We start from the raw sequence: 55,865 nt of genomic DNA, 5'->3' as shown, positions 1-55,865 counted from the left end.
ATTTGGTGGGCGGGGATGGATCAGTTTTATATTGTCAAAGTGAGCCTTTTTGGATCAGTTTTATTTTACCGCTCACACTTCCTGGGGGGACCGGGGTTTCCCTGGCTACTTCAATCATTATCTTAATATTTTCAACCGGTGTTTCCGGGGCCAGGCCACCGGCGGCCGATAGCCATAACCCTCCACCCGGGCCAGCTTCCTGGATGATACGTTGACAGCAGGCGCGGATTTCCTCGCGCGAACCCTTTAATAATATCTCCAGCGGATGAACATTGCCCATGACACACTTGCCTAATTCCTTTTTACTGGCCACTAAGTCATGTTTGGGTCCCAACTGGCAAATATTGGCCCGGATCTCGCGCACCAAATCCATCAAATGGGGATAATTGTTTTCATTATGGTAAACCTTTATTTCCGCTCTATCAACAAAGGCGAAGATCTCTTTTAGGTAAGGGTGGATGAATTTAAAATATAAATCCCTGGGAAGCATCCCCGGAAAGTGATCCCAGATACAAACGCGTTTGGCCGGGCCAACGACCTCCATCTGCGCCTGTAAATAGGACTTCACAAAATCAGTAACTTTGCGCAGCAATCGGTGGACCAATTCCGGCGTGTCATACATAGCATAAGATATCTGATCATAACCCAGGAGCAAAGCCGAGATTTCGCCCGGTCCACCGCAAAAGAGATGTCCATCGAGGAAACCATATTCTTTTTTCATCTTCTCAGGAAGATGTTGCTGGAAATACTTCAGATAATCCAGCACCCGGGCAGTAAATTCTGCTTGCCGTGGGTCAGGTAGCTTCAGTTCATCTATTCCCCAAATATTTTTAAGAACCGATTTCCGCATATACGGTGGGGCATTTACAGGAAACTCAATCTCACAACCTAAACCGCCTAATTCAGCCATAGCACCGAAATCCGGCCAGATGCCCGGGACGGTGAAAACCCCTGGGAAAAGTTCATAAAAATGTAGCTGTGCTTCCAGCATTTTCGCCGGATCAGCGTAATATTCATTATCCAGAATCCCAGCCATAGGAGCATAATTTTGACCGTTTGCCCAGAATACCACAGGAACATAATTCATAGATTCAAAATTGACAGCTTTAAGAGCTTCTTCATAAGGCCCCACACTTATCACCTACTTTTTGGTTATAAATTATTGTTTCTGGATTTTCTGCTATTATCTTTTACTTATTTTTATACGATAATCTTTCCACTGCTATAGCTAAAATAATTATGGCGCCTACTGCTGTCCCTTGCCAGTATGGGGATACTCCTAATAGATTCAATCCATTGCGCAATATACCCATCATACAGATACCTATAAATGTGCCAACCATACTTCCTTTCCCACCAAATAAACTAGTCCCTCCTATAACCACAGCTGCAATACTATCTAACTCCAAACCTGTACCGGCATCAGGATCAATTGCAAGTAAATGAGATGCTTGAATAAAAGCTGAGAATGCAACTAATAGACCTGTAAAAATGTATGGAAGACATTTATATAAATTTACGTTTACTCCTGAATATCTTGCTGTGCTTTCATTACTACCAACAGCATAAAGTAAACGTCCTGTTTTAGTATAAGAAAGAAATAGTTGTCCTAAAGAAAATAAGATAAACGTAACAAAGACATACAAAGGAATACCTATAAATACCGTGTTACCAAACCTCTCAAGCATTGGTGGTAATCCCAAGACCGATTTGGCATTAGAAATAACATAAGTTAAACTATGGGCTATTGACATCATCCCCAAGGTAACAATAAAAGGTGCAAGTCTGAGGTAAGAAATCAATAAACCATTTATTAATCCCACTGAAAAACCTATAAACAATCCTACTAAAATCCCTATATAAAAGCCGAACTTGACCATTGCCATGCCCATTAACATTCCAGATAAAGCAAAGACAGATCCTACTGATAAATCAATTCCTGCAGTTATTATTACCATTGTCTGCCCTACAGCTATAATACCTAAAGTACTAACCTGGTAAATAATATTTAATAAATTACCCTTCGTGAAAAAGTAAGGTGATATTATGGAAAGTAAAAGGAAGATAAGCACTAAACTCAACCCAACACTGATTTCCGCACGCCAGTTTTCCAATCGCCAGTTTTCTAAATACATCTCCTTCTTTTTTACGAAAAAACTATTAATCAATTTCCTTTCACTCCTTGCATTGCATAACCTAATATTTCTTCTTCGCTCGCATTAGGAGAACATTCAGCTGTAATTTTCCCATTACTCATTACCAAGATACGATCACAAATACCTTTTAGCTCCAATATTTCGGAGGAAATTATAAGTATTCCTTTACCCTGGTTCGCCAAATCTTTTATTACATTGTAGACTTCTACTTTAGCTCCAATATCTATGCCTCTAGTTGGTTCATCGAATATCATTAATTGTATACCTTTTAAAATTAACCATTTACCTATAACAACTTTTTGTTGATTTCCTCCACTCAAGGACCCTACAGGGTCAAATATATTGTTAAGTTTTATCCTTAATAAAGAGGTGATATTTGATATGTTCAAGGCATCCTGTTTGATTAAGAACTTTTTTGTAAGACCATAATAAGCCAAACTTATATTATTAATAATGCTCATGTCAATACATAAGCCATTTTGTTTACGATCTTCTGGAACTAATCCTATACCCTGTTTTATAATATCAGGCGTTCTATTATTTAGTTGTGTGCCATTAAAAATCACAACACCGGATCTTCTTTTACGTAATCCAAATATGCATTCTGCAACTTCTGTCCTCCCTGCCCCCATAAGGCCTGCTATTCCTAATATCTCCCCCGAATGTAATATAAAATTAATATCATAAAACCTTTTGCCATCTGAGAGATTCTTTACTTCTAAAATGGGTTTGCCTATTGATAGTTGTTTTTTGATACCATATAACTCTTTTATATCTCTTCCAACCATTAATCTAATTAAATCTTCCTCTTGTAAATAATTTAATATCAGCCCTTCTTTTACGACTTGCCCATCTCTTAATACAGTTGCTCTATCACCAATTTGAAATACTTCTTTTAGCCGATGCGTAACTAAGATAATTGCTGTACCCATATTCTTTAAACGATTTATTATTTCAAATAAATGATCCACCTCTTTTGATAACAAAGATGAGGTTGGTTCATCAAGTATTAATATTTTACTTTTTATAGCTAGGGACTTTACGATTTCAACTAATTGCTTTTGAGCAATAGTAAGTTTACTTACTAAGTAATTGGGATTAATATTACTTAATCCCAACTCTTTAAATAAGGTAACTGTTTTCCTATTGATAAGTTCTTTTTGTAAGATACCATGATTATATGAAGATTTATCAAACATAAATATATTTTCAGCAACGGAAAGATGGGGCATTAAATTTAATTCCTGCATTACTATTTTTATACCATAGGATTTTGCCATAGAGGGATCTAGATGAGTTATATTCTCTCCATTAAGCCATATTTGTCCTGCATCAGGTTTAATTATCCCTGCAATTATTTTGGCAATTGTAGATTTACCTGCACCATTCTCCCCTATTAAACAATGTACTTCCCCTGGTTTTAATTCAAAAGAAATATTTTTTAGTGCGCTTATACCTCCAAAACTTTTAGATATATCTTTTAACTCTAAAACACTATCCATAACTCTCTATCCTTTCTTTCAAAGGGGTTATCAAATTACTTGATAACCCCTTTCCTCATATCTATAATTTAAATATTTCCATTGCAGTTTTACCTAAACATTGTTCTAATTGCTTTTCGGTAAGCTTAGCAACTCGATATTTAGTTAATTCTACAGGTACGTTCTCTAAACCATCAGAACCAAACATCACTCTTTCAGCACCTATCTTGTTAACTAAAGATTTCAATTCGATACTCAGACACCATGACGTTTCCAGAAAGATGTTTTTACATTCCATCGCTGCAACTATTGCTTCCGCTGTATAAATTCCCATTCCTGAGTGGGCTAAAATAATATTAAGATCAGGATATTGTTTCGCTGGTGGAATACACAGGGCTGGTGAAGCATTAGGCATACCTGCCCCTGTATGAATCATAACAGGTATTTGTAATTTATGTGCAGCTTTAAAAACTTTTTCGGCATCCTTAGAAATAGGGGATATACTAAATCCGTTAGTGTGTAATTTTACCCCTTTAAATCCTAAATCTTTTATAGCCCAATTTACATCTTTTAGATATTCATCTTCATCTACATGAGGATTAAAGCATGCCATTCCGAAAATTCTCCCTGGATATTTAGTGGCTAAATTTGCTACTTCTATATGAGCTGCATGTATATCTGGAGCACCAGGATTTGGCTGGACTATAGAAATTTGTATATTATTTTCATCCATAGTTCTTATTAAATCTTCACTTTTAATATCAAGCTCAAAAATTCTACAAAGCCCTAAATGCGCATGTGTATCAATAATAATCATTTACTCCACTCCTCGTACAATAGATTTAGTACCTCTCAAATACCCAACCTCTAAACAAAGCTCTAAAGGGATCAAAAACGCTCTTTGACAACTGGAAATTTAGGCATTTACTTTTATCGGGGTTCCAGGCAAAATGTAGTCGTGAGATTATATTCGGGGTAGGTATGCCACTCCTTAGGTTTACCTCTTAAAAAGCCTGACCCCCAGCCCATAACCTGCACTCCTAACACGTAAGTTGCGCAACCTATCAAGATCCTGTCCAATGGTAGCAGGTTGGATAGAGCAAGGTCTTGCCAGGAAAGCGTTGGTTCCGGCGAGGCTGTTGACCGGTTATGGTACCTGGGACCCCGCATAATCTTACCCCATTCCTTCACGCGGAAGGAGGTGAAGCAGAGATGAAACTATTTGTCGGTATCGATGTCAGCCTAAAAGATTTCAAGGCCCGGATGTTTGATGTCGAAGGCGAGGAAATCGCTAAGCGTCTCCGTGTCAAGAATGACGATCCGGTGGCTGATTCTTTTGTCAAGTATCTTGTGGAGATCTGCGAAACCAATAATGTTAATTTCCTGCACATTGGCTTAGAGGCTACCTCTGTTTATAGCTGGCACCTCCAGATGTATCTGGCTGGCGAGCCTTCATTAGTTCCCTTCCACCCCCAGGTGTATGTCTTTAATCCCAAGGTAGCCAACTTCAGAAAGCAATACATCGATATCCAAAAGGACGACTGGTTCGATTGCCTGGTGATCGCCGACCGGCTCAGGTTCGGGCGACTGCCTGAAAACTGCCAGGTGGACTTCCGCTATCTACCCCTGCAGAGGTTAACCAGGTTCCGCCATCACCTGATCCAAACTATTACTAGGGGAAAAAAATTACTTTCTGACCAACCTGTTCCTAAAGTTCAATGCCTTTTGCCAGGATAAGGTGCTGAGCAACACCTTCGGGGCCGCCTCGGAGGCGATTCTGACCGAGTTCCTTTCGCCAGAAGAGATTGCGGTACGACCGCTGGATGAACTGATTGATATTCTGATGGAGAAGGGAAGAAGTCATTTCTCCGATCCCGAAGCCACAGCCAAAGCCCTGAAGCACGCCGCCAGTTGCGCCTACAGGCTGCACGGCAGCCTCCTGGAGCCGGTAAACCTGATCCTGGCCACCAGCATGCAGACCATCCGCACCCTGGAACAGCAAGTCAAGAATATTGACAAGGCGATTGAGAAAGAGCTGTCGCACTTTACTACCACCTTGCAGTCAATGCCGGGCATTGGACCTGTATGCGCCGCCGGGTTAATCGCCGAAATCGGCGACATTCACCGGTTCGATAATGAGGCGGCTCTCGCCAAGTATGCCGGCCTCACCTGGCGGAAACACCAGTCAGGTGAGTTTGAAGCCGATGACACCCCGCTTACCAAAACAGGGAATACTTACTTGCGCAGTTACTTTGTACTGGCCGCCAACAGTGTTCGTATCCGTGACCCCAAGTTTGCCGAGTTCTATCAGCGTAAGTTTAAAGAAAGTACCACTCATCACCATCGCCGTGCTTTAGTTCTTACCGCACGAAAACTTGTGCGGGTGGTTGATGCCCTGCTACGCAGCAACCAACTATACGTGCCCCAGGGGCAGAGGAGTTCGGTTTAGCCAGTCGGGTGAGTTACCACCCGGCTATGACTCTCAATTGGGGATCCATTTTTGTTGCTTTTTCCCATCTGCCTAAGGAACTAAGCTTGGTTGTTGTTGCCTTTTTTCCAAAGATCTGCTTAAAAAATTTTTTCCTTAGATCTTGACTTATTACCGTAAGGCTATCTTGATAATTCGTTCGTATAAAAACCGCCGTTTACCGTTTTCATCTTTCTACTGGTGCCGCGCCGGCGGTATGGGCATCTACCCTGAAAAAGTTTTTATCGCAGTTTATTTAGGTTGAGTAAAGACATTCTTATAGATTTCATTTTGCAACTGGTTAATGTTATCTCTAGTAACTAATAACGTTGGAATCTCAATTAACTTAGGTGGTGAAACCTTATTAGTTAAAAAATTATACATTGCATCTACAACCTTACGGCCTTCATATAAAGTTTGTTGCATAGATATAGCATCTAATTTACCTTCTTTTAAAGCTTGGGCACTTTCAGGTGAACCATCATAACCCACCAATATTATTTTATCAGATTTACCTGCGGTTTCAATTGCTTTTAAGGCACCAAGAGATGCTTCATCAAAGTTAGCAAATATACCAGCTAAATCGGGATGGGCGGTAATTAGATCTTGCGCCATTTGAACGGATTCTTGACGAGTATATTTTTGGGCCTGTTTAATATCAACAACTTTTAGACCAGCTTCTTTCATCGCTTTCTGGAAACCCATATCCCTTAAACGCCCATTATCTCTAGCCAATGATATGCTTATTTCAGCTACCGTACCATTATTTATGCCCTTCTTTTTTATAGCATCTGCTAAATATTTCCCAGCTTCATAACCACCCTGTTCTTCAGTCGATAAGCTTTTTGCAAGATATTCTCCCGAATCGGTTCCTATCCCCACCAGGATAACGGGAATATTTGCTGTCTGAGCTGCTTTTAAAACTGCTGGTGCGCTAGCACTATCAGTAGGTGTTAATAAAATACCATCATACTTTTGCGTAATTACATCCTGTACATTTTTCATTTGTGTATTGGCATCATTATTGGAACTAAAATCTTTTAACTCAATTCCAACTTTATCTGCCTGTTGATGTATTCCTTCTGACATCGTTTTCCAAAAAGGATTATCTAAACCGGGTGTAATATATGCCAGTTTAACCGCTTTCTTATTACCTTGCTGAGCGACATTATTTTTGTTATCCACATTTTTATTACCGCATCCTACTACTAAAATTATTATTAAAGATATTAAACTAATAGTAAATAACTTCTTAATACTCTTATTCATATTACTTTCCTCCTTAAAATTTTTTCATTTAGTTCAAACTAAACCATCTTTGGGTTTAACTAGCATCTTTTTTCTTAAATCTATACCCACCTCCTTATTTAAGATTCCGCTAAAACTTTTGCCATCCTCAATGCATCAACCATACTTTCCGGGTTGGCTGTGCCTTTCCCCGCTTTGCCGAAGGCGGTACCGTGGTCCACAGAAGTACGGATGATGGGCAGGCCCAGGGTAATGTTGATACCAGCTACAGACCCCCACTTGCCAGTAGTATTGTTATATTTAAACCCTATCACCTTGGTGGGGATATGACCCTGATCATGATACATAGCTACTACGGCATCATACTGGCCGCTCTGGAGTTTGACAAAAATGGTGTCTGGAGGTACCGGTCCATCTATCTGTATCCCCTGCTCCCTAGCTGCGGCGATTGCCGGGGTAATTTCCTCGATTTCCTCGCGACCGAAGAGGCCATCCTCACCGGCGTGGGGATTCAGACCAGCGACAGCAATGTGTGGGGTGGCGACACCCATTTTTACTAAAGCGTCGTGGGTCAATTCGATTACTTTCAATACCCGCGCTTTCTTTACCAGGGACGGCACCTGGCTGAGGGCAATGTGGGTGGTAACGTGGGAGACACGGAAATTCTTGTCAATGAGCATCATGCAATAGTCCCGGGTCTTAGTCATATCAGCAAAGATTTCTGTGTGACCTGAGTAATGATGCCCGGCTAAGTTGATGGCTTCTTTATTGATAGGTCCGGTAGTTACGGCATCGACCTCCCCGCTCAGGGCGAGCTCGATGGCCCTGGCAATATATTGAAAGCTAGCTTCGCCACCCATTTGGGTTATTTTACCGTACTTGAGCTGCTCCAAGTCCACATTCTGCAGGTCTAGGACATCAATGGTGCCATATTCATAACGGCCCTCAGCCGGGCTTTTTATTGATCTGACACCCAGGTTAACTCCGGCAATCTTAATTGCTTCACACATTAAACCGGTGTCGGCCACGGCCAGGGGGCGGCATTGTTCATAGATTTTCGGCATCGCCAGAGCCTTGGCTGTAATCTCCGGTCCGATACCACACGGATCACCGACACTGATGGCGATTAAGGGTCTATACATTTTCTTCCACTCCGTTAAATCTTTCGTGTAATTTTTTAATTACTGTGCCTCTGGAGTAAGTATCAGGTATTTTGAGTCCCTATTTATTTTTACCGGTCTTCTGATCCACTTAAATACTGGAGCACCTTAATAAAAGCGTCCGGGGGACCGAAGCCACCGGCCTTGGTGACGATGGGTAAGCCTCCGGCCCGACCGCCTTCCAGGTAACCCAGGGGGATACCTGGTAGCAGTTCAGCGACCAGGTTGATTCCCCGGGCTCCCAAGGTACGGCAGACGTGGACAGCGGTATCGCCGCCGGTCACCACCAGGCTCTTTATCTCCTTATTAGCCAGGAGCTTACTAGTAATAATACCGAGGGTCGCGGCAATGGCTGCGCCAGCACTTCCGTTGCCGTTATTCATAGGTGATTGCCTAAAGAGACTGTTTACTGCAACGATGAGCAAGTCTTTCTTAGTTGCTGCCTGGGCGACTGCCTTTAGTACCCGCTCCGTCTCCGCCTTGGCGTTCCCGGCAATAATGGCCTCCGTATCCACCTCTACCAATCGGCAGCAATAAATTGCAGCTAGACGCTGCACCTGGTCCGCAGTAACGGGATTGCGCGATCCGGCAATAAGTAGAATCTTGCCTGCCTCGTCACTCGGGACCTGGCGTGCCTTCAAATTGGAAGGACAGGTAAAAGAGAAGCTGGCCCATGGTTCTACCCCCGATACCTGGTATATGGCCTTTAAATCCCAGGCAGCAGTCAGATGGGCTGCCATACCAGCTGCCCCGGCCAGAACTACACCTCGTGGCAACAGCTTAATTGCTTGACCAATAACCTGCAGGTCGTTGTTGTCAACGGCATCCAGGACCAGGACCTGGTTTTCTTTTTTGGCGCTCTCCAGGGTCCGGGCTAGAGCCATTATCCCCTGGCGAACGGCGGTCAGGTTGACCTGCCCTACCCGACGCTGCATCTCCTGCTGTAGGACGGCCGGAATATGACAGATAGGCGTCTTCTCCTCCCCGGCGGCCGGCATACCAGTGGCCGCCACCTCCTGTTCCTCTTCGATTACCAGATAGCCCTCCCGAACAACACGCCGGTTAGCGGGAAAGGCCGGTACTACCAGGGCCAGATCTGCCTCCCAGGCATCCATCACGGCTTCCAACTCAGCACCAGGATGGCCACGCAAAGTGGAATCAATTTTTTTATAAATGTGGCCAATGCCTGCTCTCTTTAATATTTCGGTAAGGTCGTAAACACGCTGGTAGGCTTCCCGGGCTGTTAGGTGGCGAGTGTCGGCATTAATAGCCCACACGTCTTTATTGTTGCCGCCCAGATTAAGAGTATCAGCTACGGTATCTACATCGATGATAACCATGGTTTTAAAGCCGTGCTGGCAAAACTGGGCGCCGGTATCGTTGGCCCCGGTTAAATCGTCGGCGATGATAGCTATTTGCTCCATTTATTACCCTCGCTCCGATGCGGCAGTCGCATTTTTACATTGCAAGAAGCGTGCCAGGCTAGTATTGACTTATAATTTTGAAACGAGGTTATTATGCTGGCCTTTATGGTAAAGCGAAATATTTCATTCTGGAAGAGATAAAAAAGTCTATGGCCAGACAGATTGCTGTACTGGCCATAGATAAGGTATATTTCAATTTGGATTTATAAGTTTCATAATGAAGGACCACGTTTAGTTTTATAAAGAAAGAACTTTTATATAATCCCTGTTATGGTATAATAAACCTGGAAAGGAAGGGGTTCTTATGAATCTGGCCTTTAAAGAAGTAGCCGTTGCCGGCAGTTTAACTTATGAGGACTATATACTTTTCCCGGAAGATGGGCGGCGGCATGAGTTAATTGGAGGGGAACATTATATGACACCGGCACCAACCACTGTCCACCAGGGGTTTCTAGGTAAATTATTCCATATTCTTTATCAGCATATAACGACAAACCGATTAGGCCAGGTGTTCTTTGCCCCCGTCGATGTGGTCCTTTCACCCCAGGACATTGTCCAGCCTGACCTGATTTTTATCAGCAACAACCGCTGCCACCGGCTGACACCTAAAAACGTCCAGGGAGCACCCGACCTGGTGGTAGAAATAATCTCCGAGGCTTCTCGCCGCCTGGATAAAAAACTGAAGCGCAACCTCTATGCCCGTTACGATGTGCTTGAGTACTGGCTTTTTGACCCGGAGTTGCGAGAAGTTGAAATTTACCGGCGCGACGCTGAAAACCATTTGGTTAAGATAGTGGAATACGAAGATCAAGGAACGCTCACCTCACCTTTGTTGCCAGGGTTGATTATTAATTTAGAACCCCTCTGGCCGGAGATAAATAATTAAGCCTTTACGGTCTCCCAGCTTTTCAGCCGCCGCCAGAGGGTGGTTTTACTGAGCCCCAAGCGGCGGCAGGTTTCCTCTTTATCGTTGCCCGTGAGGGCCAGGGTGTGGCGGATGATCTCCTCCTCCATCTCGGCCAGGGTGCCCCGGAGGGGGAGCTGCAGGCTGGGCTCCGGCTGCTTGTCCGGTGCACCCAAAATTTCCTCTAGGTCACCCGGCTCCACTTCCTGGCCGCCGCGCAGGACTACCAGGCGTTCCAGGACGTTTTCCAATTCGCGGACGTTCCCCGGCCAGGAGTAAGCCTGCAACCGGGCGACGATTTCCTGGTTGAATAAGAGCGACAGGCGGCCGGACCGCTGGCTGATCTTTTCCGCCAGGGCTTTAATAAGCAACGGTAAATCTTCCAAACGTTCCCGCAGGGGCGGCAGCTTGATCTGCAGCACGTTTAAACGGTAGTAAAGGTCGCGGCGAAAGGCTTCCTGCGCCACGGCCGCTTCCAGGTTGCGGTGGGTGGCGGCGATGATGCGCACGTCCACCGGCAGCACCCGGTCACCGCCCACGCGCATGATGGCCCTTTGCTGCAACACACGCAAAAGCCGCGCCTGCAAGTTTAACGATAGCTCGCCGATTTCGTCCAGGAAAAGGGTGCCGCGGTGGGCCAGCTCGAAGAGGCCCTTTTTGCCGCCTTTACGGGCACCGGTGAAGGCGCCTTCCTCGTAGCCAAAGAGTTCGCTCTCCAGCAGGTTTTCCGGTACAGCGGCGCAATTGATGGCGACGAAAGGACCTTCCCGCCGCTGGCTGGCGTTATGAATACTCTGGGCCACCATTTCTTTGCCCGAGCCTGTCTCACCCGTGATTAAAATAGTGGCTTCGGCGGCGGCATACTGGCGGGCCCGTTCAATGACCCGGGCCATAATGGGGCTGCGGGTAATGATATCGGCAAAGGTGAACTGGGCTACGTGACCCTTAAGATACAACTCCTGGCGCGCCTTTGCTTCCACTGCTTGCAGGTGACTGACATCCTGAAAGGTCGCCACGGCGCCGACAATCTCCCGGCCGGTAATGACCGGGATCACGTTTTCGGCAACCATAGTATTGCCGGCGCGGTGTAATTCCCCCAGGTGCTTTTGCCCGGACTGGCGCACCTGGTCCAGGGGCACGCCGGGCAATACCTCCCGGGCCGGCCGCCCCACTACCCGGTGGGCGGAGAGGCCCAGGATCTTTTCCGCCGCCGGATTGACCAGGGTGATGCGGCCCTCATGGTCAGTGGCCACAATGCCTTCATAGGCAAAGTCCAGGATGGTTTTGAACTCCTCGGCCCGGGCCCGCTCCCGGCGGCGTACCAGGGCCACCTCCCAAGCCTCACGAATGGCCTGGCTGATGGCTTCTTTACCGGAGGTCACCAGGATGGCCTGCAGGCCATTTTCGCGGGCCAAACGGGTAGAAACGGCATCGCCGACGATAACCTCCAGCCCCATGGCCTGCCCTTCGGCGATTACCCCGGCCGCGTCCTCTTCGGCTTCAATGATTAATTCTTGGATATGCACACCAAGGATGGATTCCAAGCTCTTGGTACCGTAAATGACATTGCGGAAGCCGGCCACGCCGATATAGCTGCCTAACTCCCGAGCCCCGGCCAGGGCGCGGATCAAGTCGAAGGCACTGACGGCGATCTCCACCACCGGTACCTCGACATGGCGGCTGATGGCCGTGGCCGTACCGCCGCGGCTGATAATAACTTCAGCGCCTTTATCGACCAGCTCCCTGGCCACCCTGACCCCTTCGGCCAGGTCGCCGGTAGCGATGGTTATATCTTCGCTCAATTCCGCACATACTTGGCGGGATAAAGCTGCCAGATCATCATACGGGGCTACCAGGGCTAGATGGGACATATCTACCACCCTACTAATTTGTGAATAAAATTTGGTCTAATTACCGGGTTCAAAATAACCTTTGGCGTTATTAATGATTCCTAAACCTTCCTAAAACATATTTCGACAAATGATCAGCACTATTATTTACTGAAGACTAAAGGAGATACCGTACTGAAAGAGGCAACAATTCAGCTTTTGTTCTCTTCTCCCTTTTCCCGTTCGATTAACCTTTTTTCCACCATAGCCTTGAAGCGCTCTATATCATCCCGGCCTGTAGTCAGGAAGTCTTTAAGCAAAGCCCACTTTATATCCAGGTATTGATGGGCCAAAACATTTCGCGTCCTGGCTTTTTCCGCCAGGGATAGGGCCAGCTCTTGATCAATAATTCCCGCCTCGCCCAGCTGAAGAAAAGCCTGGCGGTAGGTTTCCGGCACTTCCAGGTTTTCTCCGGCGATAAGGATTTTGGCGATATCCAGGGCGGCATTAACAATATTCTCTATTATCCTCTCGGCATCACGGCGACTTTTACGATCACTCTGGTACTGAAAATAATCCATCTCCTGGTAGGACTTTAAATCCTCCAACTCTATTGCTAGAAACCGGAGACGACGAATAATGGAAATTGCCTGCTCATCCGTAATTGGTGCCACTTCAGATCGCCCCCTTGATCTTCATCCGCCAGCGCCACCAGTCGAGTAAATATTCCTGAAAATCTTCCGCTTCCCGGGAAATATCAAGGAGATATTGAATATAAAAGTTTCGATCCCGTATCACAAGGGGTTTACCCTTTAATGCCGCCCACGCCAGAGAGGGGGCAGCCTCGTTTAAAACTAATAAATCCACCTTCAGACCCAGCATATCCTCCAGTTCATTCCATAACCGGTAAACCTCCTGGAGGGTATACCCCGGTTCGTAGTAGACCCCTATATCTACATCGGAATTCGGCCCCGCCCTGCCCTGGGATTGGGAACCAAATAGAAAAGCCAGCCGTATATTCCGGCACCGGGCAAAGTAGTCCTTAAGACGCGCGTAAATCTTCATATCCATAATTATTTCACCTTATTTCACCCGCTGCTGGTGCCGCCTGGCGGCATGGGCGTCTCTTAACGCTAGAAAAACCTGTCACCAGCAGGCCTGGCGCATGGAAAATCATCGACATCTTTCCGGCACCGTAAACCACAACCCGGTTCAGCCCTGATTACCACAACATCTCAAACTGCCGCTGCATGGCAGCCGTGGCCCAGACCCCTAGCAGACCAAAAAGAACAATTACAGCCTCAATGGTCCAGAGGTGCCCAAGGGTATGCAGGCCGTAGGCGATCTGGCCGAAGGCCGCTACCGCATCGACAGCAGTCTTATAAATAAAGGCCAGCCAGAACCAACGCAGCCGGCCCACCCGGACGCCGTAGACCACCAGGACGGCGGCTGCTATATGAATAGGTATAGTAAAAGCCCGCTCCACCACCGGCGCCAGGGCCCACAGGAGGGCCCCCTGCCGGACCATCAGGGGCATGGCAGCTACGGGTGGGAGGGTACCCCGCAGGCCCCAAATAACAGTCAGCAAAGCCGGGACGCCCAGGGCCAGGGCTTCCAGGGCGCCAAAACCGATACCAAAGGCGACGGCTTCCTGCCAGGTGGCGCGGCGCAGGGAGTTGACCATATTTACCAGAAGCAAAACCAGGACTACTTCAAAGATACCCGTCAGCAGGCCGATGTAAAGCCAGTAGACAGGGCCGGAGATCGCTCCTGGCAGGTGCTGGGTGGCAAAGTAAACGGGGCGGTTGAGGTAAAAGGAAACCACCCCTTTGAGGATAACAGCTACCAACCAGGCCAGACCCCCCAGGGTGAAGAAGCTCCAGCGGGCCTTACGCCGCCACAGGAGGACCGCCGCCAGGGCTACCAGGATCATGCCGCTACCACTGATGAGGAAAAGAGGGTTGACTGCCGGGATGGGGACCACCTCCATGTTAACTATACCATTTCTAGCCGGTGATTTTAACCCTATTTTCCCCCTTTTGCCGGTATTTTTGTCTTTCCGCATAAAAAAAGCGGGAGTAATCCCGCTCTCCGCTGACGCGGCAACAGCAAAAGGATAGAAATGGTAAACGGCGTTATTTTTAGGGTCGACACCTATGCCGACAGGTGACACCAGGGAAACGATCCAAACTACCGCCCGACCATAGCCCAGGTGAAGCTACCCCGCAGAAAGGCGTCGACGTATTTTTCTTTGACTTCCCGCCCGATGAGGGCCTGGAAGCTCCCGGCGCCATCGGGCGGGCCTACGGCGACCATGCCCACCAGCCGCCGGCCCTGGAGGACGGCTTTACGGTAGAGGGAACGTTTTTCGTCCAGGCGCGTCACCACCTGGTAACCCTCGCCTAAAGGGCTAAGGGGTGTACCGTTGCCGGCCTGCTTCCCATCGCTCCCTGCAGGCCGGTCTTGACTCTCAACCGGTGGGTTAACAATGCCGCCGCCGATGACCCCCAGGCTACCTGCGACCAGGGAATTTTGGCCGATGCCGCCCCGGTAGGCCGTCTGCCGGCCGGCCATGTTGAGGCCGGCCAGGCGACCCTGCTCCACGGCGTTACCCCAAATGGCGTTGAGGCGCGGCTGCTGCCAGGCACGATCAAAGGCCTCGGCCACATCGCCGGCGGCGTAGATGCCGGGGACCGAGGTGGCCAGATACGCATCGACCAGAATACCCCGGTTGACAGCCACCCCGGTGCCCTCTAGGAAGCCCGCATTGGGCCGCACCCCTTTACCGACCACCACGACATCAGCCGGCAGGGTGGCCCCGGAACGGAGAACGGCCGCCGTCACCTTCTCTTGCCCCTCTAGGGCGACCACATCCTCCCGCAGGTGAATGCTAAAGCCCGCCGCAGTCATGGCCCGGCGGATGAGCTCCGCCCCCGGATCATCCAGGGCCTGGGAAAGGAGCCTACCTGAGGAGACCACCAGGCTGACCCGTAATCCCCGGGCGTGAAGTCCTTCCGCTGCCTTGATACCTACCAGGCCACCGCCGATGACCACGGCCCGGCCGCCGGGCCGGGCGTATTGGCGGATGGCCGCCGCGTCGTCGATGGTCCTCAGGGTAAAGACCCCGGGTAGGCCCGCCCCGGGGAAGTCCACCCGCTGGGGGTTCGCTCCGGTAGCCACCAGCAGGCGGTCATAGGGAAGCTCCCGGCCGCCGTCCAGGATCACCCGGCGGCCGGCGGCATCAACCCCGGCGGCCCGCCGTCCAGTGAGCAGTTGAATACGCTCCTCACGATACCACTCTTCCCCCGCCAGCCAGAGCCTTTCCCGGGATACCAACCCGCCGAGGTAATAGGACGTCAGGACGCGGGCGTAGTAAGGGTAAGGCTCATCACCAACTATCGTTATTTCCCCTGCCGGATCAGCACCGCGGATGGTTCGGGCCGCGGCCACCCCGGCGGCGCTGTTGCCAATAATCAAATAGCGCATTCCATCAGCCACCAACTCTCTTGATAAACCTTTCCCGTCTACCCTCCTGCCGCCGGCGGTATGAGGGTTACCTTATCCCCCGGGCTCAAGGGAGTAGCCAGTCCGTGGAGGAAGTTGATATTGCGGCCGTTGACCAGGATGGCAATACCGGCCTTCGGCAACCCCTCCGGGGTCATTAGTTCGCGGCGGAAGTTCTCCCCATAGCGGGTGATAAGGGCGGCCAGGGCTTCGCCCACGGTAGCCGCTGCTATTTCGACCCGGCTTTCCCCGGCCGCCCGCTGCAGGAAACTCAAGAGTTCAACTTGCATTACGTTTCCTCCGTTTACAGCCCCAACCGCTCCCGGGTAGCCGCTGTGACCCGGCCTGCTTCGTCCCAGCCACGGACCTGGTAGTACTCGGCCAGCATCTGGGCCAGGGACGAGGTCTTGCCCTTGGCCGGGCCTTCGGGCATGGGTTCTTCCAGGAGGCGCGGCGCCAGGGCGTCGTCGGCCTGCGTCAAGCCGGCGGCGAAGTTAAATAACCGTTCCAGGTTGTAGATTCGCTCGCCTGCCAGAAGGCCCCGCTCCTCATTATAACCCACGCCGGTGGCCGGCGCCAGCATGCTGACGACATCGGATGCCCCCAGGGCAAAGGTGGTAAAGAGACACATACCGCTGGCGTCTACCAGGGCGGTGAGATCCTGGAAGGCCTTATCCAGGGCCGCCTTGCCCTCGGAGGAAAGGGGATCAGCCTGCACGGGGATGCCCAGAACCTCGGCGGCGATGGTATAGCCGCGGACGTGGCAGCCGCCGCGGTTCGAGGTGGCGTAGTTAAGGCCGATGCCCTGGAAGGCCCGCGGGTCATAGGCCGGGTATTCCTGCTTCTTGCTGGTCATGGAGAGTTCCGGATGGCCGTAGCGTTCGGCCAGGCGGTAGGAACCCTCGGCCAGCAGGTCGCCGATGCCCTCGCGATAACCCGCCTTGCGCGCCGTTTCCACCAGGACGGCGGCGTTACCGAACTCCAGGGGCACCTCGGTATCCCCGGCCGGCAGGTACCCCTTCTCGTAAAGCTCCATGGCGCAGGCCAGGGTGGAGCCGAAGGTAATGGGGTCATACCCCAGCTCGTTGGCCAGGAAGTTGGCCTTGACGATGGCCGCCAGGTCGTCGACGCCGCAATCGGCTCCCAGCGACCACAGGGCTTCATACTCCGGCCCTTCACCGTGGCTGGCATAGGGCCCGCCTGGCACCAAGGTGGCGCGGCCGCAGGCCATGGGGCAGGCCAGGCAGCCCTTTTTGCGTACCAGATAGTTTTCTGCCAGGGCCTCGCCGCTGATCTTCGCCGCCCCGGGGAAGACACCGGTCTGGAAGTTCCGGGTGGGCAGGCCGCCGTGGGCGTTGATAACGTTGACCAGGACGCCGGTGCCGTAAGTGGGCAGGCCGCCGTGGGTGACGTCGTTAGCCTTAATCTTGGCCAGGGCAGCCAGGACAGCCTCCCGGAAGGTCGGCCCGTCAGCCACCTTCACCCCACCATGGCCGCGGACGGCGATGGCCTTGAGGTTTTTGGATCCCATGACGGCACCGACGCCGGAACGGCCGGCGGCCCGGTGTTTATCGTTCATGATGCAGGCAAAGCGCACCATCTTCTCCCCGGCCGGGCCGATGCAGGCCACTTTGGCGTCAGGGCAAGTGGCGGCTTTAACGGCGTCTTCCGTCTCGGGGACGTTTTTCCCCCAGAGCTCGCCGGCCGGCCGCAGCTCGAAGGAGCCGTCCTCAAGCCACAGGTAAACCGGCTCCGCCGCCCGGCCTTCCAAGATAATGCCGTCGAAACCGGCGTACTTCAGCTCGCCGCCGAAATACCCCCCCGAGCTGGAGGCGGCGATGGTACCCGTCAGGGGCGATTTGGTGACGACGTTATAGCGGCTGCCTGAAATGGCTATTGTGCCGGTAAGGGGACCGGTCATAAAGATGAGCTTGTTCTCCGGGGCCAGGGGATCAACCTGGGGGTCGATCTCGTCATACAAGATCTTGCTCGCCAACCCCCGGGCGCCGACATAATCCCTGGCCAGCACCGGGTCTAATCGTTCCACCTTAGCCTCGCCGCTGCTTAAATTTACCCGCAGCAATTGGCCAATCCAACCGTACATCTAGACCACCTCCCGTAAAGCAGCCTGGAACCGACGAGCCCATTGCTGCCGTCGGTCCAAAGCCTGGCCGGCCGGTTCTTTATATTGAATCGCATCCCAGGGGCAATTCAAGACGCACTCCGGTTCGCCCCCGCAGAGGTCGCACTTGACGACCTTCTGTTCGGAAACGGAGTAATCAGTGCCACCAAAGGGACAGGCCATGACGCACATGCGGCAGCCGATGCAGCGATCCTCGTTGATTACGACGGCGTTAGTCTTAGCATCGCGGCTGATGGCCCCGGCCGGGCAGACAGCCATGCAGGCCGGTTCGTCACAGTGCTGGCAGACCACCGGTTGGTAGTAATCTTCATCCAGGAAGGCAGCTACCGACAACCGGGCCGCCGCCGGGTTAAATTCGCCGGTGTGTTTGAAGGAGCAGGCCAGCTCACAACGACGACAGGCAGTACATTTATCCTGTTCTACTACCAGTACCTTGGACAAAATAATTCCCCCTTTCGCGATTTTCATCACAAATTTGACATTGCTTCTTAGTCCCCATCTGTTCCCTTGCTCCTTTACCCTCCAGCGATCACCTCCCCGAAAATGAGATGTGGGCGTGGGGGCAAAATAAAAAAGTACTCTTATAAGAAAAGAGTACCTTCCTTTGCCCAATAGCAGGTCAAGGGATTGCTCCCCGGCCCTGACGTTTGCCCTTCCCGGAGGGAGAGAGACAACTCGGAAGTCGCTTATATTAAGCTGTTCACTATAATTTTATTTATTCGCCGCCAGGCTGGAAATTCCTGCTTCAGCAGAAAAAATTAAGACAAAATTCTTGCAGCATCTCTACGCCTGGCAGGGCTAATTTAAAAACTCGATCTCGCCCCCCGCCAGGCTGCCGATTTGGACCAGGGATTCCACCCGCAGGCCCTGGTCGCGCAGGGCATCGCCGCCGGTCTGGAAGACCTTCTCGATGACCGTGCCTACACCCACCAGGGTGGCCCCGGCCTGGTTGATGATCTTCAACAACCCCCGGACCGCTTCCCCCGAGGCCAGGAAGTCGTCGATGATCAGCACCCGGTCCTCCGGCCCCAAGTAGCTCCCGGCTACCACGATATCGATGATTTCTTCTTTCGTAAAAGAACGCACCCGGCCGCAATAAGTCTCGCCCTCCATGGTGGAGGGTTGCTTTTTCTTGGCAAAGACCACCGGCACCCTGAGGCTGAGACCGGTCATTAAAGCCACGGCAATGCCGGAGGCCTCCACCGTCAGGACTTTGGTAATGCCGGCATCGCTAAAGCGGCGGGCAAACTCTTCACCGACCTGCAATATCAACACCGGGTCGATCTGGTGGTTTAAAAAGGAATCTACCTTGAGGACGTCGTCGGATATTACCCGCCCTTCCTGGCGGATTTTCTCTTTTAACAGCTCCACTACCGCCAAAACTACCTTGCTCCTTCCCCTGTACCCTAATAAAGATATTATAACTTAAGTGCGGCTAAATGAGAAGAACCCACCCCCAGAAAACCCGGGCCAGTACAAAAGGCCGGTGCTGCGTAAGCACCGGCCCGGCAGATACATCCTTATTCAGGCAGCTTGTCGATGTCGATCTTGCCGTCTTTGAGGTCCTTGATAATCTGATCGATCTTCGTCTTGACCTCGGGCGGCACCTTGTCCTTCAATTTGTCGTTCCAGTAAAGGCCGACGACGCCCTGTTTGACGCCCAGGGGATAGAACTGGGCCTTGAACTGGCCCTGCTGGACCAGCTTAATCATGTAGACGATACCGTCGGCGATGTTGCGGTAGGCGCTGACGAAGACGGTATCCGGTGCGATGCCGCTCTGGTCCTTAATCACGCCGATGGCCAGGATTTTCTTCTCCTGGGCCGCCTGGATGACCCCCAGGCCGGCCTGGTCGGCGTTGTGCATCATAATATCCGCACCTTGCTCAATAAAGGCGCGGGCCGTTTCCTTGGCCTTGGCCACGTCTTCAAAGCTGCCGGTAATGGCCGTCAAGGCTTCCACCTTGGGGTTGACGTACTTGACGCCCTTTTTGAAGCCCTCGATGGTATCCGTCACCGGCGGAATGGAGAGACCGCCGACGCAGGCCACTTTATTCGTCTTGGTCATCAGGGCCGCCAGGGCGCCGCCCAGGAAACCGGCCTGTTTGGCCAGGACGCTGTAGGAGCCGACGTTGGGATCTTGAGATATTTTACTATCGGTAATTAAGAATGTGGTTTTAGGAAACTCTTTGGCTACCTTCTTGGCGGCGTCGCCAAACTGGAAGCCGTGGCCGATGATCACATTGTAACCCTGGGAGGCATAGGCACGGAAAGCCTCTTCAAAGTCGGACTGGGGCACGCTCTCGCGGTAGGCGACCTCCGCCCCCAGCTCTTTACCGGCCTTCTGGATGCCGTCGTAGGCCGAGGCGTTCCAACCGCCGTCATTAATGGGGCCCGGCAGCAGGGCTGCGATTTTAAATTTGGCTTTCTGCTCCCCGGCCCCAGCCTGGGGAGCGGGCTGGCTTTTCTTGGCGCAGCCGCTCAGGAGCAGGCTGCCGGCAAAAACAACCACCAGCAGTAAAGCCAGAAGTCTCTTCCCCTTTTTTAACATGATTAGCCTCCTTTTTAATAAGTTTACGGCGGTTACCTACCGCCTAAACCCTCCGGAGCTGGAGGGTTTATCTGTATATATATTCGCTCTCCGGTTCAATTTTCCTGCATCGATGGTACATAAATTAAAGATGATTTAACGCTACTAGTTATTTCGTCTTATTTAGTCATAAAGGGGCTTTTTTCCTGCTGCGCCGGTATTCCATACCCTTATTTTGTTGGAACTGCTCAAGCCACCTCCGCTTTTAACCGCTGCAGGCACCTTACACCTCCGCTAAAAGGGAACGCGGTGTAGTTACGTTTGCACCCTGACTGCTATTGTCCCGGCGGTCCCAGCACCAAGTTGGCCAGGGGATCGAAAAGGTGGGTCAGAAAATTGCTGGGGGAAGGCAATTTTACCCCCAAAGCCGGCAGCAGGCAGGCGGTCGTCCCCAGTAAAAGGAAGATACAAAAAAAGAAAAAATCCCGCCAGGCCCGGGCCCGCAGAAGGGCCGGGCCCTCCATCATAAAGGTTGTGGCGGCTAAAAAGATCACCAAAGGTACCTGATAAGCTTTCATTATCAACATTCACCTCATCTGTAGCCTCCCGCAAGCTGGTGGTACAGCCTCTAGGCCCCGTGGTTCTCGGCGAGCAAACTTAATGCTTGACCTTGTTCAATGACGAGGGTGGCTGGACTTGGTTATACTCTATCGCGCCCGGGGCTGCCACGGCCGGGCCGTCAGTCCCGTCCGGACCACATGGGCTTCCACAGCTACGTCCACGGGCAGGGTTTTAAACTGCTCCCGCCACTGTGTCTGCAGCTGTTGCCAGAGGGCGGGATACTTGCGGCTCACGGCCCCCCCGAAGCCGAAAACGTCGGTGCCGCTCGGCCTGGTCGCCGCCAGGGCGTCCTGGATCTCGCCGGCAACCAGGGCGGCCATCTGTTTTTCGATCTCCTGCCGGGCTGCATCCTTAGTCAGGTCGTGGAAGCACCCTTGTTCCGTCAAATCCCCGCTGACCTTAACCTTGATTTCACCCCGTAGCTGCCCGCCCTGCATTTTAACCCCCACCTGGTGCTCGGTGGTCACGGTCTCGACGACGGCCTTCTCCTGGTCCTGGGGGCATTTGACCTCCAGACCGGCCCGGGCTACCCAGCCCCGGGTCCAGGCCAGGCCCCGGCTCTGGTGGAGGTCCAGCCAGCCCATGAGTTTATCGTGCTGGAAGTAGGCCATGCCCTCCAGCCGGGCCGTATCCACCTCCAGGGGCAGGGCCTGCTGCCTCTGGTCGCCGGCTTTGGGCGTCGTGGTGCGGGGCGGCATGGCCTGGGGTTTGACAGTAATCACCGGCAAAACCGCATCGGCCGCGCCCCCGGAGAGCTCGCCAAAGATGTCGTGGATGGTGGGGATCCGGGTGGAACCATTGACCTTGACCCATTTATTCAAACCGGTAATCTCCTGACCCAGGGTCTGCTGCAGGCCTCCCTGGACCCAGATGATGACGTCTGCCGCCCGGCCCCGAGCGATAAGAACCATAGTGCCGCGCCGCAGTTCGTGGTTGCGGTCCCATAAATCCAGGACCTCCCGCAGACCCTGGCGGGCCAGGGCCTCCCCCACGATAATGGCGTTATCATGGGCCCAATAGACCCTTAAAGGCACCTTCAATGCCAATTCACGGATGGCTTCAAAAAAGTTGGGGCCCCGCCCCGTGGCTAGAAGGGCCTGGCGCTGGGGGCCGACGGTGACGCCGCCACCACCCCCCTCCTGGCCGCCCCCGCCGGGGGGCTGATAAAGCTCGGCCGTGACCACCCTGGTACCGTCCGGTTCCAGGTCTAAAGCAGCCGAGGCAACGATAGCCAGCTCATTGATCTCCCGCCGGTCCCAGCAACCAGCCAGAACCCCGGCCATGAGGATACCGATGATGATCAACCAGTAAACCTTGCCCGTCCTGCTCATAGAGTTAGCATGGCCGGAAAACTGGATCTTATACCCGCCCTACACATATAACCTTCTTTGCCAGGTTATGCTATTAGGAGCCTGTTCACGTGCTTATGCGCCGGGGGACAGGCGCTGCAGCCCCTTTATGGGATCGACGCGCACTCCTCTTGTCCCGGCGTGAACGTCAACGGGATCGCCACCTGCAGCCATCCCGGGGGATCGGCCTGCGCTCCTACGGCAAAGTGGATGCTGCCGCCACCCAATGGGCCTAGCCTGCAGTCCCAATATCCGTTATTACAGGGAGGTGAATGGTTCCTGCGCGAAGATGGCCGCATCACCGGCTGGCAGCTGGCCATGCTCCTAACCGGTTTTTTGCTCGGCACCACCACCCTCATCATCCCCGTAGGCCCGGCTAAAGAGAGTGCCTGGCTGGCGGTGCTCCTGGCGGGGATTCTAGGCGTCGGTGCCGCCTGGCTTTATACCGCCCTGGGGGCGCGTTTTCCCGGCGAAACACCCTTCCAGTATACCCCCCGGGTCCTGGGCCGCTGGCTGGGCACCCTGGCGGTACTCCTTTACCTCTGGCTCAGCTTCCACCTGGCCGCCTTAATACTGCGCAACCTGGGCGAGTTATACGTCGTGGCCATCATGGTCCGGACGCCCATGGGAGTCTTCGTCGGCATCCTCACGGCCCTGGCGGCCTGGATAGTACGCAACGGCCTGGAGCCGGTGGCGCGCTTGGCTGAACTCCTGGCCCCCTGGCTTTATGTAATTATGGTCGTCCTGGAAATTCTTACCTTTGCCACCCCCAACCTGACCCACCTGGAGAACCTTTTGCCCCTCCTCCCCGACGGCAAGTTTCTGCCGGTTATCCAGGGGATTCTCCCGATCCTTGCCTTCCCCTTTGCGGAAACCTTTCTCTTCCTGGGGGTTATACCCTTCCTGGTCAAACCCAAGAAAGGCTTCCTGCCCTTTGCTCTGGCTGTCGCCTTTGGTACCCTGATCACCAGCCTGGTGGCCTTCCGGAACGTCGCCGTGCTGGGGGCCAGTGAAGCCGAGCGGGTAAACTTCCCTTCCCTGGTAACCGTCCAGCTCATCAACCTGGGGGATTTCCTGCAACGCCTGGACGCCCTGATTATCTTTATGTGGACCTTCGCCGGGTTTATCAAGCTCTGCCTGCCTTATTATTTCCTCGCCCTGGGCCTGGCCACCCTGCTGAAGCTCAAGGATTACCGGCCCCTGGTCCTGCCCTTGGGGCTCTTAATAGCCCCCTTTACACTGCAACTATATGTCTCCTTCCCCCAAATGATCCAGTTCACCCGCATTTATCCCTTTTACAGCCTGCCGATAACCCTTCTCCTGCCCGCCCTGACCCTGGTAGTCGCCGCTGTGCGCGGCCTGCGCGGCCAGCAGGCAGCCCGCCAACGCCGCTCCGCGAAAAAAGCTTCTAACCAGGAGCTACAAGATAATCCGGCGCAAGTCCATGCGCCAAGAAAAGGAAAAAACTCTTCCCGGCGCAGCCGGAGTTAGAAGCAACCGCATGGCTACAGCTCCAGTCCGACTGCAATGAGCCGGGTCATACCGGAGGCCTTTAATCAAATTCTTAGTTGTTCCTCCCAAACAGGTCCTGATATAATAAATTAGATCGCATCGCCTTCCCCCATCTCATTTCCAAGGAGGTTCTTGATTGTCCAGCTTACTGGCCCCGTTGTTTCAAGCCATTACCGGCGCCATCGCCGGTTTTGGTTATGCCGGCATTGCCGTAGCCATGGCCCTGGAGAGCGCCTGCATCCCCCTACCCAGTGAAGTCATCCTGCCCTTCGGCGGCTACCTGGTCAGTGCGGGACGCCTGGGTTTCTGGGAAACCGTCCTGGCCGGCACCGTCGGCGGTACCATCGGCTCCACTATCGCCTATTACGTAGGCCTGTGGGGCGGCCGGCCTTTTTTAAGGAATTATGGCCGCTACGTTTTCTTTTCCGAAAAAGAATTCGCCGTAGCGGAACAGTGGTTTACCCGCTACGGCGAGGCTACAGTCTTCTTTACCCGGCTGATGCCCATTATCCGCACCTTTATCTCCCTGCCGGCCGGCATTGCCGCCATGCCCTGCGGCCGCTTCGTAATCTACACCTTCCTGGGCTCCCTGCCCTGGTCCATCCTCCTGGTTTATGTCGGCCGCCAGCTGGGGGCCAACTGGGAGGCCCTGGGACCCATTTTCCACCGCTTCGACATCGTTATCGCCGCCGGCCTGGTGCTACTAGTTTTCCTGTACTGGCGCCGCCATCGCCGACGCCGGTAGTTCGATGTTAAAACCGGCAAAGGTATAAGATGTAGCCTGAAAGCGCGCCTCCATAGCCGCCATAGTTGACAGCTGCCCGCCGCGCTCGGGGGCGAAAGATAGGACCAGGTTCAGGTCACTGGCGACGGGTAAAAAATTACCGGCATCCAGATAGACGATCCCCCAGTAAGATATGGAGCGAATGAGTTTATCCGGCTGGTCGAAATAACCCTCCAGGTTGCGGCCGAAGAGTTGCGGCGGCAGGAGATCGCCGGGCACCGCCGGTTTATTCTGCCGGGCATAAAAGCTTACCCCCACTACCTCACGGCCTTCAATCTCCCTTCTCCCCAGGTAATGATAATGCAGGTAAGGATAGATACCTGCCGGCAGACCCAGGTTCTGCTGCTGGCGCAGGAGGACGGCTACCTCCGGCGCCGGCGTTAAAGACTGCCACGCCCCGGTGGCGCTGCCGCTGCCGACCACGCGCCGGTAGCGGCGGCCGGCGGTGACAAACTGCTCGACGGTTAACTCCTGCTGCTTCTCCAGATGCAGGGTAACGAGCTGATGCATCTTTCCGGGCAGGATAATCTCATACAGAGAATCACCCTGGATGACCAGGCGGTCCAGTTCCGCGGTGGCCGGTAAGCCGGGCCGGCTGTGGAATTGCAGGCCGATTTTACCCTGAACCCTAATGGCCTGCTGCCGGGCCAGGGCCTGGCGGCAGCGAGCCAGGAGGCCTTCCGCCCGGTTTTCAGAACCGAAGACGGCTGCCAGCCACCCCGCCGCTGCGTCCGGCTCCAGGATACCTCCTGGTTCCCCAGGCGGCAATAAACCCTGGTGCCGGAAAAAAGTATACTGGCTCAAACCATAGGGTACGTCTTCCTCCCCGGCAGGCCTTCCCCGGCTGCTGATCTCATTGGGTAACCCCAGGGCCCTGGCGGTGAGGATAACTGCCTCCAGGCCGGTGATCGGCTGCTCCGGCCGTAAGGTACCGCCCGGATAACCCTGGATCAGCCCCTGCTGCCAGAGAGCCTGGAGGGCCGGGGCATACCAGCTGCCCGGCGGCACATCCCCGGGCAGGTCGCCGGCTTCGTCTGCACCCTTGATCCCGGCGGCGGCGGCCAGCATGACGGCAAAACCGCCCCGGGTCAGCTCCGCCGCCCGGGCCCTGGCCGGCGGCAGCAGGGAGAGCAGTTCGCTGGCAGAAGGATCGGCCCAGGCCGTGCCCCAGGGTAAAAACATGAGGAATAGAATCAACCCTGTCAAACTTGCCTTGCGCATCTTTCTCCTCCCCCGAAATGAGATGGGTGTATAGATCGTACTTTTATTCCATTATATGGATATTATAGCATAATATGCCGTATACAACCACCAAAAAAGCAGGCTTCTTGCCATCGATGCCTGCTTTTTTACAACTCCAGGTTCTAAGATATTCCGCTTTTCCCTAGCTTAGCTGGCGGGGATAGTCGGCAAAGAGGCTCCGGGCCTCGGCAAAGGTGGTATCCGGCGCCGGGAGGATCAGGTCGGATTCCACTAATTCCGTATCGGGGATGCGGCTGCCGCGGCCGCGGATCAAGGCTAGAACTTCATGGAAGTTGCTTTCGTATTCCTGCTGGTTACCTGCCGCCAGGGCGTCCAGGAGGCTGTCGTCCAGGCGATCCAGGTCGGTCAGGGCCTGGCCCTCCAGCCGGTACTGCCCCTCGGTAAGGATGCGGATAATCAAGCTTTACCCACCTCTTTCTTTAGACGTTCCAAATCGGCCTGGACCTGGCTACCAACGCCGGCTTTTTTCAACTCCGCCTCCAGGGGGTCGCCGGTCTCCAGGGCGTCGTCCAGGACGCCGGAGTTCACCAGTTCGTCAATGGCTGCCGCCCTGGCACGCATATTCTCCGTCTTTTCCTCCGCCCGCTGGACGGCCAGGGAGACGTCGGCCAGTTCCTCAGAGAGGCCGGTGGCTGCTTCGCCGATCTTCACCTGGGCCTGGGCGGCGGAATACTGGGCCTTGAGAACTTCCTTCTTGGTCCGAAAGGCCTCGACCTTGGCCTGAAGCTTGGCCTCCACGGCCGCCAGCTTTTCTTGTTCAGCTTCTAACCCCTTTACCTGTTCGGCCAGGCCATCCAGCTGCTGCTGGATAGTGGCTTTGCGTTCCAGGGCCGTAGTGGCCAGGTCTTCCCGCCCTATTTGCAAGGCCTGGCGCGCCTGATCCTCAAGCTTCTGCAGGTTATCCTTGAGTTTTACGGCCTGCAGCTCCAGGCGTTTCTTCGAGGCGACTACATCCGCCAGGTTACGTTTGACGTTCTGCAACATTTCCAGTTGCCGCTGGTAGGAATAATCCAGGGTCTCCTGGGGGTTCTCCGCCTGGTCCAGCACCTTGTTCATTTTGGCTTTAAAGATAGTCGACATGCGCGAGAGGATACCCATACCTATACACTCCTTTTCCATATTTTAACGTACCCTTTATAAACCGCTTCCATTAAACCGGGCAGCCCCATAAAGGGTACCAGCGGCTGTAATCCTTTTCCCAGGGCAGTTCTTTCTCTATAAGGGCGGCCAGGCGCATCTCCTGGGCGTTATCGCGTTCCTTATCCTTGCCGTTCAGGGGTATAAAGGGATAAAAGGCCCCCCGTTTATAGTTAAAGATCAGGTATAAAACCTGATCAGCCTTGACCAAGCGGAAAACTGCCGCCAAGAGGCGCTCCCCGGCCCCCTGCTCCGTCAGGTTCTGGCCGGCCATGTGGGCCAGGGCTACCAGGTCCTCCCAGTCCGGATCGGTAAAAATAAGCCACTGGTAACCATACTCGTCCTTTTTCGTCTCCACTTGACTCTGCATCTCCCGGGCCGCCAGGGTTACCAGTTCCCCCGTCTCCTCCTGGGCTTCAGTAAAAAGGCTGTCTTCCGCCGGCCGCAGAGCCACCCCGGACCGGCCGCCGGGATGCCAGCCCAGCTCGCTTTCCAGGGTGACAATGGCCGTGCTCAGGGCAAAGAGGGGTTCCGTCTTGGCCGGGGGCACCCGGGTACGCCCCAGGATGGCATCCAGGAAGCTCACCGCCGGTCCTCCATCTCCTGCTCCAGTTTCCGCAGGTAGGCCAGGCGCCGCTCCAGGGACGGGTGGGTCGAGAAGAGTTCCATGAGGCTGTTGCTATTTAACGCCGGAATGATGAAAAAGGCGTTAAAGGCCTCGGCCTGGCGCAAGTCGCGGTTGGGGATGCGGGCCATGCTGCCGCTGATTTTCACCAGGGCGGAGGCCAGCTGCCCCGGCGAGCCGGTGAGGATAGCCGAACCCCGGTCGGCGGCAAACTCCCGGTAACGGGATAGGGCGCGAATCAGGAAGTAGCTCAACAGCCAGACGACCAGGGAGGCCAGGTAAACCAGCATAACGTTATTGCGCTCATCCCGGTCACGGCCGCCGCCGAAGCCGCCGCCCCAGAAGAAAAAGTTCTGGACGATAAAAGAGGCCACGGTGGCAAAAAAGCTGGCCAGGGTCAGGACCGTCATATCCCGGTTTTTAACGTGGGTCAACTCATGGCCGAGAACGGCCTCCAGCTCGGAGGGTGTGAGGCGTTCCATGAGGCCCGTGGTCACGGCCACCACGGCGTTGGCCGGGTTACGGCCGGTGGCAAAGGCATTGGGCATAGGGGTAGGGACAATGGCTACCCTGGGCTTGGGCAGGTCCGCCAGGGCCGCCAGCCGCTCCACCAGGGCGTGAAGTTCCGGCGCCTCCCGGGGTGATACCTCCTTCGCCCCCATGGACCAGAGGACCATCCGGTCGGAGAAATAATACTGGACACCCAGCATAATAGCGACAAAAACAATCATCCCGGTGTAACTAACGCCGGCCTGCCATAAAACGGCCAGGAAAAAGAGATACAAGGCCGCCAGCAGGAACATGGTCAAAAACATCCGCGCCGTTAAACCGGCATCACCGCCTAATTGACGTCGCATAGCCAACCTCCCCCGGGCAAGAAGCGTAATAAGATAATCGAATCTACCCCTTTAGCTCCTCCCGCATGCGATGATATTCTTCAGTTGTAATTTCACCCTTTGCGTATCGCTCCTTGATAATTTCCACAGGATCGGGGTGCCTGAGGGTCTGTTGGCCGCCGCGGTGGTTAAAAAGGCTTACCAGGCCATATACCGCCAGGACGAAGATGCCAAGCAGCAGCACCCACCAGAGAAGCATCCCCAGGCCCATACCCCAGTTGTAATAACCCCACATCATATATCATACCCTCCCTAACCATATTTGGCAAGTTCCACCGTACAGGTCCCGGCCCAAGGCTACAAAAATCGATGTAACCTTTGTGCTCCAGAGGCTTCGGCCTGGCAGGATCCATCATACCCCCGACCTGTATATCTTTCTGGGTAGATTTTACTTTAGCTCCACCTGTATTGTCAAGGAACTTCACAAAAACTTCACACATAGTATAACCCGCCGGACTAAATTTTTCTCGCCCGGTTTCTGTACATACATAAAAGTACCCTTGCCGGGGGATATTTTATAAGGGATTAAAAAATTTATGGAGGTGCTGGTACGCCTATGCCGAAAATAAGTTGTAGCGTCAATAACTGTCATTACTGGTCCAGCGGCAACGTCTGCGACGCCTCGCAGATTCTCGTTACCTCGGATTCCATGAGCAAATCTCAGGCCCAGAATGTTGATGCCCCCATGTCGGGGAGCATCTCGCCCACACCCGTAAATTCTGCGGCCGAAACCTGCTGCAAAACCTTTGTCGCCAAGGGTTCGGCCCAGAGGACCAGTGACGGCGTAACCCGCAAGTAGTTCCAGGCCAAGATTTTACCAAGCTCAATTCAGCCAGCGGCAGGAAATTCCTGCCGTTTTTATTTTGGCGGTGCATATATTTTTAAGGAGCCCCTTATGGAGGGGCTGACATGGCGAACCCACCACCACAAAGGAAAGAAGGGCAGAAACTGTGACGGGATTTAAGCCAGCCTTAAAGCCGCCGGCCCTGCCAAAGGGTGCCACCGTGGGCATCGTAGCCCCGGCCAGCCCCCTGCCCGACCAGGAGTATCTGGAACGGGGCCTGGCGTTCTGGCGCCGGCGGGGCTACCGGGTGCGCCTCGGGAGCCACATAAACGCAGCTACCGGTTACCTGGCCGCCGGCGACGACCAGCGCCTGGCCGACCTGCACCGAATGTTCTGCGACCCGGAGGTGCAAGCCGTTGTTTGCCTCCGGGGGGGGTACGGCAGCCTCCGGCTGCTGGCCGATTTGGACTACGAACTCATCGCCGCCCATCCGAAAATCCTGGTGGGCTACAGCGACATTACCGCCCTGCACCTGGCCATTAATAAAAAGACCGGCCTGGTAACCTTCCACGGCCCCATGATCTACCCCGAGCTAGGCAGTCAATCACCTTCGCCCTATACGGTAAAATCCCTGTTCTGCACTCTGGAGGCAACGGTTCCCCCCGACCCTATCTCCCCGGCATCAAACCTGCCGCCAGCAGTAACCATCAATCCGGGCCGGGCCCAGGGGATCGTCATCGGCGGCAACCTTTCCCTGGTGGTGGCCACCCTGGGAACGCCCTCTGAGATTGATACCCGGGGCAAGATCCTCTTCCTGGAGGAGGTCAACGAAGCCCCCTACCGCCTGGACCGAATGCTGACCCAGCTACACCTGGCCGGCAAGCTGGCGGAGGCGGCCGGTATTGTCTTTGGTTTTGCCGGGGAAGCAACCGCATTGGGGGTAATCACCGCCAGGTTGCAACTTACGGGCCGACCCTGCTTCTATGGCCTACCAGCAGGTCATATCAATCCTCAGGTCACCCTGCCCTTGGGTATTCACGCCTGGCTGGATGCGGAAGCCTGTACCCTTACCTACCTGGAAGCGGCAACGGCGCCGGCCTGAAGCCGGCGCCGCCCTTCAGGGCAGGAAATGTCCCATCAGCGACAAGAAAACCATCACCCCGAAAACAGCTATGATCATGACAATGGCGGTGCTCCTGGTCATCTTTTCCCCTCCCGACCGGCATCGCTAACATATTATTCGCAGCTTCTATATTTTAAGACGCCGCCGGGAGGTGAAAAGTTCCCGATTTCGAGGGGTAGCATAAGTTTTTTTTAGAAGGCAACGGCCATTTTGCATGGCTGGCGGTACAGGCTCCAGGCTCCGGTGGTTCTCGGCGAGCAAACTTAGCGCTCAGCCTTCCTCGGCGGCGGGGGTGGCTCGACTTTATCTCTTTGATCAGTCATGACGGGGCATGCTACTCCTCGTTCCTTAAGCCACGCTACGATCCCCATCCCGTTCACCGCCGCCTCGCTGCGGCTTCGCTTAGTTTGCTTTACGCCTCGAACCAAGTCGCCCTCTGCCTGTACCCGCCAGCCCCTGCCTTTACCTGTATATTCATCCTTCGTAGCGGGGGCGTCAACCCCCCTGAGGGACTCCTTGCGATAGGTGGTGACTCTAAGAGCCTAGAATAGCCCCCGCCAGGGCGTAGTAGCCGGCTGCCGCTGCCCAGAGCTGTTCCAGCTCAATATATTCATCCACCACATGGGCCTGGTCCTCCCGGGAGGGGCCGAAACCGATAGTCGGCACCCCGGCCTCGCCGGCGTAAAAACTGCCGTTGGTGCAGAAGGAGTAATGGCTTAGGGCCGGCTCCAGGCCCGCGGCCGCCAGGCCCCGTCGGGCCTGCTGGACCAGTTCATGGTCGTCCGGCAGCAGCCAGGCGGGGTAAAAGCGCTCGCTGGTGATGGTGTCACCGGTGTAGCATTTCCCCTCGCCCAGGGCAAAAGATGCTTCCCCTTGAAAACCGGGGTAGGTAGCTGCCACTTCTTGAAGAACGCCTTTAATAGGCGCCAGCACGCTCGCCCTTGTCTCCCCCACCAGCAAGCGCCGGTCAAAGGTCACCCGGCAGCCGTCAGGTACTACCGAGGCCCCGGGGTAAGGTGAAGAGATAATATCCGTCAGTTCCATAATGCCTTGTCCCAGTACCGGGTGCACGGGCGGTTCCAGCCGTCGCAACCGGGAGATGACCTCAACCATCTGGTAAACGGCGTTATTCCCCGCGCCGGGATTAGAAGAATGGGCCGGCCGGCCCCGGGTGGTGATGACGATCTCCGCCCGGCCCCGCTGGCCGCGCTTGATTTTCAGTTCCGAAGCCTCACCCAGGATCACATAATCCGGCCGGACGGCCTGAAAAACCTCCCGGGCCGCTACCCCTTCGAAGCATTCCTCGTAGACGGTGCCGACCACCGCCAGGCTGCCGGCAAAATTGCGCCCCTGGTCCTGGGCGAAAAAACCGGCAGCGGCCACCATGGCCGCCAGGGCGCCCTTCATGTCGGAAGCGCCGCGGCCATAGAGCCTGCCGTCCTGCACCTCGCCGCCGATGGGATCATGACGCCAGCCTTCCCCCGTGGCTGCCACAGTATCCATGTGACCGTCAAAGAGCAGGCAGGGACCTGACCGCCGCCCGCGAATGATACCGATAACATTCCCCAGGCCGTCGATCCGGGCCTCGTCGTACCCCAGCTCATGCATTCGCTCACGGACGGCCCAGGCCACCCCTTTTTCTTTGCCGGAAAGGCTGGGTATCCTTAGTAACTGCCGCGTCAGTTCCAGCACCTCCCGGCGCCTGGCTTCTGTCAGCATGATTAAATCCACCTCGGTTTATTAATTTATATTCCCGGTTTCCGGCTTCATTATAGTATCACTTAATAGTTGGCGGCAAGGTTTAGCCATATGGCGCTTTTATATTGTTCTGGGTGACGGGCAATGTACACGAGGACAAAGAAAAAGAGGGTGGAGCTCGCCAGGAACCCCACCCCATTTTCTACCAGCTACTCACCCTTTGAAGGAAAGGCCAGGGCCGAAGCCAGGAAAATAATGATGAAAGGAATTAGGCCCAAAATAACGCCTGTACCTGTATGACCGGCGCCGAAACCGGCCAGTTTCGCACCGTAGAAGCCGGTGGACAGGAGCAGGCCTACAATCAGCCCCCCCAGGCCGCCGATCCACATCAGGGCCAGGCCCAGGGTGGGCGACTTGACGGTGCTGATATCTTCGGGGTCCATAACATCCGTCCAGATCAGGTCCCATTTCCTAATCCGAGGATAAAGGAGCAGGATTAATGGAGGCCCCAGAAAGATGGGGACAATAACATTATTCAGGGTAATAATCGTACCCAGGACGGCAAAGGGAAACATTCCCAGGACCTCCAGGCCCCAGGCGATGATCATGGCGCAGGTGGCCCCGCTCAAAATAACGGCCAGAACATACTGGAAAAAGTCGCCGCCGGATTTAATGGTGGGCTCCTTTTTCAGGGCCTGCCAGATCTTGTAAATCACATAGCCTTCAAAAAGGTTGCCGAAAAAGCCAAAAAAGCTGCCGGGACCCAGGGTACCGAAAAAGTCGCCGATCAGGTTGCCGATGGCCACGCCCCAGGCACCGGCGGGTCCGAAGAAAATAGGAAAGGTGGTAGCGATAATCTGCGCAGGACGAAATTCGGTTATACCCGGGATAATCGGGATACCCTTAAAAGGGATTAAAAGGGCGGCAAAAATTGCTGCAGTGAGAGCGGTCATGGTGATCATCCGGGTGTTCTTCCACATGGTCCATAGCTCTTTCAATCCTTTCTCCCCCTTCCGGAAAATTTTCCGCCGGCTTATCCGCCAGCAACCAACTAAGTAAGCATCACCTCCTCGTGTATTTATGCAGCATCACCTCCTTTTATTTTATTAAACCGCTTATTGCCGTGAGACCGATTATTTTAGCCCAGGCGTTAAAGATGGTTAGAACCACGAAAAAGACCAGAAAAAGGGTATCAACCGTCTGCCATTTTAACTGCAGGTAAAAGGTCCTCCGGGTAGAGTTGCCGAAACCCTTGCTTTCCAGGGCCATAGCCAAACTATCGGTATTGCGGATTGATGAGAGAAAAATAGGCACCAGCAGGGGTACATATTTTTTAATCTTTTCCAGGAAGGAGCCGGAGTCAATATCCAGCCCCCGGGACCGCATGGCCTGGGAGACTGTGGTCCCGGCGCCCACAAAGGTGGGTACCAGCCGCAGGGCGGTGGAAAAGACAAAGGCTACGGCAAAGGGTAGGCCCAGCTTGATTAGACCCTGGGTAATCTCCTCATTTTTGGTAGTAGACAGGAAAATCAGCCCGGCGATAATCATGGCGTCGATTTTGAGGCCGGTGGCCAGGCCGTACATAACCGATTCCCGGGTCACGCGCCAAAACAGAGGCGTTGTACCTTTCGCAAAAACAAACCACATCAACGAGGAGAAAAAGAAGATTAAAACCAGGATGGTTTTAATGCGGGCGATATTTCCCAAGGACCGGGCCAGCACACCGTAGATTAGAATCAGCAACGTCGCTCCCGCAACCCACAGGGGGTGGTCATTGAGCAAGGGTATAGCAAAGGTGCAGACTAAAATCAAGATTTTAGCCCGGGGGTCCAGCCGGTGGATAATGGTATCCTTATCCAGGTATAAATAGAGGTTCACTCTGTTCCCCCCTCGCATCCTTCCAGGCAGGCCATTATTTCCCCCACACTGAGGCAGGTAGCCCCCAGGCGGTTGCTAAAACGCACGATCTGGGGCGGCTTGAGGAAGGCGGCTTCCAGTTCTTCTTCCCGGCCAAAAACTTCCCGTGCCGTCCCATCCATAGCCACCCGGCCGTCCTTAACAACGACCACCCTGTGGGCATATTCGGCCGTCACCCACATGCTGTGGGTGACCATAATTATAGTATGACCCATTTCATTGAGCCGCCGGACCAACTCCATCATGCCCCGTTGCTCTTTATAATCCAGGCCAGTCGTCGGTTCATCCAAGATGATCACCTGAGGCTTGGCGGCCAGAATCGAGGCTACGGCCACCCGCTGCCGCTGGCCTTTAGTCAAGGAAAAGGGATCTTCCTCTTCCAGGCCCGCCAGTTCCACGGCCTGCAGGGCGTCCTTGACCCGCTCCTCGATCTCATCCGGAGGTACACCGTAGAGTTTGGGGCCGTAGGCCACTTCTTCTTTTACAGTCCCGGCAAAAATCTGGTGATCCGGGTTCTGGAAGACATACCCCACCACGCGGCCGAACTTATCGATGCTTTCGGCGCGCGTATCCATCCCGGCTACCACCACTTCCCCGGCTGTCGGTCGGAGCAGGCCGTTGAAGTGCTTGACCAGGGTGGTTTTGCCGCTGCCGTTCTGCCCCAGGATGGCTACGAACTCCCCCCGACGGATAGTGAGATCTATACCCTTCAGGGCTTCAAAATCGTTATCATAGCTATGGCGTAAGCCCTTGACTTCAATAATGGGTTCGCCGTATTTCCCCTCCCAGGCTGCCTGCTGGGCCGCAACTATGGACCGGTAACGCTCCCGTTTCAGGGTTAACCCCGCCCGCCGCCACGCCTCCAGGCCTTCTTCTACCGTCAGAGGCAGTTCCTTGAAACCAAGCCGGCCGAAGAGTTCGGCCATATCCAGGGGTTTTACCGCACAATCGGCCAGGAGCGCGCTCCGGCTCAGTATCTCCCTTGGCGTGCCCTGGGCCAGGATAGTCCCTTCCTTCATGAGGATAATACGGTCGGCCTCCAGGGCCTCCTCCACCTCATGCTCGACAATGACCATGGTCATGCGCTTTTCCTGCCGCAGGTTACCGGCGATGCTGAAAACCTCATACTTACCCACAGGATCGAGATCGGTCGTCGGCTCGTCCATACAAATAATCTCCGGTTGAATAGAAAGAACCGAGGCTATGGCCAGGCGCTGTTTCTGGCCCCCGGAAAGGTTAGCCGGTTGTCGTTTTTCAAATCCCGTCAGGCGGACCTGCTCCAGGGCCTCCCGCACCCGTTCCCTGATTTCCTCCGGAGGAACATTGAAATTCTCCGGGCCAAAGGCGACCTCCAGTTCTACGCTGGTGGAGAAGAGCTGGGTTTCGAAATCCTGGAATACTAGGACCACCGTCCGGGCAAAGTGGCTGACCTTATGCCCCGCCGTCGGCACACCCTTAATCTTCACCTCGCCTTTAAAGGCGCCTTTTTTTAAATTGGGCACCAGGCCGTTCAAAGCCAGACACAGGGTGGACTTGCCGGCCCCGCTGTGGCCCATAATGACGATAAATTCGCCGGGGCTAATATCAAGGTCAATCCCCTTCAGGGCCGGTTGGGTACCGCCTTTAAAGGTAAATTCCAGGTTACGGATTTCAATAAGGCTCATCTTAGATACCTCTTTCAGGAGCGTCACCTACTCGTGGCGCCAGCTGGCCAAGTAGCGTTCCTGTTCGTCCGTCAGGGTATCGATCTCCACCCCCAGGGAGCGCAGGCGCAGGGAAGCCACCCGGCGGTCGATTTCCGCGGTCACGGGAAGGACCCTGGCGGGCAGCTTGCCGGCGTTTTTCAGCAGGTAGTCCAATGAGAGGGCTTGAAGGGCGAAGGTGAGGTCCATGATCTCCGCCGGGTGACCGTCGGCGGCGGCGATATTCACCAGGCGCCCCTCGGCCAGAAGGTAGATGCGCCGGCCGTCTTCCAGGAGAAACTCCTCGATATTGCGGCGGGCCACCCGGCGGCTCCTGGCCATGGCCATCAGTTCCGGTTTATTTATTTCCACATCAAAATGACCGGCGTTAGCGAGGATTGCCCCGTCCTTCATCACGGCGTAGTGCTCGCCGCGGATGACATCCTTACAGCCGGTAACGGTGATAAAGAAATCCCCGTACCTGGACGCTTCCCCCATGGGCATGACCTGGAAACCGTCCATAAGGGCCTCGTTGGCGGCAATGGGGTTGACCTCGGTGACAATCACCCGAGCGCCCAGGCCCTTGGCCCGCATGGCTACCCCCTTGCCGCACCAGCCGTAGCCGGCCACGACCACGGTTTTGCCGCAGACCGTCAGGTTGGTGTTGCGCATGATCCCGTCCCAGGTGGATTGGCCGGTGCCGTAGCGGTTGTCAAAGAGGTGCTTGCAGTCACCGTTATTGACGGCGATCATGGGGAAGGCCAGGGCGCCCTCGCCTTCCATGGCCTGCAGGCGCAGAATGCCGGTAGTCGTCTCCTCGGCGCCGCCGATGACCTCCGGCAGGAGTTCCCGCCGGCCGGTATGGAGGAGGTGGACCAGGTCGCCACCGTCATCGATAACCAAATGGGGCCTGGTGTCCAGGACTTTGTTCAGGAAGGAGTTGTACTCTTCCGCCGTACAGCCGTGGCGGGCGTAAACGGTAACCCCCTGGCTGGCCAGCCCGGCGCACACGTCGTCCTGGGTGGAGAGGGGGTTGGAACCGCAGATGGCTACTTCCGCTCCCCCGGCCTTGATGACCAGGGCCAGGTAGGCGGTCTTGGCCTCCAGGTGCAGACAAATAGCCACCTGCTTGCCGGCAAAGGGACGGCGCTCCTCGAAGTCCCTACGAATTTCGTTTAAGATAGGCATGTTGTTGCGGACCCAATCGATCTTCAACCGGCCTTCAGGGGCCAGGTTGGGATCGCGAATAATTGATGCTGGCATCAGCGTTTCCTCCTTAAACTTTACACCTCAATCTTACCGGCGGCGAGGCTGCAGCGGCAGTTTCGCTGCCGGGGAATACCGGGTATAGTCTGCATAATAAGGTCGCGCAAATTTTTGCCATTCTTGTCCATGATCTCCAGGACTTCTTCATGGCTTAAAGGAGTGGCGGAGATGCCGGCTGCCATGTTGGTGACCATGGCGATGAGGCCGTAGCAGAGCCCTACCTCATGGGCCAGCACCACCTCGGGAACGTTAGTCATGCCCACCAGATCGCCACCCAGTTGCCGGATCATCCGGATCTCGGCCGGGGTTTCAAAACGCGGCCCTTCGGTGCAGGCGTAAACACCGCTGGTGTGAGCCTTGATGCCCAGGCGGGCGGCTGTATCTACCAGGACCTGGCCTAGCTCCGGGCAATAGGGGGTCGTGAAGTCGGTATGGACTACCCCCGTCTCGCCCCCTTCGAAAAAGGTATAAGTACGGGTTTTGGTAAAGTCCAAGAAGTCGTTGACAATAACAAAATCCCCCGGCCGGAATTCTGGATTGGTGGAACCCACCGCGGCCGTGGCCAGGACCCGTTCTACTTTTAGCATTTTCAAGGCCCAGATGTTGGCCCGGTAATTCACCCTGTGGGGCGGCACGGTGTGCTTATCCCCGTGACGGGGCATGAAGCCTATCTCCTCGCCCTGGTAGGTGCCAACCTTGAGGACGGCCGCACCATAGGGCGTTTCCACCATCTCTTCGTGGATGTTGGTCAGGATGTCGGGGTCGTAAACCCCTGAACCGCCGATAATAGCTATCCGCAATGTTCACTCCTCCATCCGGCCGTGGGCCTTCCCGGGCCCATATTTTATAATTAAATTAAAACCCCTTTGTCAGTGGAACTACGCCGTTCCTAAACAAGGGGCTCCATTACCATAAAATACCGTTGCTGTTTAAGAACTTTAAGATGTGACAGTTATATTTTAACATGGATAAATATTGAAGTCAAGATTGGCGTCCCCTGCGGCCGGCGAGATTACATAACAGCGACTGCCGGCCACAGGGGAAACTGTTTTTATTGTTTCAAGCGATAGAGTTTCTCCAGGTTCTCGGGCTCGAGGTAATGGGGACCACCCAGGGCCTGGCTGGCCAGGACGATGCCGGCGTAGTGTTCCACCGATTCCATACGGTAGAGGGCGGCCCAGATGTCCTGGCCCAGGGTCAGGACACCGTGGTTGCTGAGCAAAAAGGCGTCATGGCCCTGCCAGTAGGGGGCAAACTGGTCCACCAGCTCCGTGGTGGAAGGCGTCCCGTAGGGAACCAGGGCCACCTCCCCCACCATGACCACCATTTCCGGCATAGCCGTTATAGGCAGCTCCTTCCGGGCCACGGCAAAGGTGGTGGCGAAACGGGGATGGGCGTGAACGGCGGCCTGAATGTCCGGCCGCGCCCGGTAGGCCGCCAGGTGCATCTTCAACTCCGACGAAGGCTTCTGCTTACCCTCCAGGACGTTACCGTCCAGGTCCACGATCACCAGCTCGTCTGCCTGCAGGAAACCCTTGCTCACCCCGGTGGGGGTGGTGAGAATCCGATCGCCCGGCAAGCGAATGCTGATATTACCCTCATTACCATTGACCATGCCCCTCTGGTAGAGGCGCCGGCCTGCTTCCACGATTTGTTCTTTAAAGGTTGCTAACAATGTTTGTGTCACCTGCTTTCGCCGGTTAAAACCCGGGCGATATTTTGTTTATAGGGCGGCCGGATAACTCCTTTTTCTGTGATTATGGCGGTAACGTAGCGATAGGGAGTCACATCAAAGGCCGGGTTGAAAATACCAATCCCCTCCGGAGCCGTGGGCCGCAGGCCGAAGTGGCTGACCTCGTCCGGATCCCGCTCTTCAATGGGGATCTGGTCGCCGCCGGCCAGGCTCAAATCAAAGGTCGACGCCGGCGCTGCCACGTAAAAGGGAATGCCGTGTTCCCGGGCGAGGATGGCCACGCCGTAGGTGCCGATTTTGTTGGCCACATCGCCGTTGGCGGTGATACGGTCGGCGCCGACGATGACCGCCTGGACCCAGCCGTGGGCCATGACGGTGGCGGCCATGTTGTCAGTGATCAGGGTCACCGGGATGCCAGCCTGGTGCAGTTCCCAGCTGGTCAGGCGAGCTCCCTGAAGGAGGGGCCTGGTCTCGTCGGCAAAGACCTGCAACACCTTGCCCCGGGCGGCCAGGGTATAGATGGGGGCCAGGGCCGTACCGTACCGGGCAGTGGCCAGGGTGCCGGCGTTACAGTGGGTCAGTACGGCATCAGCGTCGGTTAAAAGGGTGGCACCGTTCTCCCCGATGGCCCGGCACATGGCCTCATCTTCATCCCGAATGGCCAGGGCCTCTTTAAGGACCAGCTCTTTCAGGGCTGTCACGTCTTCGGTGGTCGCTGCAGCCACCGCCTGCCGCACCCGCTTTAAGGCCCAGAAGAGGTTTACCGCCGTCGGCCGGGAAGAGGCCAGGTAATCGGCAGCCTTTTGTACCTCGGCCTCAAAGCCGGCCTTATCCCTGGCGTCAGAGTCCTTCACAGCCAGGTATAACCCCAGGGCCGCAGCAATGCCAATGGCCGGCGCTCCCCGGACCTTTAGCTTTTTAATGGCGTCCCACATCTCCGCCACTGTTTGCGGGTGGATAACTACCAGTTCTCCAGGCAAGCGGGTCTGGTCGATCATCTCCACCTGGCCGTCCCGCCAGCTGATAGGGGCAATGGGTTCATGCATTTAGGATACCTTCCCCGCCAGGGCCTTGATTTTACCTATAATCTCCTCCAGGCCGGTTCCCAGGACCAGGATGAGGCGTTCCAGGTTGATACGGTCGGGGATGGCAATCACATCGGGCAGTTCCCGGCAACCGGTCAGGGTGCGGCGCAGGTCGGCGTAAAAGTCGGCGTCCGTCTGGCGGTAGTCGGGCGGTACCGGCATGCTGGCCACTTTCAAGCCCAGGTCGGCACAGGCACGGCGGACCCGGTCGTTGTTACGCAGGTTGATCACGCACCGGGCGGCCGGGAAAAACTCCCGCACGGCCAGCAGGGTGCCACCCATGTAGTGGGAGCAGCCCATCTCCGGTTCGCCCAGGGTGGCTACCCGGCCTTTATAGCGCAAGAGGCGCCCAGGGATACCGGCAACGTCCTGCAGTTCCCTGGCCTCCGGCAGGCAGTAAGCCAGGTTGGCACCGATCTCGGGAATCAGGGCGACGATATTGGCTTCCTGGAGCTCCTTGACGGCCTGTCCCAGCTCCCGGCAAAGGTTGACCTGGGCGGGGGTGCGGGTGTCGTTCTTCAGAGCCAGGGCGTTAAAGAAGACCTCCCAGAAGCGGTCGACGGCCGGCGGCAGGAGTTCCTGCTCCGTCCCGTCCGCTTCCACCCAGACGCGCCCTGCCGCCGCCGGCACTACCTGCCCGATGACCTCTGCTTCCACGCCGGCTGCCTGGAAAGCCGCCAGCATCGCTTCCGCCTTTGCCGGGTCGCAGGTGAGGACCAGGGTTCCCTCGCTGATAACTTCATAGGGATTAAGGCCGAAGCACTGGCAAATAGCCCGGACGTCGGCCGGCACCGGTACCCTGGCGCGCTCGATGCGCAATCCCACGCCGGCAGCCTCGGCTACCTCCCACAAACCCCGGGCCAGGCCTCCCTCAGTGGCGTCGTGCATAGCGTGGACACCGCCAACCTTTACTGCTATGCCGGCTTCAGCTACTACGGACATTTCCCGCAGGCGCTTTTTACCCCGTTCTACCAGTTCCGGGGCGATGCCGGCCGCCAGGAGTTTCTCCCCCAGCTCACAGGCCACGAGGGCGGTGGCTTCGATGGCGGTCCCCTTGGTAATGATCACAGTATCGCCGACCTGTGCCCCGGCCGGGGTCACCACCTCCCGGCCCGTACCCCAGACGGTAATCCCGCCGATAGTCGGGATGGTGACGGCGCCGTAAAAGCCGGTATGGCCGCCGACAATGGTGATGCCCAGCTCCCGGGCATAAGTACTGATGCTGCGGACCAGGGCGGCGATATAGTCCTCAGAGGTGCCCGGCGGCAGTAAAAGCGAGTAGGTCATAAAACGCGGCTTGATTCCCATGACGGCCACGTCGCTGGCGCCGATGTGGACGGTAATCCAGCCGAAGTCGTCGGGGGAAGTCGTCGGCCCCGGGAAAATGGGATCCTCGGCGATGGCCAAGTATTCATCGCCAACTTTAAGTACCGCCGCGTCCACGCCCATGCGCGGCCCGACCACCACTTCAGGCGTCTCCGCTCCCGTGCAAGGCAAGATCGCCCGCCGGAAGAAATCGTCGTTTACTTTACCGATCATGGCTAATCCTGCTACAAACCTCCCTATTAGCACAGCAAAAATCTGTAAAAGAATTCACCACTTATACATCACCGTATACCTATCCTGTCTGAGCGACTAGCCCGGATGATTAAAAACCAGACAGCAAGTAGCGGTGCCCACAGCCGCAGGTCGCAGCCGGGCGGTTATGACCTGCCGGCCGGCGGGAACCCGGCCAGCCAGTTGCGGCCGAAGGCCAGGAAAACGCCCACCATCAGGCCCAGGATCAAGGCCACAGCTACATTGAGGGCCAAGCGAGGTCTTACCTGCATGGGTTCACTGAAACCATCGACGATCTTGGCCGGCTGCATGGCTGCCAGCTTATCCTGCAGGGTAAGATATTGCTGCATTAAACCTACCTTCTCCTGGGCCTGAAAGTCCTGCATCTGGGCGAGCTGCAAGGCGTAGATCTTTTGCTCGATTGCGCTCAAAGGGGCTTTCTGTAGACTGGCGATTAAGTCGTCAAACTTACCCTTATCTGTTTCGGATTGTTGCAGGTCAGTGGTTATTCTATGTAGATCTTCCTCCAGGGTCGCCCGGCGTTCTTTATAAATTTGGTTACGCTTGTCAATAAAAAGGGCCACTATCTTATCGGCCACCTTTGTTAGCTGGGCCGGGTCGCGGCCCTCCAGGGAAAACTGCAGGTAATCGGTATCCTTGACCGGCTGTCCGGTGGCCTTAAAAGTCAGGGGGTCGGCCTGGACGGCCAGCTGGTTCAGGGCCGCGGTTAACAGCGCCCGGCTCTCTAGTATCTCTTTGCCTTCACTCTGCACGGACTGCTTATTATCTAACCGCTCCATCTGTATCAGGGCCTCCACCCGGTAAACCCTGGGCAGCGCCAGGCTCGCCAGGACGGCAGCCACCGCGGCAATCAAAGTAACAACAGCAATCAGCACCCGCTGGCGCCAGAGAACTAATAAGAGCTCCCGCAGATCTATTTCGTCGTCATATAGCGGTGCTGTTTCGGCAGGTGGAACATTCATGGAAATGTTGTTTACTCCCTTCTACTAAATATACCAGCGTTACCCAATGACTTCTATTCGACACAACTCGGCAAGTTCCTTTTTCCCATGCGGTTAATGTCCCAAAAATATAAAAAGGCAAGGCCAGGACCTTGCCCAGTGCATTCATCGACTATAAAGCGCAATTATACCACCTCTACATTTAAGGAGATAAAGGTGGTGCTTTCTAATTTAAGGTAAAACCAGGATTTCGCCGGTATCATTTTTTATTTGAATGGTGGTCATTCCACCGGTTTTAGCCAGAGATGGCGTACCGGCTATTATTCCCCGGCTCCGCTGCCGCACTCGCTCTGCCTCTGCCAACCTATTAGATAAACTGTCGAGTTTATGCAGGCACAATAAATGATCGCCACCCTCCAGCTCGATCCTTGTATGAAATTCATGATCATCGATCGCGTCCCATGTTATTACCTTTTCCCTAACGACGTAGCCTGTACTTCCTGCATCACGACCACTGGGCTTACGTACACGTAGGGGAACAATAGTCATGTTGGGTCCAAAGATCAGAGGGATAGCCTTACGACTCCTATCGTCCGACCACGCTGCCGACTTTTGTTTGAAGTCAACTCCAATATATGATGCAATATGTCTAAGTAACGTCTTTGTACGGTAACGCTCTATGATCTTCCGCCCATCGTCCATCCATACCTGGGTATAATTGCCGCCGTCGTCGGCATACACCGGCACTAAACAACATAAATGAGGCAACTCCTTCTCCCGCAGCCAGCTGTAATAAGCCATTATCGTCACCCTCCCCTCGTTATAAACCAATTATCCTCATTCAACCGGCATTTATCAAGTCCGGTAAAAGGGCGATACAGTATTTTAGCGGCTCGTTTTCTACCATATTACGTTGCAATCGATACGGCTACATAGCAAAATACGTACGATACAAGTTGTAATAGCATATCTTTAATCATGTTATTTTATCAAGCGTCTCCCAACCATCCCTTGGCAATCTGTAACCCTATGCCTGTCATTCGCCACCGCTTGCCGTCCTGATCTATCCACCCCTCTTTTTTAGCCCGTTGCAGATAGGTGCTTACGCTGGCCACTACCGTAGATTTTTCCCGTAGTTCATCCTTCATTATCAGGCGAATGTCGTCCATGGTCGGCGCTTCCTTGTAGTAATAGTCTTTATAAAATACCACGAAAGCAACTAGTTCTTTGTTATTATTCAGCTTGGCCTTCGCTCTTAATTCAGCGATGGTCGGTATCGTTCTCGCCGTTTCAGATACCGCTTCTTCTTTTTCCGTCCCTTGAGCAGCAATGTTATCGCTCGCATCGATCCTTTCCAACATCTCAGGATCATCGCGCTGGCTGCAACTATCATTATTTTTTGTCTTCAGAAAGTCGTACAACCGGCTTTCGAGGATCTCCCTGATATGCTCCCGCTCGCCTTTCAGCTCAAGTTTCAGTTCCCGAGTTACGAGTTTTAGATAAATCTCTTTTTCCACCGCCTACACCCCCCAGGGCAAATAATTCAACTCAAATACAGTTTAGCATATCCTGCCAGCTGTCGTCAAGAAAAACTACGCGATTAAAAATTAATTGCAGGGAGTTTTGCGCTCATGTGTCGGCGCTGTGTTCATAGGGACCCGCAATCGCAGGTGGGCGACGAAAACATCGAACTGCTGCTCATGCACATATAAAAAGGGCGATGAAATAGGTCCATCATTTCATCGCCCAATTTTTTAATTGGAGGGAGCACCCGTGGGCTGAAAATAAATACGGAGGGCGCCCGCAGCCGCGTCAAGTGTGGAACAAGCTTCAGGAAAGCGCCTCAGGAACACAGCTGTTTCTCCAGGCTGTCCCACTGCTGCCAGTCTTCAAAGACAGGTTGATAGCCTTTTTTGAGGAGCAACTGCCGGATCTCCGCGACACTGCGCGGGTCGGAGATTTCGAATTGGGGCGCGGCGCCGTCGGGGTGGGCGTAGCCCCCCACCCTGGTAGAAGAGCCTGCCGACATTTTCGTGACCCCCAGGGGCAGGATATTATCCCGGAACGCCGGGCTTTCCCTGGTAGAAATGGTGATGCCGGCCCGGGGCAAAAACAGCCGGTGAGCCAGGAGGATCTGGACAAAACTCTTGTCATCCACGGGGTGTTCCGGTTGAAAGCCACCGATACTGGGCCGCAGGCGGGGTAAGGAAATGCTGATCTGCACCTCCCAGAACTTATGCTGCAAATAAGCGGCGTGCAGTCCGGTAAAAAAGGCCTCCCGGCGCCAGTCGGCCAGGCCCAGGAGGGCCCCCACCCCTACGGTCCGTATCCCGGCGCAGCAGCTCCTTTCCGGGGCGTCCAGCCGGTAGGGGTAATTGCTCTTGGGACCGCGGTGATAGCGGGCGTAGACCTGGGGGTCGTAGACCTCCTGAAACATGGTCAGGCCGTCTACCCCGGCGGCCACTAGTTCCCGGTACTCCTCTTTCTCCAGGGGGTAGACCTCGATACAAACGCTGCTGAAATACTTCTTTAAAATACTAACGCAATCTTTAATGTAGGCCACCGGGCTGTGCTGGCGCGATTCCCCCGTCAGGATGAGGATGTCCCGCATCCCCCTCGCGGCGATGGCCCGGGCCTCTTCCTCAACCTGTTCCAGGGTGAGCTTGGTCCGGGCGAACTTGTTGCCGGCATTAAAGCTGCAATAAGCGCAGCGGTTCACGCAGAAGTCCGAAAGGTACAAGGGCGTAAAAAGGAAGATAACCCGGCCGAAGTTCTTTAGGGTTAAGCTGTGGGCCTTCTGGGCCATCTCCTCCAGGAAGCCTGTGGCCGCCGGGGAGAGCAGAGTCAGGTAATCAGCCGGCTGCAGGTGCTCTTTGGCCAGGACCTGCCGGACATCGTCCGGAGTCCTGCCGGCAAGGAAGGCCGCAAAATCAAACCCATTATAGCGGTGGTAAACCTCTTCGTAAAAACCCATTCCCACCACCCCTTTCATAATATGCCCATAGGTTAGATCTCCAGGTTTTATTTTGTCATAACAAACCACAACCACTTCCCCGAGCCGAAGTGATCAAACCAGGAACCCGGTCAAGGGCGAGGACGCCTCGGCCAACTCCCGGGTCGGCGCCAGGCCCGACAGGTAGGCAGTCCTGCCGGCCGCCACTGCCAGGCTGAAGGCCCTGGCCATGGCCACCGGGTCCCGGGCCGTGGCGATAGCAGTATTCACCAGTACCGCCGCCGCCCCCATCTCCATAGCCTCGGCCGCCTCCGAGGGTTTGCCTATACCGGCGTCAACAATAATGGGTAGGTCAATCTCTTCTATTAAAATACGAATCATCTCCCGGGTCTTCAGGCCCCGGTTGGAGCCGATGGGGGCCCCCAGGGGCATGACGGCCGCCGCCCCGGCTTCCTTTAAGCGTTTGGCCGCCATCAAGTCGGGATTCATGTAGGGCAGCACCACAAAGCCTTCCCCAGCCAGGACCTCGGTGGCTTTAATCGTCTCCATGTTGTCCGGCAGCAGGTAGCGCTGGTCGGCCACCACCTCGATCTTTACCCAATCGCCGCAGCCGGCGGCCCGGGCGATGCGGGCGATTTTGATGGCCTCCGCGGCGGTCCGGGCGCCGGAAGTGTTGGGCATCAGGGTGCAGCCGGCAGGGATATACGCCAGCTCATTCTCCCCGGGGTTATCCAGGTCCACCCGCCGCAGGGCGACGGTGACCACCTGGGTGCCAGATTGGCGCACAGCCTCCCCCATGATTGCGTGGCTGGCAAATTTACCGGTGCCGATAAACAGCCTGCTGGTCAATTCCTTATCGCCGATAATCAATTTATCGGTCATGTTTATCCCCTCCGAATTAGATATGGCCTTTTAACCGCCACCAACGATTCTGATTACCTCTACCTCGTCATTTTCCTTGATCACAAAATTGCACCAGGCCTCCCGCTTTACTACCTCGGAGTTGACGGCCACCACCACGGCAGCAGAGGCTATGTTTTTCGTGATCAGCAGTTGCTCCAGCGTCATGCCTCCGGGCAAGTCTTCGGCCCGGCCGTTTAAAAGGATCTGCAACGGCTCTCCCCCTTTCTCCTCATTGCATTACTCTACTGCAGGGCCGGCGGTACAGGCTTAAGCCATACAAAAATCGGAGCTTCCGCCGGGAAGCTCCGATCTAGTTCGCACTAATCATCATAACTCCCTACGGTGGCATTACCCACATCAGGTTCAACGGGTTAGGCCTTACGCCCTCTCAGCCTTGCGGCACCCCTGGCGATGATTTAATTTACTATAATCTTACTACCGGATTCCGGTTTTGTAAAGGTATACCACCGGTAAGGCGGCTGTATTTTTGCAGTGCCAGCCCGGATAATCCCTAGTACTGCAGCGTAATTTGCTTCCTGACCCTAGCAATCGTCTGGCCCCAATACAAGAGCACAGCCTCTTTTTCCGGCGAGCCCCCTACGCCGCTTGCACACCACCGGTAAAAGTTTACGCTGTAGTACTATTATTACACGATAATTCTTGGCTTTTATCAATCGAAACCGCACCATTGTACGTGTCAAAGACCGGGCTGGCTGTACCGGTCGCAGGTGCCGTCCAGCCAGTTTACGCCGCCAGCGCGAGCAGAGCGGATGTAGCGAGGAACCGAGATTTTCGACAGCTACTCCCTATTGTTTCACCTCAGTTAGATCCTACGCCCCTGTTACCTGCATCCCAGTATGTCCTCAAGGGGCTGGCGCAATTCGACAGGTATAGTGGCAATTTTAACCCGGCGGCCTTCCAGGTCCGCCTTGCCCACCATTACCAGGGCCTGCGACCAGAGACGGCCCAGGGGGGACCTGGGGAGCTCCTTCTGCCAGAAGAAACCTTCCCCTTTTAAGGAGCCGAAGATACGGGTAATAGCATTCAGCCGGCTCCAGCCGCCCTTCTGCAACAAATACCTCAGTAACTCCCGTTCAACCCCGTCCAGCTCACCTATAGCCTTTGCCAGGTTATCGTGGGAAGAAAGGTACTCCGCCAGCTGCTTTTCCCGCTCGCGCCGCAGCCGGGCCAGTTCCAGGCCGTACCGGCTGCAGGCGCCGTCCAGCCAGTTGGCAGGCATATTCTTTAAACCTCGCAGGAGGGAAGGGTCCTGGGGGAGGGTTTTGGCTTCTATTTGCTCCCGCGCTCCCTCCTCATAAAACCTCATGGCTTCCTCAGGCAGCCTGAGGAATAGCTCCCTTTTCTGGAATTCCTGCTCCAGCAGGTTCAGCTTCTGCCGAAAGTCTTCACTCAGCCCCTCCCTGTCGATCTGCTCCAGGGTAGCGCGGGCCTCATCGTACCTTTCCATCTGGAGCATCAAGGCGGCATAATTGAAGAGCACCGCCGGGTCTTCCGGGGCCATCTCTTTTAGGGAGGCCATAATGGGCAGGGCTTCTGCCGTTTCGCCCTTCTGGCGCAGGAGATTGGCCAGGGCCATCATGGCGCGGAAGTAGTATTTCCCTTGCTGGAATAAGTCCTGCAGCAGTTTGATGGCCGCATCCACCTGGCCTTCATCCCGCAGCGCAAAGGCCTTTTCGACTATAACGTCCAGCTCGGGATCAGGTTCCAGCACCACCGGAGTTTTCTTGATTTCTACGAGCCTCTTTTCCCCATTAATAAACATAGGGATCGGCTCTCCCTCTTTTAACAACCCCTGTTCAATGAAAGCCTCCGCCGCCGCCATTTTAGCTGCCGGCACAAAGTCGGGCGCCTCTAGTATCTTCCATCTCAGCTTTTCCCCCCAGGCACCGGTGTTATCTACCAGGGAACGGGTGACCACACTGACCCCTGGCCTTTCTCCTGCCGTAAGGATATAGGCAAGCAGCTCCATGAGGATATAACCGTCCTGAAGATAGCGGTGCTGTTCTTCTGCATCGGCGGCACAGGCCTCGATAATTGCTCCCAGTTCCTTGTGATCGTGCATTTTATAGCCCATGGTAAAGGGCGGGATGACGCCGCTCTCCACCAATAAAGCCACCTGCTGCATGGCAGCAAACAGGGGATATTCTGCGGCTATGGAAACCCACAGGTTCGCCGCCCGCTTATAACGGCCCAGGTTAAAACAGGCCACCCCGGCCAGGAACTTGTTTTCCCAGTTAACATGATAGCTCTCCCAGCGGCGATACAGCTCCAATACCTGGTGGTGATCGTTCAAAGCAGCCGCCGCCCGCATGACAAACACCGTGTACTCCCGAAAGAAACGTGGCACCTGGCTGCGACTGCGATGGTATTCCGCCAGGCCCCTATCAAAACTACGGACCGCTTGCTTGAGGTACTGCCGGGCCGTCTCGACCTGCCCCTGGGTTGCGTAAATGCTGGCGGCCAGGGCATAGGTAAAGGGATTGGCGCCCCTGTCCCTTCCCTCCGTAGTGAAGGTCGGCTGGATTACCTCCAGGGCGCTCTGGGGGTCACCGGCCTGGAAGAGGGCAAAGGCCAGGTTGTTGCGAGTCGGCACAACGTCTTCTTTGGCCAGGGCAGCGCTAAAGGTTTTTACCGCGCCTTTAAAATCCTTTTTCGCTAGCAACTTCTGCCCCTGGGATACAAGTTCTTCAGCTCGCATTTGCTTCATAGAAATATTCCCCACACTTGGCCGTATTTTGCCTTACTTTTTTCGACAAAGGGTGAGGAATTTCCTGCCAGCACGGTAAAAATAAAAGGGCCGAGCATCGCTCAGCCTTCTCCGGATTATCATTTGTAAAGGAAGCGGCCCTGGATGTAAAGGAAAACGATAGGTGAAATTCAAGAACAGAATTAACCCGCTGCTTTTACAGGTTTTTCCCTAACCAATTTTATCGCCTGGAGGCAGGGTTCTTACTACGTCGACGTCCATGCAGCCAACGCGGCACGATGAAAATGGTATACGGTGTTATTTTCGAGGTAGAATCTTAATTTCCGTCCATCATAATAATTAAGGATTTCTACATACAAGCCAGGGATAGGCTGGTGAGGAAAGAAGCGGTAAGCGTCCCGCACTTACCGCTTCTTTAACCGGTAACAACGCAGCATGGTTTTAAGACCGGGTGGGCGGCTGGAAGGGGGTAGGCGGGGCTTGATCGTTGTGGGCGGAGAGGTACTTGAAATACTGAGCTACATAGTAATTCATCCCCGTCAGCGGCCGGCCGCGCACGGCCGCGTTCCACATAGCCCTGGTCTCCGGGCTCTCCCCATGCCAGCTGGTCACCGCCTGGGTGAAGTAACCCCTGATCTTTTCTTGGTTCACTGTATTGGGGTTCATGGGGATGGTATAACGCCGGGCGTAGTTAATCCCCTTCCACTTGGCGAAGACCAGTGCCCTTCCCAGGGCGCCGCTGGCATCCATAGACATGAGCGGCGCGGTAACTTTAGCCATTATGCTCACCTCCTTTCGCCCCTTATTCTAGCAGGGGCTAAGGGAGGTGACTAATTTCGTCGTTGTCCGGTGCCGGGTCATTAATTTACGTTATCAGCCGGGATAAGCGCAAGATTCGGCCGTCCGGGTAACAAGGCAAGCCCCAGACCTGGCGTAAGGCGAGCAAATATTAAAGTTACTACCAGGGGCCAGTCGTGGTTAAAATTAAATAACACTTAACGCGATCTGACAAACATACCCACACCTTCTCCGCTCCTGCTCCGTTTATGGGTAAATTTCTGTAGTAACACAAGGGGGAATTGGGGCCGCCAGGGCGAGAAATCCCCGCCGTTTCATAGCAGGACAGGATAATCATGCTCCGCGCCAGGTCGACGATCTTTACCGGCTTGCCCATATCCAGAACGAAGATCTCTCCGCCGCGGGAGAGGGTTCCGGCCTGGATGACCAGCTGCACCGCTTCGGGGAGGGTCATAAAACAGCGGGTCATCTCCGGGTTGGTCACCGTCACCGGGCCGCCGGCGGCGATCTGGCGCTGGAACAGGGGCACTACACTGCCCCGGCTGCCCAGGACATTGCCGAAACGTACGGTGGCAAAAAGGGTTTTACTGCTCCGGGCTATCTGGTATAATAGCTTTACAACAAAGCACCCGGGGAAATACACAGGTGGTTAAATGCTCATTACCAGGTTAGTATGGAATGAGGAAATTATTGAGCATATAGCCAAACATGATGTCACCCCTGAAGAAGTCGAGGAAGTCTGCTTTGGCCAACCGCTAATCCTAAAAAACAAGCAACCAACTAAAGGGTTAAACCCTATTTATTACGCCCTTGGCCAAACTGAATCAGGAAGATACTTAATCGTAATGTTTATCTACCTTAACAAAGGGCAAGCCATGGTAATAACTGCGCGCGATATGAATAAAGCGGAAAGAAAGCAGCTTTATCAAAGGAGGGGCTAAAGTGAACAGGAAAAATAGGGAAAATAAAATACCTGATTTTACTACTATCAAAGAGGCCAGGGATTTCCTGGAAAAAAATTCGTTGGTCGACTTTGCCGCCAACTTGGAAGAAGTCAAAGATGTCCATTTTACAGGCAGGAATAACCTGGTAGTAACTCTTAACCTGGAAAAGGAAGATTTAAAACGTCTACGCCTGCTGGCCCGCAAAAAAGGCACAAAGTATGCTGATCTGATTACCATTTGGGTAAAAGAACACCTGAGGGAAGGTTAATAGTCACCAGCCGAGTTTAATACTATGCTAAATCTGGCGATAGCATAACAACCTCTCCCCTATTACTTTCCACAGCATTTTTTTATACTTCTTGCCTCTGCCGCAGGGACAAGGATCATTGCGCCCGGTCTTGAGGCCCTTACGACGGTAGGTGCCGGTATTGTTCCAAGAAGAGCTAATCAGGGCGGCAAACCTGATCACCGGCGTCTTTCTCCTGGACCAAAAGATGCGGCCGGAAGAGCTGGTTGGACGGCTGCAGAAACTGGCGGGGGTCTTAAGGCGGCTCACGCCTGACGAGTTCCGCCATATCACCAGCTGGCTGAAGAACGTCGTCAAGCCCAGAATGCCTGAAGGTTTTAAGGAAAAGGTTGACCGCATCCTGGACGCAAGCAATCCCTGGGAGGTGGAACGGATGATTTACAACCTGGAATTGACCCTGGAAGAGATGCAGCAGCAGGCTTTGCTAAAAGGCTTAAGAGAAGGCGAACAGAAGGGGAAATTGGAAGGGAAATTGGAAGGAAAACGAGAAGTAGCCCGGAACCTGCTCCTGCTCAACGTCGATATAGAGACCATTGTTAAAGCTACGGGGCTTACGCCGGACGAGATCGCCGTGTTGAAGAAACAGCTGGAACAGTGATTTTTTGCTGGCCGCAAATTCAGGAAAAGGCCTGCCTATCCACCGGGGCGGGCTTTTGTTATTATAACTTGCCGGAGCCTGCAGCCCTTTGCCGGCAATTTTGTCCTCGTCAGCCATGGTGCTCACCTCCTTTCGCCCCCCATTCTAGCAGGGGCTAAAGGAAGTGGTTAATTTCGTCTGCGGCCGGGAACCCGGCTGACGTAAACTTTACCGTGAGGATGCGAAGGACTACCTGCCAGTCTAAGTTCCTTGCCTGAAAAAAGTTTCCCGTAGCGCGAGAAAGTATTAAAGTTAGTACAACAATACGGCGGCGGCATGTACAGACGGCTGCCGGTACAGTAGGACTTATCCCTGGTGTTAAATTGCACTTAACGGGTTATTACGAACATCACCGTACCATCGCCGTACCCACTCCGTTTAATGAACGCAGAGACCATAAAGTTGTATTAAACACCAGCTTTATTTTCCCCAGCCGCCTCGCCCGGCAGTTATATCCAGCCGCATCTGCTCCCCTATGACCCTGGTATAACTCAACCGTTAAATCCCCGCGGCCTGCGGCGGTGCCACTGCCAAGCCGTAGCAATGATGTCCTCCAGTTCTGTATACCGCGGTCGCCAGCCTAACTCCGCCATGGCTTTTCCTGCCGCGGCTACCAGCACCGCCGGGCCGCCCGGCCGCCCGAGGAGGTGCAAAGGGTCATGGAATTAACCACATCCTGGCATTTAAAAGGCTGGCAGCAGGGCCGGCAGGAAATACTTTTAAGGCCCATTTTCATCCGCTACAGTTGCAAGGTAATCGTGACCCTTTTCTACATCCGGGAGAATAAACCGGCATCCCAGGGCATCCATGGGATCAAACATTAAAATGCGCCAGAATGTCTTGCGGGCGGCATCAAACTGGCCCAGGCGCCACTGGCAGAGGCCTAGCCCGTGCAGGGCGCGCAGAAAAGGGCGATTATTTATCCAGCTCCACGGAAGCAGTCCGTTAAAGCCTGGCGGCAGGGCCTGCTCGCCAACTTTAACCCCTGCGAGGTAACGTTGCATCGCTCTTTTTGCATGCCAGGCGCTGCGCCCATCTCCAAATGTATATGTGCCCAGGTGGACAAAGGCATCAATGCAGCGCAGATCTTTGGTCAGGCACCCCTGCAAAATTTCCCACGTTTTATCAATATTACCCTGTTGGGCGTATTCAACCGCCAGGGATATAGGGTCCTCCATATTCTCAGGATCTGCCCCCGGGATAATTTGCTCCATTTCAAATACCTCACGGGGACCTGCTTTCAGAACAGCAATTACCCACTCAGGTAAAGACGAAGGCAATTCCCGGTCCGGCTCAATTTCCCACAGCTCGGCAAAGTAATAAAAAGAATCCCAGGTGCCATGCGAGTACAGTCTCAGGGGAACAGGTGTTAATACAGAACCGTCTATGTAAGAATCAATGACCTTGCAAGAGAGATAAGTATGCTTCTTGTATTCCCATTCCTTATTAGGGATGACCCTGAGGATTTCTCCCTCCGTTTCATCCCTGACGCCTCCGACCGGCCGCAAGATAATAATCTCCCGTTCCGGTAACCGGAGGCAGCGCAGATTTGTCATTCCTGCCGCCAAAACGATTAGTTCTATTAAATCCGGCATAATCATACCCACCCTATCCCTGCGGTTATTATAGTTGCTTCTTTTCCTAATAGGCTATCCGGCTATTTCCAGGCGCCGGCATCACGGAAAAGACTCGCCGCCCACAGGAAAGCATTCTCGTAAATAATGTCCTTGTCCAGGGGTTCGAGAAGGGCTACCTGCTTTATGCGCTCATGTACCTCCTGTACGGATACCAGTTTTACCGGCATTCCCTCTTCTCTGGCTTTACTCACTGTTTCAAGCACTAATTTGTTGGACGGCAGGAAACACCAGATCTCATAGACCACCTGGTATTTCATTTCCCATTGCAATGCTGCAAACTCTGCATAGCGCTGGAGAGCGGCAACTTTTTTCTGTACCCGGCGTAACCTTGTTTGCAGTTTCTCTTTTGCTGCAAAATGGTATGTACTGGAAAAATCCATGCCGTAAATTTCTCCAGGTTTATGGGCAAAAGCCACTACCGGGACAATATTTTCCCCGGGAATATCCAGGCTCACCGTACAGCCTTTTACCATTTCATAATAGGCCAGGATAAAACCGCGTTCAATATCTGCCTTCAGGTATTTAGGTAATTTGCGCACTATATTGTCCTCCGTGAAAAAGTGCTTGGGTTCGACCGTTACGCGCCGGCGTCAACCGTACTACAGGGTTCTTACCTATTCCCACTACCAGGCGGAGCAGGCTATCAGTTTATGGGTAGTATTGGAGGACCATTCACCTGGACCAGTAAGGCAAAAAATAGCTTTAGGTTGGCGATAAAACTTTTCCAATGTCCATACTATGTCGGCAATGACCAGGTCGGGAAAAATACTTGCTCTGCCCCGCTTTCAACTCTTTGTAAAAGGGCTGAACACCGCCGCGCCCGCATATTCCAACTGGCCCAGTTCCGCTTCATCCACGAATATATAGGTAGTATCGCACTCCCCCAACAGTTCCCCCAAGGCAGAAATGGCATGGAAGGCATGGCCCCACATGGCTGTAGTGATACGTTAGTATTTGGGGTGGGGCCCGATGTATGTAAATTTATAGTGGATTCGATAGCTATATGCGAGCGCATAGTGCCATCCGAGATAAGACAAATCTCCCTTAAACTTTTCTATCTTACCTCCCGGAGCAGGGAATCCGGCGGCCGGTTGCCACGTTTCAACGCAGGTAGTTATGCCTTATTATCTTGATGGCGGACTGCAAGGCTTTGGGAAGACGACCGGCGCTTTCAAAGACCTGGGTTGCCGTGGATTCATCGTAGGTGTGGGAAGTACGGTTACGGTCTTCCAGCAATTCGAACCAGAGGTCAATGTCCTCCAGCAAGCCCGCATCATAAGCGGCACGGATGGCCTGCCGGGGAGAGTTTACCTCCAAGCCTTCTATCCTGGCCACTTTCCGGAAAAGTTTCCATGCCAGTTCAAAGGTTTACTCGAAGCGTTGAATGGTAGCATCGCGCACGATGACGGAAAAGGGCTGCGCCAGAGCCTCTTCAAGGGTAGCAAGGGCCTGTTCAAGGGTTTCTAGGCGAAGAGCGAGTTCCGCTTTTTTTCTTCCATACTTCCACCTTCTTCAGGGCGTTTTGCGCGAATTCCCCGGCTACCCCGCGGAAATTCACAAGGTCGACCTTCCCGGGTATGGGCAATTCCTCTAATTCATGTTTTAGCGCTGCCAGAATCGTCCCCTGTACCGGCTCATCCGCATCATAGCCTATATGTGCTATGTCAAGAGAAAGTAGAGAAATTAAGCGCATAATAACCTGACATTGAGGGCGCACTTCGTCCCCGGTAGGAACTCGGCTACCGGAACTTCCCGCCAGGATTTGTGCTTATGTTTGGGCTTCAGTGCCTTGATATTAGCTGCAATGGTCTGTCCTTCGCCCCGATAGACCTCAGCCGGGGTTAAGCCTCCCAGGCTCTGGTGGGGGCGGACATGATTATGCTGATAGGTCTCTTCCGCCAGCATACTCAGTAGCTCTACTAGAGTGGTGGTGCCTGTAATGCGAGTGACCACATGATTCTCAACATCACGGAACACTCGTTCGATCTTGGCGTTGCAACGCGGGTAATAAGGGATGCTCTTCAGGTGATAGATACCCTCCTGCTTTAGATAAGCGGCGAACTGGTCTTTAAACTGGGTCCCTCGGTCGGTCTTTAGGGCCACCGGCTTACCGTATTGCTGGATAGCTATCGCCAGGGTGGCTATGGCTAAAGCGGTTGT

56 protein-coding genes, 3 pseudogenes and 1 riboswitch are annotated in these 55,865 nt (G+C 54.3%); of the genes and pseudogenes, 10 read left to right on the top strand and 49 right to left on the bottom strand.

Translation table 11 applies throughout. The features are described from left to right. Positions 1–34: 34 nt before the first annotated feature. The 4 genes from SDD30_RS12245 to SDD30_RS12230 form a co-directional block, all read right to left on the bottom strand. Positions 35–1,132, bottom strand: coding sequence for a uroporphyrinogen decarboxylase family protein (locus SDD30_RS12245; protein ID WP_434075203.1), 1,098 nt, complete (start codon positions 1,130–1,132; stop codon positions 35–37). A gap of 58 nt (positions 1,133–1,190) precedes the next feature. After that, positions 1,191–2,168 (bottom strand): ABC transporter permease, encoded by a 978-nt coding sequence (locus SDD30_RS12240; protein ID WP_434075202.1) that lies wholly within the window; start codon positions 2,166–2,168, stop codon positions 1,191–1,193. Continuing rightward, positions 2,165–3,658 (bottom strand): sugar ABC transporter ATP-binding protein, encoded by a 1,494-nt coding sequence (locus tag SDD30_RS12235; protein WP_434075201.1) that lies wholly within the window; start codon positions 3,656–3,658, stop codon positions 2,165–2,167. The genes SDD30_RS12240 and SDD30_RS12235 overlap by 4 nt, the downstream gene beginning before the upstream one ends. Positions 3,659–3,719: 61 nt before the next feature. Next, the gene (locus tag SDD30_RS12230; RefSeq protein WP_434075200.1) at positions 3,720–4,454 is read right to left on the bottom strand and encodes an amidohydrolase family protein; all 735 of its coding nucleotides are present in this window, start codon (positions 4,452–4,454) and stop codon (positions 3,720–3,722) included. Positions 4,455–4,849: 395 nt separating this feature from the next. On the opposite strand from SDD30_RS12230, the pseudogene SDD30_RS12225 reads away from it, so the two are divergent. Then, positions 4,850–6,086, top strand: a pseudogene (locus tag SDD30_RS12225) (IS110 family RNA-guided transposase). A 270-nt stretch (positions 6,087–6,356) separates the two neighbouring features. On the opposite strand, the gene SDD30_RS12220 reads toward SDD30_RS12225, so the two are convergent. The 3 genes from SDD30_RS12220 to SDD30_RS12210 form a co-directional block, all read right to left on the bottom strand. Continuing rightward, positions 6,357–7,373 (bottom strand): substrate-binding domain-containing protein, encoded by a 1,017-nt coding sequence (locus SDD30_RS12220; protein WP_434075199.1) that lies wholly within the window; start codon positions 7,371–7,373, stop codon positions 6,357–6,359. 98 nt (positions 7,374–7,471) lie between these two features. Beyond that, the gene (gene pdxA / locus SDD30_RS12215; protein ID WP_434075198.1) at positions 7,472–8,494 is read right to left on the bottom strand and encodes a 4-hydroxythreonine-4-phosphate dehydrogenase PdxA; all 1,023 of its coding nucleotides are present in this window, start codon (positions 8,492–8,494) and stop codon (positions 7,472–7,474) included. Between the two features lie 89 nt (positions 8,495–8,583). Further along, complete coding sequence (locus tag SDD30_RS12210) at positions 8,584–9,936, bottom strand: four-carbon acid sugar kinase family protein (protein WP_434075197.1); 1,353 nt, start codon at positions 9,934–9,936, stop codon at positions 8,584–8,586. Between the two features lie 304 nt (positions 9,937–10,240). On the opposite strand from SDD30_RS12210, the gene SDD30_RS12205 reads away from it, so the two are divergent. After that, the gene (locus SDD30_RS12205) at positions 10,241–10,822 is read left to right on the top strand and encodes a Uma2 family endonuclease (protein ID WP_434075196.1); all 582 of its coding nucleotides are present in this window, start codon (positions 10,241–10,243) and stop codon (positions 10,820–10,822) included. Here SDD30_RS12205 and SDD30_RS12200 read toward each other — a convergent pair. The 12 genes from SDD30_RS12200 to SDD30_RS12145 all read right to left on the bottom strand — a co-directional run bounded on the left by SDD30_RS12200 (position 10,819) and on the right by SDD30_RS12145 (position 22,796). After that, a complete protein-coding gene (locus SDD30_RS12200) occupies positions 10,819–12,711 on the bottom strand; it encodes a sigma 54-interacting transcriptional regulator (RefSeq protein WP_434075195.1) in 1,893 nt (630 codons plus the stop codon). The two genes, SDD30_RS12205 and SDD30_RS12200, sit on opposite strands and share 4 nt — an antisense overlap. 170 nt (positions 12,712–12,881) lie before the next feature. After that, complete coding sequence (gene hepT / locus SDD30_RS12195; RefSeq protein WP_434075194.1) at positions 12,882–13,343, bottom strand: type VII toxin-antitoxin system HepT family RNase toxin; 462 nt, start codon at positions 13,341–13,343, stop codon at positions 12,882–12,884. A 1-nt stretch (position 13,344) separates the two neighbouring features. Beyond that, a complete protein-coding gene (gene mntA / locus SDD30_RS12190) occupies positions 13,345–13,740 on the bottom strand; it encodes a type VII toxin-antitoxin system MntA family adenylyltransferase antitoxin (RefSeq protein WP_434075193.1) in 396 nt (131 codons plus the stop codon). Between the two features lie 151 nt (positions 13,741–13,891). Continuing rightward, positions 13,892–14,842 carry a YhfC family glutamic-type intramembrane protease gene (locus SDD30_RS12185; RefSeq protein ID WP_434075192.1) on the bottom strand — a complete coding sequence of 317 codons (951 nt, stop codon included), beginning with the start codon at positions 14,840–14,842 and terminating at the stop codon, positions 13,892–13,894. Between the two features lie 17 nt (positions 14,843–14,859). Next, the gene (locus SDD30_RS12180) at positions 14,860–16,155 is read right to left on the bottom strand and encodes an NAD(P)/FAD-dependent oxidoreductase (protein ID WP_434075191.1); all 1,296 of its coding nucleotides are present in this window, start codon (positions 16,153–16,155) and stop codon (positions 14,860–14,862) included. 38 nt (positions 16,156–16,193) lie between these two features. After that, positions 16,194–16,463: a MoaD family protein gene (locus SDD30_RS12175; RefSeq protein WP_434075190.1), complete on the bottom strand. Its 270-nt coding sequence runs from the start codon at positions 16,461–16,463 to the stop codon at positions 16,194–16,196. 14 nt (positions 16,464–16,477) lie between these two features. Continuing rightward, on the bottom strand, positions 16,478–18,277 hold the full coding sequence (locus SDD30_RS12170) for an aldehyde ferredoxin oxidoreductase family protein (protein WP_434075189.1): 1,800 nt from the start codon (positions 18,275–18,277) through the stop codon (positions 16,478–16,480). Further along, positions 18,278–18,757, bottom strand: coding sequence for a 4Fe-4S dicluster domain-containing protein (locus SDD30_RS12165; RefSeq protein WP_434075188.1), 480 nt, complete (start codon positions 18,755–18,757; stop codon positions 18,278–18,280). It lies immediately after the preceding gene. Between the two features lie 357 nt (positions 18,758–19,114). Next, positions 19,115–19,687 (bottom strand): xanthine phosphoribosyltransferase, encoded by a 573-nt coding sequence (locus SDD30_RS12160; protein ID WP_434075205.1) that lies wholly within the window; start codon positions 19,685–19,687, stop codon positions 19,115–19,117. A 149-nt stretch (positions 19,688–19,836) separates the two neighbouring features. Further along, complete coding sequence (locus SDD30_RS12155; RefSeq protein ID WP_434075187.1) at positions 19,837–20,865, bottom strand: BMP family protein; 1,029 nt, start codon at positions 20,863–20,865, stop codon at positions 19,837–19,839. 314 nt (positions 20,866–21,179) lie between these two features. Further along, entirely contained in the window at positions 21,180–21,422 is a 243-nt protein-coding gene (locus SDD30_RS12150; protein WP_434075186.1) for a hypothetical protein, read from the bottom strand. 129 nt (positions 21,423–21,551) lie between these two features. Then, positions 21,552–22,796, bottom strand: coding sequence for a Ger(x)C family spore germination protein (locus tag SDD30_RS12145; protein WP_434075185.1), 1,245 nt, complete (start codon positions 22,794–22,796; stop codon positions 21,552–21,554). 89 nt (positions 22,797–22,885) lie between these two features. On the opposite strand from SDD30_RS12145, the gene SDD30_RS12140 reads away from it, so the two are divergent. The 3 genes from SDD30_RS12140 to SDD30_RS12130 all read left to right on the top strand — a co-directional run bounded on the left by SDD30_RS12140 (position 22,886) and on the right by SDD30_RS12130 (position 25,071). Next, positions 22,886–23,050, top strand: coding sequence for a hypothetical protein (locus SDD30_RS12140; protein ID WP_434075184.1), 165 nt, complete (start codon positions 22,886–22,888; stop codon positions 23,048–23,050). Next, entirely contained in the window at positions 23,025–24,305 is a 1,281-nt protein-coding gene (locus SDD30_RS12135; protein WP_434075183.1) for a GerAB/ArcD/ProY family transporter, read from the top strand. The genes SDD30_RS12140 and SDD30_RS12135 overlap by 26 nt, the downstream gene beginning before the upstream one ends. A gap of 157 nt (positions 24,306–24,462) precedes the next feature. Further along, positions 24,463–25,071 (top strand): DedA family protein, encoded by a 609-nt coding sequence (locus SDD30_RS12130; RefSeq protein WP_434075182.1) that lies wholly within the window; start codon positions 24,463–24,465, stop codon positions 25,069–25,071. Here the strand turns inward: SDD30_RS12130 and SDD30_RS12125 are convergent. The 6 genes from SDD30_RS12125 to SDD30_RS12100 form a co-directional block, all read right to left on the bottom strand. After that, a complete protein-coding gene (locus SDD30_RS12125) occupies positions 25,030–26,331 on the bottom strand; it encodes an S-layer homology domain-containing protein (protein ID WP_434075181.1) in 1,302 nt (433 codons plus the stop codon). The genes SDD30_RS12130 and SDD30_RS12125 overlap by 42 nt on opposite strands. Before the next feature lie 163 nt (positions 26,332–26,494). After that, on the bottom strand, positions 26,495–26,773 hold the full coding sequence (gene pspAA / locus SDD30_RS12120) for a PspA-associated protein PspAA (protein WP_434075180.1): 279 nt from the start codon (positions 26,771–26,773) through the stop codon (positions 26,495–26,497). Then, on the bottom strand, positions 26,770–27,471 hold the full coding sequence (locus tag SDD30_RS12115; RefSeq protein WP_434075179.1) for a PspA/IM30 family protein: 702 nt from the start codon (positions 27,469–27,471) through the stop codon (positions 26,770–26,772). The genes pspAA and SDD30_RS12115 overlap by 4 nt, the downstream gene beginning before the upstream one ends. A gap of 52 nt (positions 27,472–27,523) precedes the next feature. Then, positions 27,524–28,096 carry a PspA-associated protein PspAB gene (gene pspAB / locus SDD30_RS12110; protein ID WP_434075178.1) on the bottom strand — a complete coding sequence of 191 codons (573 nt, stop codon included), beginning with the start codon at positions 28,094–28,096 and terminating at the stop codon, positions 27,524–27,526. Next, entirely contained in the window at positions 28,093–28,992 is a 900-nt protein-coding gene (gene htpX, locus SDD30_RS12105; RefSeq protein ID WP_434075177.1) for a zinc metalloprotease HtpX, read from the bottom strand. Before htpX ends, pspAB begins: the two co-directional genes overlap by 4 nt. Positions 28,993–29,035: 43 nt before the next feature. Beyond that, entirely contained in the window at positions 29,036–29,269 is a 234-nt protein-coding gene (locus SDD30_RS12100; RefSeq protein ID WP_434075176.1) for an SHOCT domain-containing protein, read from the bottom strand. Positions 29,270–29,587: 318 nt separating this feature from the next. Here SDD30_RS12100 and SDD30_RS12095 point away from each other — a divergent pair, with 318 nt between their 5' ends. Beyond that, on the top strand, positions 29,588–29,830 hold the full coding sequence (locus SDD30_RS12095; protein WP_434075175.1) for a DUF1540 domain-containing protein: 243 nt from the start codon (positions 29,588–29,590) through the stop codon (positions 29,828–29,830). A gap of 151 nt (positions 29,831–29,981) precedes the next feature. Further along, a complete protein-coding gene (locus SDD30_RS12090) occupies positions 29,982–30,917 on the top strand; it encodes a S66 peptidase family protein (RefSeq protein ID WP_434075174.1) in 936 nt (311 codons plus the stop codon). Between the two features lie 555 nt (positions 30,918–31,472). Here SDD30_RS12090 and SDD30_RS12085 read toward each other — a convergent pair. The 18 genes and pseudogenes from SDD30_RS12085 to SDD30_RS12000 all read right to left on the bottom strand — a co-directional run. Then, positions 31,473–32,657 carry a YgeY family selenium metabolism-linked hydrolase gene (locus SDD30_RS12085; protein ID WP_434075173.1) on the bottom strand — a complete coding sequence of 395 codons (1,185 nt, stop codon included), beginning with the start codon at positions 32,655–32,657 and terminating at the stop codon, positions 31,473–31,475. A 188-nt stretch (positions 32,658–32,845) separates the two neighbouring features. After that, the gene (locus tag SDD30_RS12080) at positions 32,846–33,634 is read right to left on the bottom strand and encodes a QueT transporter family protein (protein ID WP_434075172.1); all 789 of its coding nucleotides are present in this window, start codon (positions 33,632–33,634) and stop codon (positions 32,846–32,848) included. 100 nt (positions 33,635–33,734) lie between these two features. After that, the gene (locus tag SDD30_RS12075; protein ID WP_434075171.1) at positions 33,735–34,514 is read right to left on the bottom strand and encodes an energy-coupling factor transporter transmembrane component T family protein; all 780 of its coding nucleotides are present in this window, start codon (positions 34,512–34,514) and stop codon (positions 33,735–33,737) included. Continuing rightward, positions 34,511–36,217: an ABC transporter ATP-binding protein gene (locus tag SDD30_RS12070; protein WP_434075170.1), complete on the bottom strand. Its 1,707-nt coding sequence runs from the start codon at positions 36,215–36,217 to the stop codon at positions 34,511–34,513. Before SDD30_RS12070 ends, SDD30_RS12075 begins: the two co-directional genes overlap by 4 nt. A 27-nt stretch (positions 36,218–36,244) precedes the next feature. Then, positions 36,245–37,498, bottom strand: a complete 1,254-nt coding sequence (locus SDD30_RS12065) for an adenosylhomocysteinase (protein WP_434075169.1) — start codon at positions 37,496–37,498, stop codon at positions 36,245–36,247. A 20-nt stretch (positions 37,499–37,518) separates the two neighbouring features. Then, positions 37,519–38,301: an S-methyl-5'-thioadenosine phosphorylase gene (gene mtnP / locus SDD30_RS12060; protein ID WP_434075168.1), complete on the bottom strand. Its 783-nt coding sequence runs from the start codon at positions 38,299–38,301 to the stop codon at positions 37,519–37,521. A 251-nt stretch (positions 38,302–38,552) separates the two neighbouring features. Continuing rightward, entirely contained in the window at positions 38,553–39,176 is a 624-nt protein-coding gene (locus SDD30_RS12055; protein ID WP_434075167.1) for a class II aldolase/adducin family protein, read from the bottom strand. Between the two features lie 8 nt (positions 39,177–39,184). Then, positions 39,185–40,240, bottom strand: a complete 1,056-nt coding sequence (gene mtnA, locus SDD30_RS12050) for an S-methyl-5-thioribose-1-phosphate isomerase (protein ID WP_434075166.1) — start codon at positions 40,238–40,240, stop codon at positions 39,185–39,187. Then, positions 40,241–41,818: a thiamine-phosphate synthase family protein gene (locus SDD30_RS12045; protein WP_434075165.1), complete on the bottom strand. Its 1,578-nt coding sequence runs from the start codon at positions 41,816–41,818 to the stop codon at positions 40,241–40,243. It lies immediately after the preceding gene. A gap of 164 nt (positions 41,819–41,982) precedes the next feature. Beyond that, complete coding sequence (locus SDD30_RS12040; RefSeq protein WP_434075164.1) at positions 41,983–42,819, bottom strand: Wzz/FepE/Etk N-terminal domain-containing protein; 837 nt, start codon at positions 42,817–42,819, stop codon at positions 41,983–41,985. 210 nt (positions 42,820–43,029) lie between these two features. After that, positions 43,030–43,599, bottom strand: coding sequence for a hypothetical protein (locus SDD30_RS12035; RefSeq protein WP_434075163.1), 570 nt, complete (start codon positions 43,597–43,599; stop codon positions 43,030–43,032). A gap of 188 nt (positions 43,600–43,787) precedes the next feature. Then, entirely contained in the window at positions 43,788–44,315 is a 528-nt protein-coding gene (locus SDD30_RS12030) for a hypothetical protein (protein WP_434075162.1), read from the bottom strand. 326 nt (positions 44,316–44,641) lie between these two features. Next, a complete protein-coding gene (thiH, locus tag SDD30_RS12025; protein WP_434075161.1) occupies positions 44,642–45,772 on the bottom strand; it encodes a 2-iminoacetate synthase ThiH in 1,131 nt (376 codons plus the stop codon). Positions 45,773–45,865: 93 nt separating this feature from the next. Then, positions 45,866–46,633 carry a thiazole synthase gene (locus SDD30_RS12020; RefSeq protein WP_434075160.1) on the bottom strand — a complete coding sequence of 256 codons (768 nt, stop codon included), beginning with the start codon at positions 46,631–46,633 and terminating at the stop codon, positions 45,866–45,868. A gap of 30 nt (positions 46,634–46,663) precedes the next feature. Next, positions 46,664–46,864, bottom strand: a complete 201-nt coding sequence (gene thiS / locus SDD30_RS12015) for a sulfur carrier protein ThiS (RefSeq protein ID WP_434075159.1) — start codon at positions 46,862–46,864, stop codon at positions 46,664–46,666. Positions 46,865–46,971: 107 nt separating this feature from the next. After that, positions 46,972–47,071: riboswitch (TPP riboswitch) on the bottom strand. A 424-nt stretch (positions 47,072–47,495) separates the two neighbouring features. Then, positions 47,496–49,382 carry a tetratricopeptide repeat protein gene (locus tag SDD30_RS12010; protein ID WP_434075158.1) on the bottom strand — a complete coding sequence of 629 codons (1,887 nt, stop codon included), beginning with the start codon at positions 49,380–49,382 and terminating at the stop codon, positions 47,496–47,498. 441 nt (positions 49,383–49,823) lie between these two features. Continuing rightward, the gene (locus tag SDD30_RS12005) at positions 49,824–50,162 is read right to left on the bottom strand and encodes a hypothetical protein (protein ID WP_434075157.1); all 339 of its coding nucleotides are present in this window, start codon (positions 50,160–50,162) and stop codon (positions 49,824–49,826) included. Between the two features lie 331 nt (positions 50,163–50,493). Next, positions 50,494–50,778: pseudogene (locus tag SDD30_RS12000) on the bottom strand (polysaccharide biosynthesis protein); the annotation flags it as partial. Positions 50,779–50,833: 55 nt separating this feature from the next. On the opposite strand from SDD30_RS12000, the gene SDD30_RS11995 reads away from it, so the two are divergent. Then, a complete protein-coding gene (locus SDD30_RS11995; RefSeq protein ID WP_434075156.1) occupies positions 50,834–51,121 on the top strand; it encodes a BrnT family toxin in 288 nt (95 codons plus the stop codon). A 1-nt stretch (position 51,122) separates the two neighbouring features. Beyond that, complete coding sequence (locus SDD30_RS11990; protein ID WP_434075155.1) at positions 51,123–51,392, top strand: CopG family antitoxin; 270 nt, start codon at positions 51,123–51,125, stop codon at positions 51,390–51,392. A 62-nt stretch (positions 51,393–51,454) separates the two neighbouring features. Here SDD30_RS11990 and SDD30_RS11985 read toward each other — a convergent pair. Next, positions 51,455–51,557 (bottom strand): annotated as a pseudogene (locus tag SDD30_RS11985) (SEC-C metal-binding domain-containing protein); the annotation flags it as partial. Positions 51,558–51,618: 61 nt separating this feature from the next. Between SDD30_RS11985 and SDD30_RS11980 the strand changes: the two are divergent. Then, a complete protein-coding gene (locus tag SDD30_RS11980) occupies positions 51,619–52,029 on the top strand; it encodes an Rpn/YhgA-type helix-turn-helix domain-containing protein (protein ID WP_494517274.1) in 411 nt (136 codons plus the stop codon). A gap of 530 nt (positions 52,030–52,559) precedes the next feature. Here SDD30_RS11980 and SDD30_RS11975 read toward each other — a convergent pair. The 5 genes from SDD30_RS11975 to SDD30_RS11955 form a co-directional block, all read right to left on the bottom strand. Further along, the gene (locus SDD30_RS11975) at positions 52,560–52,688 is read right to left on the bottom strand and encodes a hypothetical protein (protein WP_434075154.1); all 129 of its coding nucleotides are present in this window, start codon (positions 52,686–52,688) and stop codon (positions 52,560–52,562) included. Between the two features lie 99 nt (positions 52,689–52,787). Further along, complete coding sequence (locus tag SDD30_RS11970; protein WP_434075153.1) at positions 52,788–53,663, bottom strand: tetratricopeptide repeat protein; 876 nt, start codon at positions 53,661–53,663, stop codon at positions 52,788–52,790. Between the two features lie 62 nt (positions 53,664–53,725). Next, positions 53,726–54,244, bottom strand: a complete 519-nt coding sequence (locus SDD30_RS11965; RefSeq protein ID WP_434075152.1) for a hypothetical protein — start codon at positions 54,242–54,244, stop codon at positions 53,726–53,728. A 562-nt stretch (positions 54,245–54,806) separates the two neighbouring features. Next, on the bottom strand, positions 54,807–55,064 hold the full coding sequence (locus tag SDD30_RS11960; RefSeq protein WP_434075204.1) for an HI0074 family nucleotidyltransferase substrate-binding subunit: 258 nt from the start codon (positions 55,062–55,064) through the stop codon (positions 54,807–54,809). A 324-nt stretch (positions 55,065–55,388) separates the two neighbouring features. Then, on the bottom strand, positions 55,389–55,865 hold a 477-nt coding region (locus SDD30_RS11955), incomplete at its 5' end, for an integrase core domain-containing protein (protein ID WP_434075151.1).

The sequence above is a fragment of the Moorella naiadis (nom. illeg.) genome, from assembly GCF_051020825.1.
GTDB classification, from domain to species: Bacteria; Bacillota; DSM-521; order Neomoorellales; family Neomoorellaceae; genus Neomoorella; species Neomoorella naiadis.
The sequence above is the reverse complement of the archived record's forward strand: the minus strand, read 5'-3'. Positions and strand labels throughout refer to the sequence as shown.

Bases quoted from the DNA above. Each gene is read 5' to 3' on its own strand.
- SDD30_RS12235 (WP_434075201.1), bottom strand. From the start codon at position 3,658: ATGGATAGTGTTTTAGAGTTAAAAGATATATCTAAAAGTTTTGGAGGT.
- SDD30_RS12230 (WP_434075200.1), bottom strand. From the start codon at position 4,454: ATGATTATTATTGATACACATGCGCATTTAGGGCTTTGTAGAATTTTT.
- SDD30_RS12220 (WP_434075199.1), bottom strand. From the start codon at position 7,373: ATGAATAAGAGTATTAAGAAGTTATTTACTATTAGTTTAATATCTTTA.
- pdxA (WP_434075198.1), bottom strand. From the start codon at position 8,494: ATGTATAGACCCTTAATCGCCATCAGTGTCGGTGATCCGTGTGGTATC.
- SDD30_RS12210 (WP_434075197.1), bottom strand. From the start codon at position 9,936: ATGGAGCAAATAGCTATCATCGCCGACGATTTAACCGGGGCCAACGAT.
- SDD30_RS12205 (WP_434075196.1), top strand. From the start codon at position 10,241: ATGAATCTGGCCTTTAAAGAAGTAGCCGTTGCCGGCAGTTTAACTTAT.
- SDD30_RS12200 (WP_434075195.1), bottom strand. From the start codon at position 12,711: ATGTCCCATCTAGCCCTGGTAGCCCCGTATGATGATCTGGCAGCTTTA.
- mntA (WP_434075193.1), bottom strand. From the start codon at position 13,740: ATGGATATGAAGATTTACGCGCGTCTTAAGGACTACTTTGCCCGGTGC.
- SDD30_RS12180 (WP_434075191.1), bottom strand. From the start codon at position 16,155: ATGCGCTATTTGATTATTGGCAACAGCGCCGCCGGGGTGGCCGCGGCC.
- SDD30_RS12175 (WP_434075190.1), bottom strand. From the start codon at position 16,463: ATGCAAGTTGAACTCTTGAGTTTCCTGCAGCGGGCGGCCGGGGAAAGC.
- SDD30_RS12170 (WP_434075189.1), bottom strand. From the start codon at position 18,277: ATGTACGGTTGGATTGGCCAATTGCTGCGGGTAAATTTAAGCAGCGGC.
- SDD30_RS12155 (WP_434075187.1), bottom strand. From the start codon at position 20,865: ATGTTAAAAAAGGGGAAGAGACTTCTGGCTTTACTGCTGGTGGTTGTT.
- SDD30_RS12150 (WP_434075186.1), bottom strand. From the start codon at position 21,422: ATGAAAGCTTATCAGGTACCTTTGGTGATCTTTTTAGCCGCCACAACC.
- SDD30_RS12145 (WP_434075185.1), bottom strand. From the start codon at position 22,796: ATGAGCAGGACGGGCAAGGTTTACTGGTTGATCATCATCGGTATCCTC.
- SDD30_RS12135 (WP_434075183.1), top strand. From the start codon at position 23,025: ATGCTGCCGCCACCCAATGGGCCTAGCCTGCAGTCCCAATATCCGTTA.
- SDD30_RS12125 (WP_434075181.1), bottom strand. From the start codon at position 26,331: ATGCGCAAGGCAAGTTTGACAGGGTTGATTCTATTCCTCATGTTTTTA.
- SDD30_RS12115 (WP_434075179.1), bottom strand. From the start codon at position 27,471: ATGGGTATCCTCTCGCGCATGTCGACTATCTTTAAAGCCAAAATGAAC.
- htpX (WP_434075177.1), bottom strand. From the start codon at position 28,992: ATGCGACGTCAATTAGGCGGTGATGCCGGTTTAACGGCGCGGATGTTT.
- SDD30_RS12100 (WP_434075176.1), bottom strand. From the start codon at position 29,269: ATGATGTGGGGTTATTACAACTGGGGTATGGGCCTGGGGATGCTTCTC.
- SDD30_RS12095 (WP_434075175.1), top strand. From the start codon at position 29,588: ATGCCGAAAATAAGTTGTAGCGTCAATAACTGTCATTACTGGTCCAGC.
- SDD30_RS12085 (WP_434075173.1), bottom strand. From the start codon at position 32,657: ATGCTGACAGAAGCCAGGCGCCGGGAGGTGCTGGAACTGACGCGGCAG.
- SDD30_RS12070 (WP_434075170.1), bottom strand. From the start codon at position 36,217: ATGAGCCTTATTGAAATCCGTAACCTGGAATTTACCTTTAAAGGCGGT.
- SDD30_RS12065 (WP_434075169.1), bottom strand. From the start codon at position 37,498: ATGCCAGCATCAATTATTCGCGATCCCAACCTGGCCCCTGAAGGCCGG.
- mtnA (WP_434075166.1), bottom strand. From the start codon at position 40,240: ATGCATGAACCCATTGCCCCTATCAGCTGGCGGGACGGCCAGGTGGAG.
- SDD30_RS12045 (WP_434075165.1), bottom strand. From the start codon at position 41,818: ATGATCGGTAAAGTAAACGACGATTTCTTCCGGCGGGCGATCTTGCCT.
- SDD30_RS12040 (WP_434075164.1), bottom strand. From the start codon at position 42,819: ATGAATGTTCCACCTGCCGAAACAGCACCGCTATATGACGACGAAATA.
- SDD30_RS12035 (WP_434075163.1), bottom strand. From the start codon at position 43,599: ATGGCTTATTACAGCTGGCTGCGGGAGAAGGAGTTGCCTCATTTATGT.
- thiH (WP_434075161.1), bottom strand. From the start codon at position 45,772: ATGGGTTTTTACGAAGAGGTTTACCACCGCTATAATGGGTTTGATTTT.
- SDD30_RS12020 (WP_434075160.1), bottom strand. From the start codon at position 46,633: ATGACCGATAAATTGATTATCGGCGATAAGGAATTGACCAGCAGGCTG.
- SDD30_RS12010 (WP_434075158.1), bottom strand. From the start codon at position 49,382: ATGAAGCAAATGCGAGCTGAAGAACTTGTATCCCAGGGGCAGAAGTTG.
- SDD30_RS12005 (WP_434075157.1), bottom strand. From the start codon at position 50,162: ATGGCTAAAGTTACCGCGCCGCTCATGTCTATGGATGCCAGCGGCGCC.
- SDD30_RS11995 (WP_434075156.1), top strand. From the start codon at position 50,834: ATGCTCATTACCAGGTTAGTATGGAATGAGGAAATTATTGAGCATATA.
- SDD30_RS11980 (WP_494517274.1), top strand. From the start codon at position 51,619: ATGCGGCCGGAAGAGCTGGTTGGACGGCTGCAGAAACTGGCGGGGGTC.
- SDD30_RS11970 (WP_434075153.1), bottom strand. From the start codon at position 53,663: ATGCCGGATTTAATAGAACTAATCGTTTTGGCGGCAGGAATGACAAAT.